This window comes from Abyssicoccus albus, assembly GCF_003815035.1.
Classification (GTDB): domain Bacteria; phylum Bacillota; class Bacilli; order Staphylococcales; family Abyssicoccaceae; genus Abyssicoccus; species Abyssicoccus albus.
On the sequence record NZ_RKRK01000005.1, the window covers coordinates 57672 to 104728 of the forward strand.

The window sequence follows — 47057 nt, forward strand, 5'->3', positions numbered from 1 at the left end:
TCAAATCCTGCTGATAAAATATTACCCAATGATAAAATAAATAAGACTAATATCGTTGGCATAATAGAAGGGATTGTGACATATAATACTTGTTTTAATCGATTAGCTCCATCAATCATTGCCGCTTCATATAATTGAGGACTAATACCGACAATCGCAGCAAAGTAAATAACTGAATTCCAACCGATATCTTTCCAAACATAACTTGAGAACATAATAGGATAAAAACTTTCAGGTTCCATTAAAAAAAATCTATTCCCATCTCCGCCAGACAATTTAATAATTTCATTAACTAATCCGGTATTAGGAGCAAGTATACTTTGTACAATACCAATGACAACTACCCACGATAAGAAATGAGGTATATATGTAATCGATTGAACAATTGTTCTTAATTTATCATTAGCAATTTCATTGAACATTAGTGCTAATATAATTGGAAATGGTAAAGCAAGCACTAATTTCATGAAACTGATTATCAAGGTATTCCAAATATAATTCCAACTCATAGAATCTGAGAAGAATCTCTCGTAATATTTTAAACCGACCCATTCTCCTCCCCAAATTCCAGTATCATATCTAAACTCTTTAAAAGCGAGCACCATACCTGCCATAGGTAGATAATTAAACACAAAGAAAAAAATCACACAAGGTAATAACATTAAATACAAAATTTTGTGTTGCCAAATCTGTTTTAATATACTATTTTGTTCTGATATTCTATTTCGCTTCACTTTTGGGATATATCGTAAATAATTAATATTTTTTAACCATTTCATATCGAATCCTCCTTAATGAATACTGGATTAGTAAGCATCACTAATTGCTCATGGAGATACCCTTCTAACATAAACCATTCCAGTCCTACTATAATTTCTTTTAAAACTTTTAAAAGTGAATCTGTCGATAATTTTTTTAGGTTAAATTCTCCCAAATTTGTACTTAAAATATATCTATTCATACTTTGTTGGTCTTCTGTCGACATAGTAATTTCAATATCTTTAATTTGTTGATCTAAAATGTCTTCACCTAATATTGATTGGCCGTCAATATCAATGCGAAATTCCGAATGATTTACAATAGATATATAGCTTTTACCTGATCGTATCGCTTGTAATACCTGATTTTCATCTTTGTTATTAACACTTACATATAAATTAGGATATGGAAGGTTTTCATCTCTATGCCAATCTGAACCACTTGTCAACGCGATTCTGATACCATTATTTAGAAATTCTTTATACCAATTAATCGCTTCCTTATTGTGTTGACTATTCATATCAACATGATTAATCACTTCAATAAAATCGAAGTCTTTTATAAATTTATCATTATACTCAAATCGACAACCTGTACAAATAGGATTTCCAACTTCAAATGGATGAGCAATTCCCATCAATTGTTGTGAATGCTTCTGTTGTATTAGTTCATCAATATTATCTTTGTCTAGTGCATACCAAACAACATTATCCTCCAAGCTACCTATTAATAATAAATGTCCAAAATATGTTGTTAACTCTTGACCTTTTACCACTAAAATGTCACCATTATCTGGAATTTCTTGTAGGGCACTCGTAGTATTATGATCAGTAATACATAAAACATCTAATGAACGGTTTTTTGCTTTATCTAATAAGTCATTTACAGTGTAATCACCATCACTATGAACAGTATGACTATGTAATTCTACTTTTAAGTTTTGTTGTTGACGAATAAATCCAATCGAAACTTTTATAAAAACATTAATGAACTTCGACACAATTTCATGGCAATTTAAAACGATAGAGATTGTTTGATTAAATCGAGTGACCGTATTGTAACCTAACGATGACTCTTTAGTAGATATTAAGATTTGATCTTTATTTCTTTTTGAATGTCGACAACCAATATAATCATTTCCGTTTAATATACTTACAGTAAGTAGGTTGTCTAAAGAACAAGGTACTTCAATATTGTTAATTTTACATGTACTGAAAAAATTAAAGATTTCATCTTTATTTGTTACTTTTGAAGGTGTATAGCCCCAATCAATCTTTATATATTCAATAGCTTGTCTATTAAATGATTGAATATCTAATTCTTCTAAAATATTTTGTTTCCGATCCATCCAGCTTAATGTAAATTCTTTATCTAAAATAACTTGTTCATCCATTAATTAATCCTCCTGCCAGAATTGCGGTCAAAGAATTTAATTTTACTAAACGGCACAAAGAATGTGAGTTTTTGATTATAGTTGATATTAGTTTCATTGCTCACTTTCACTATAATATTGTGCGTAAAATATTTTAGGTGAACAAGTTTTTCAGAGCCTACCATTTCTATTAACTCAATTGGTAATTCTTTAAATTGAATACTATCTTGAAGATGTTCATCGATTATAATATCTTCAGGACGAAATCCGACTACCACATCATTTTTAAGAGTTTCGCTTGGAGTATTGTTACTTTCCATTAATTGCATAATGATATCTTTTGATGTACTAATTTGATTCATAGGAGGGCTACCCATAAATGTCGCGACAAATAAATTTGCTGGCTCTTTATAGATTTCCTCTGGCGTTCCTATCTGTTGAACTATTCCATCTTTCATCACGACTATACGATCGGCCATTGTCATTGCTTCCGTTTGATCATGTGTTACATAAACTGTTGTTGCTTTCATCTTTCTATGAAGTTTGATGATTTCAGAACGCATTTGAATTCTTAATTTAGCGTCTAAATTAGATAACGGCTCATCCATTAAATAAACTTTCGCATCTCGCACTATCGCTCTACCTAAAGCAACCCTTTGTTTTTGTCCCCCTGATAATTCTTTCGGCTTTCTTTCTAATAAATGTTCAATCTCGAGTATATTTGCTGAGTCATGTACTTTCTTTTGTATTTCATTTTTCTTCATCTTTCTCATTTTTAACCCGAAAGCCATATTATTATAAACTGTCATATGTGGGTATAGAGCATAATTTTGAAATACCATTGCTATATCTCTATCTTTAGGATGCATATTATTTACTTTCTTTTGATCTATTTCAATAGATCCTTTAGTGATATCTTCTAACCCCGCAATCATTCTAAGCGTAGTGGATTTACCACAACCAGATGGTCCAACAAAAACTATAAACTCATTTTCTTCAATTAATAAATTGAAATTCTTCACGGCATAATCATTTCCATTGTAAGATTTATGTATATTCTCGAGTTTAAGCATATACCCACACCCCTTTTCTAATATATTTAAATAGTAACACCACCATTTTAATTATTAATTAATATATGTTTAAAATTATGTAAAAAAAATGACTTTTGTTTTTTTCAAAACAAAAGTCAAACAAAAATTTTCTATTTATTTCTAATCGCTTCTAACATCACTTCAGTCATTTTCTCTAAATCATATTTTGGATTGAATTTCCACTGTCTTCTCGCTTCACTATCATCAATATGATTCGGCCAACTATTCGCAATACCTTGACGTACCGGGTCAACATCATAATTCATTTCAAAATCAGGTATATGCTTCTTCACTTCAGCAGCAATTTGTTCAGGCTCAAAACTCATTCCTGTAATATTAAATGCGTTACGGGTTTCTAATTGATCGCCATCTGCTTCCATTAAATCGATAATCGCTTGAACTGCATCATCCATATACATCATGTCCATATATGTTCCTTTGTCAATATACGATGTATATTGACCTTCTCTAATCGCTTGGAAGTATATATCTACAGCGTAATCCGTCGTACCTCCGCCTGGTTCTTTCACATGTGAAATTAATCCTGGGAATCTAACTCCACGTGTATCAACTCCGAATTTGTGATAATAATAATCACACAATAATTCACCTGATACTTTATTCACACCATACATCGTTGTTGGTCTTTGAATCGTCACTTGTGGCGTATCATCTTTCGGCGTCGTTGGGCCAAACGCTCCAATACTACTTGGTGTAAAGAATTGTAAATCATATTCTCGTGCAACTTCTAATGCATTTACAAGTCCTCCCATATTTAAGTTCCACGCGATGAGAGGTTTTGATTCTGCGACTGCACTTAACAGTGCCGCCATATGCATAATCGTATCTGGTTTAAATGATTCGACAAGTTCTTTCATTCGATCGATATTCATGACATCTAATACTTCGAATGGCTTTCCTTTAAAGATTTCCATATCTGGCTCTCTAATATCTGTTGGAAGTACATTCTCATCACCGTATACTTCTCTTAACTTCTGTGTTAATTCTGTACCAATTTGTCCTAACGCGCCAGTAATTATAATTCTTTTCATAATTCACCTACACTCCTTTAACATCAGTTACGATAGTACACCTAGCTCCTTTCCTACTTTTTCGTAAACTTTCAATGCTTCGTCTAACATTTCTTTCGTATGTGCCGCTGTCGGCATATTACGTACACGACCTGTTCCTTTGGGTACTGTTGGGAAGACAATGGACTTCGCATATACGCCTTCTTCCATTAGACGTTTAGAGAATTGTTGAGTTGTTTTCTCATCACCGATAATACATGGCGTAATTGGTGTTTCTGAATGACCGATATCAAATCCTAATGATTTTAATCCTTCTTTTAAGTAATCACCATTTTCCCATAATTTATCATGCAATTCTGTTGAATCCATTAACATTTGTACCGCTTCTGTAATTGCTTTCGTATCTCCAGGTGCTAAAGATGTTGAGAATAAGAATGGTCTTGAAGCAACTTTTAACCAGTCAATCAATTGCTGACTTCCTGCGACGTATCCTCCAACTACACCAATCGCTTTCGATAATGTACCGATTTGGAAGTCAATTTTATCTTGTAGACCGAAATGTTTAACTGTTCCAGCACCTTTACCCATTACACCGCTTCCATGCGCATCATCAACATACGTAATTAATCCGAACTCTTCTGCAATCTCAACAATCTCAGGAAGTTTTGCAACATCTCCATCCATTGAGAATACACCGTCTGTAATATACATCACTTTATTATATTGTCCTGATTCTACTGCTTCTTTCGCTTTCTGTCTTAAATCATCCATGTCCGAATGTTTAACACGGATAATTTTTGCTTTTGAAAGACGACATCCATCTATAATTGAAGCGTGGTTTAATTCATCTGATAAAATTGCATCGTGCTTATTCATCACCGCAGAAATAGCAGCCATATTGCAGTTAAATCCTGATTGATAAGCAATTGCAGCTTCAGTACCTTTAAATTTAGCTAACGTCTCTTCTAATTCAACGTGTAAATCAAGTGTTCCGTTAATCGTTCTTACAGCACCGGCACCTACACCATGAGAATCAACAGCAGATTTCGCAGCTTGTTTTAGTGTTTCATTTGTTGCAAGTCCTAAGTAGTTATTTGATGATAAATTAATCATCTTTCGTCCATCAATTGTTATTTCAGCACCATTCGCACCTTCTACAACATTGATTTCATTGTACAAACCATTATCTTTTAACTCTTTCAAATTTGACTCTAAAAATTCATTCAATGCCTTAGTCATTTTTATGACCTCCAAATTATTATTCATTTATAGTTTAACATTTTCATCTGTAAGTATTAATTATTATGTAGAACTTCTTATCTTTTATATTTGTCTGAAAATTGATACAATATAAACTAAAAATAAAGGAGATGAAATAATATGTTCGATATTACTCAACAGATTGAATCCCACTACCGTGAAATGGTTAATTTGCGTCGACACTTTCATATGAATCCTGAACTATCATTCCAAGAATATAAAACATCACAATATATTGCAGATTACTTAACAGACTTAGGCCTGGATGAAGTAAGAACAAATGTCGGTGGTCTAGGTGTAGTTGGTAAGATTATCATTGACACAAATCTTCCTACTGTAGCTCTTCGTGCCGATTTTGATGCACTTCCAATTCAAGATGAAAAAGACGTATCATATAAATCTACAATCGATGGCGTGATGCATGCGTGTGGTCATGATGCACATACTGCCTCGTTACTTATTGTTGCCAAAATTTTAAATGCGCATAAAGATGAACTCACAGGGAACGTAACCTTTATATTTCAACACGGAGAAGAAGTGGATCCGGGTGGTGCCATTTCAATGATTAAAGATGGCGCTCTAGATCGTGTCGATATTATCTTCGGTCAACATATGTCTAGCGATCTCCCTGTTGGCACAATAGGTTATAAATCAGGGACATTAACAGGTATGCCAGATGATTTCTTCATTACAATGAAAGGTAAGGGTGGTCACGCGTCTAAACCTGAATCAACAATTGATCCAGTTGCTGCCACAATTTCTCTTTGTAATCAAATGCAGTTCATCCATAGAAATATTCCATCTAGTTCATCAAATGTACTATCCATCACGATGATTCAAACAGGTTCGCAAAACAACATCATTCCTGAAGAATCCAAAATCGCTGGAACAATACGAACATTTGACTATCAAACTCAAAAAATAATGATTGATTCATTAAAAAAATGTCTCAATTCAACAAGCACGTATTTTGGTGTTACTTATGAACTTGAATACCTAAAAGGATATCCACCTATCGTTAACGATCATTACGCTACACAGCTCATATATGATAGCGCATCAAATAGTACTTCAATTGATAAAGTCATAGAATTAGAAGCAAGCCTAGGGGGTGAAGACTTCAGCTATTATTTACAAAGAGTACCAGGATCCTTTTTCCACACAGGAACTTATAATCCTAATTTTAAAGCTGGATACCCTCACCACCATCCATTATTTGATATTGATGAAAGTGGTATGAAGTATGGCGTTGAAGTCTTAATCAATGCTACGCTTAAGTATTTTAATGATCAGTCCTAATTTTATTCAACTGTTGCTCCCAATGTCTTTTCAAAGTGACTTAACGCAAATTCATGACCTACTTGATTAAAAGATGCGACACAATCTTTATAAATAGTTATATCATACCCTAAGTTATATGCATCAATTGCAGTGTGTAGAATGCATATATCTGTAACTAAGCCTGTCAATTGGATTGATTCAATATTTCTCTCTTTAAGTAACAGTTGCAGTGGCGTACCTTGGAAAGCGCTATACCTAGTTTTTTCAATGAAGAATACAAGTTCATCATCTTTTATTTCATTATATAAATCTCTAATACTTTGATAAAGTTCAATTCCTTTACTTCCCAATATATTATGTTCTGGAAATAGTTTTGTTTCTGGATGATAATAATCTTCTTCAACATGGGCATCCATCATAAAGAAAATAAATTCACCATCATTATATGATTGTTTAATTCTTTCATATAATGATTTTTCTATATGTTGCGCTGCTTCTCCAGCAGTTAATTTACCATCTGTTGCAACAAAATCATATGAATAATCAATAATCAGCAACGCTTTATTCAATGCTATCCCTCCTCACTTTGGGTAACCGCTTACATTATAACACAAAAAAAGCAAAGAGGATTATCCTCTTTGCCTTAAGTCTCACTTACTCTTCGATTACAGATACAACGCCTGATCCTACAGTACGTCCACCTTCACGGATAGAGAAACGAGTACCATCTTCAATAGCGATTGGAGAGATTAATTCAACGTTCATTTCAACGTTATCTCCAGGCATAACCATTTCAGTACCTTCTGGTAAAGTTACAACACCTGTAACATCAGTAGTACGGAAATAGAATTGTGGACGGTAGTTTGAGAAGAATGGAGTATGACGTCCACCTTCGTCTTTAGATAATACATATACTTCAGCTTTAAACTTAGTGTGTGGAGTGATTGATCCAGGAGCCGCTAATACTTGACCACGTTGGATATCTTCACGGTTCACACCACGTAATAAGGCACCAATATTATCTCCAGCTTCAGCATAGTCTAATAACTTACGGAACATTTCAACACCAGTGATTGTTGTTTTAGTAGACTCGTCTTTAATACCGATGATTTCGATTTCGTCACCGACTTTAACTGATCCACGCTCAACACGTCCTGTTGCAACTGTACCACGACCAGTAATTGAGAATACGTCCTCAACTGGCATCATGAATGGCTTATCAGAATCACGTTCTGGAGTTGGGATGTACTCATCAACTGCAGCCATTAATTCTAAAATTTTGTCTTCGTATTCTTTAACACCTTCTAAAGCTTTAAGCGCTGAACCAGCGATTACTGGAACGTCATCTCCAGGGAAGTCATATTCTGATAATAATTCACGAACTTCCATTTCAACTAATTCTAATAATTCTTCATCGTCAACCATGTCAACTTTGTTTAAGAATACAACTAATGCTGGAACACCAACGTTACGTGATAATAGAATGTGTTCACGTGTTTGTGGCATTGGACCATCAGCAGCAGATACTACTAAGATACCGCCGTCCATTTGAGCAGCACCAGTAATCATGTTCTTAACATAGTCAGCGTGTCCTGGGCAGTCAACGTGTGCATAGTGACGTGTTTCAGTTTCATACTCTATATGTGAAGTATTGATTGTGATTCCACGTTCTTTTTCCTCTGGAGCGTTATCAATCATATCATATGATTGTGCTTCTCCAGCACCACTTTTCGCTAATACTGTAGCGATTGCAGCTGTTAATGTAGTTTTCCCGTGGTCAACGTGACCAATTGTACCGATATTGGCATGGGTCTTCGAGCGATCAAATTTTTCTTTAGCCATTATAATACTCTCCTTTAATATATGTTAATTTTATTTAAATCATGCATAAAGGTATTATATCACTTTATGCATGTTAATTCCTATATAATCGTTATAAATCATTTACTTAAAAAAATCAAATCATTTAATTAAAGATTATTCACCTTTATTTTTCTTGATGATTTCTTCAGCTACTGATTTAGGAACCTCTTCATAATGATCAAATGTCATAGTATAAGTTCCACGACCTTGTGTATTAGAACGTAATGACGTTGAGTAACCAAACATTTCCGAAAGTGGAACATACGCATTAACGACTTGTGCGTTACCGCGAGCATTCATTCCATCTACACGTCCACGACGTGAAGTAATATCTCCCATAATATCTCCCATATATTCTTCAGGGATGATTACTTCAACTTTCATCATTGGTTCTAAGATAACAGGTTGACACACTTTAGCCGCTTCTTTTAATGCAAGTGATGCTGCAATTTTGAAGGCCATTTCAGATGAATCGACATCATGGTATGAACCATCAAATAATTTCGCTTTCACATCAATTAATGGATAGCCGGCAATAACACCATTTTCCATTGCATCTTTAAGACCAGCTTCTACTGATGGGATATATTCACGAGGAACAACACCACCAACGATTGCGTTTTCAAATTCAAATCCTGCACCTACTTCATTTGGAGTAAATTCAATATGAACATCACCATATTGTCCTTTACCACCTGATTGACGTGAGAATTTACCTTGAACGCTTGCTGATTGTTTAAATGTTTCACGGTAAGATACCATTGGCGCACCAACGTTACATTCAACTTTGAATTCACGTTTCATACGGTCAACTAAAATATCTAAGTGTAATTCACCCATACCTGCAATGATAACTTGTCCAGTTTCTTCATCCGTATGCGCATGGAATGTAGGGTCTTCTTCTTGTAATTTAACAAGTGATTCTGTCATTTTAGCTTGGTCTGCTTTAGACTTAGGCTCAACAGAAAGTTGGATTACTGGCTCTGGGAACTCCATAGACTCTAGGATGATATCATCTTTTTCACCACATAAAGTATCTCCAGTTCCTGTACCTTTAAGACCTACTGCTCCAGCGATATCTCCAGCGTATACTGTTGAAATCTCTTCACGAGAGTTTGCGTGCATTTGTAAGATACGCCCAACACGTTCACGCTTACCTTTCGTAGAGTTTTTAACGTATGAACCAGATGATAATGTACCTGAGTACACACGGAAGAATGTTAATTTACCAACGAATGGATCCGTTGCAACTTTAAATGCTAATGCAGCAAAGTCAGCTGAATCATCAGCTCTAGCGATAACTTCTTCTTCTTCATCACTTACACGGTGTCCAACAATTGGTTTAACGTCTAATGGAGATGGTAAGTAATCTAAAACGGCGTCAATCATCAATTGAACACCTTTGTTTTTGAATGCTGTACCACAAAGTACTGGATAGAATTCTACATCACAAGTTGCTTTACGGATTGCCGCTTTCAACTCATCCTTTGAAATTTCTTCTCCGCCTAAATATTTCTCCATAATTTCTTCATTGACTTCTGACAAACCTTCAATTAAACCTTCTCTTAATTCTTCAGCTTCAGCCATAAATTCTTCAGGAATATCTATTTCTTCAATTTCAGTTCCTAAATCATTATTATAATTGAATGCTCTCATCTCAACTAAATCGATGATACCTGAGAAGTTATCTTCAGCACCAATTGGAAGTTGAATTGGATGCGCGTTTGCTTGTAATCGCTCTTTAAGTGTTCCTACTGAATATTTGAAGTCAGCACCTGTTTTGTCCATCTTATTGATGAATACAATACGAGGAACACCATATGTCGTTGCTTGTCTCCAAACTGTTTCAGTTTGTGGTTCAACGCCTGATTGAGCATCCAGCACAGTTACAGCACCATCTAATACACGTAATGAACGTTCAACTTCAACAGTGAAATCTACGTGTCCTGGTGTATCAATAATGTTGATACGGTGATCCTTCCAAGAAGCAGTTGTCGCAGCACTTGTAATTGTAATACCACGTTCTTGTTCTTGTTCCATCCAGTCCATCTGAGATGCACCTTCGTGTGTTTCTCCAATTTTATGAATCTTACCTGTGTAATAAAGAATACGTTCAGTCGTTGTCGTCTTTCCAGCATCGATGTGAGCCATGATACCGATATTACGAGTTTTTTCTAGTGAAAACTCTCTTGCCATAAGTATTCTTTCCCCTTCCTAAGGTTATTTATATGGTAATAACCCGTCTAAATAGACGTGTTATTTTACCATCTGTAGTGAGCAAATGCTTTGTTTGCTTCTGCCATTTTATGCATGTCTTCACGTTTCTTAACGGCACCACCAGTGTTGTTAGCAGCATCTAAAATTTCATTCGCTAGACGCTCTTCCATTGTCTTTTCACCACGAAGGCGTGCGTAATTAACTAACCAACGTAAACCAAGTGTCGTACGACGATCAGGACGAACTTCTACAGGTACTTGATAGTTAGAACCACCAACACGACGTGCTTTAACTTCAAGCACTGGCATGATGTTGTTTAATGCTTCATCAAATACTTCCATAGCATCTTTACCCGAACGTTCTTGCACTAAATCAAAAGCATTGTATAAAATACGTTGCGCTGTACCACGTTTTCCGTCAATCATAATTTTATTAATTAATTTTGTTACTAATTTAGAATTATGAATCGGATCCGGTAATACGTCACGCTTTGGTACTGAACCTTTACGAGGCATAATGAATCCTCCTTTCATAGTATAATTTATTTTTTTTGTATATTCCACTTTCAACAATAATTTTAACAATTAATTTACATTTGAAATAAAACTGTTTAATTATTATTCTTTAGGCTTCTTAGTTCCGTATAATGAACGGCCTTGACGGCGCCCATCAACACCTGAAGTATCAAGTGCACCACGTACAATGTGATAACGTACCCCTGGTAAGTCTTTTACACGTCCACCACGTACAAGTACAACACTGTGCTCTTGTAAGTTATGGCCGATACCAGGAATGTATGCATTGACCTCCATGTTATTCGATAAACGAACACGCGCATATTTACGTAATGCTGAGTTCGGTTTTTTCGGTGTCATTGTTCCAACACGTGTACAAACACCACGCTTTTGTGGAGAGTTTGTTATCGTTGGACGCTTCTTCAAACTGTTGAAACCTCTGTTCATTGCTGGAGAATTTGATTTCTTACTTTTAGATTGACGCGGTTTACGAACTAACTGATTAATAGTAGGCATATTTTATCCTCCTCTCTTTCATTAATACCACACATCCAGGTGGTTCATTTTTGAAGTAAAAAAATTACGTAAGATTAATCTTACATGGTCATCGTGATACTCTATTCAAAAGTAACCTTAACAATAGTATCATTTTAATAGTTATTTGTCAAAGTATTTTTCTATTATTAAAAAGAAGAAAACAATTTAATTGCCTTCAATTAAATTGTTTTCTGGGTTTAATACACTAATTAGTTTAGTTGCGTTTCTTCTTCGTTTACTTGCATTACATCATGATCAAAATCAAACTTATTATAGCGTTGCATACCAGTACCTGCTGGAATCAATTTACCAATAATAACATTCTCTTTTAATCCAAGAAGATTATCACGTTTTCCTTTAATTGCTGCATCTGTCAACACTCTAGTTGTCTCTTGGAATGAAGCTGCTGATAAGAAACTTTCTGTTTCTAGTGAAGCTTTCGTTATTCCAAGGAGTACAGGTTTAGCAGTTGCTGGTCGTTTACGTTGCTTAAAGATTTCCTTGTTTGCGTCAGTAAACTGATGAATATCAACGAGAGCACCTGGTAATAATGATGTGTCTCCTGCTTCGATTATTCTTACTTTACGTAACATTTGACGTACCATGACTTCAACGTGCTTGTCATCAATTTCAACCCCTTGCATACGGTATACTTTCTGTACCTCTTTAAGCAAGTAATTCTGAGTTTCATTTAATCCAGCCACATTCAATAGATGTTTCGGTTCAATTGAACCATCAGTTAATACTTGACCACGTTCGACCTTGTCACCAACTTCGATTTTTAAGCGTGCAGTTCCAGACGCAACGTAAGTTCTTGTTTCATTGTCACCTTTAACTTTAATTTCTTGTTGACGATCTTTAATAACTTCAATATCAGTGACTTCACCATTAATTTCTGAAATAACAGCTTGTCCTTTCGGATTTCGTGCTTCAAATAATTCCTGAATACGTGGTAAACCTTGGGTAATATCGCTACCTGCGACTCCACCTGTGTGGAATGTACGCATTGTTAATTGTGTACCTGGTTCACCGATAGATTGTGCGGCAATTGTTCCTACAGCTTCACCGACTTCAACTTTTTCACCTGTAGCTAAGTTTTTACCGTAACAACGCTCACATACACCATGGCGTGTATTACATGTGAATGCTGATCGAATGTAGACTTCTTCAATACCTGCATTAACAATTTCTTTCGCCAAATCAACAGTAATCAATTCATTCGACTTCACAATAATTTCTTTAGTTTCAGGGTGTCGTACTGTTTCTTTTGCATAACGACCTTCTAAACGATCGAACAACGGTTCGATAAGTTCGTTATCCTCTTTGATTGCTTTTACTAATAAGCCTCGGTCTGTTCCACAATCTTTTTCACGAACGATTACATCTTGAGCCACATCAACAAGACGGCGTGTTAAATAACCAGAATCGGCTGTTTTCAGTGCCGTATCAGCAAGACCTTTACGGGCACCATGCGTTGAAATAAAGTATTCTAATACAGTAAGACCTTCACGGAAACTAGACTTAATCGGTAATTCAATAATTCGACCAGAAGGGTTCGCCATTAGTCCACGCATTCCTGCGAGTTGTGTGAAGTTAGATGCGTTACCTCGGGCTCCTGAATCACTCATCATGTAAATCGGGTTCAATTTACCTAATGATGCCATTAACTTATCTTGGATCGTATCTTTCGCATTTGTCCATATTTCAATGACAGCATTATAGCGTTCTTCTTCAGTAATTAAACCACGTGTAAATTGTTTTGTAACCTTTTCTACTTTGTCTTCTGCTTCATTAATAATTTCTTGTTTATCTGGTAATACAACGACGTCACTTACACCAACAGTAATACCTGCTTTAGATGAATACTTAAACCCTAAGTCCTTCATTAAGTCAAGCATCACTGATGTTTCTGTAATGTGGAATTTATTGAATACTTCAGCAATGATTTGTCCAAGGTACTTTTTATTAAATGACGGTACCTCTTCTAATGTATTAAAGTGTGCTTTTAAACCAGCTTCATCTAAATCTATCGCATCGATGAAGTACTTGTCTGGTGTAGCGACTTCCAAGTTTTCTTTCGTTGGTTCATTAATGTATGGGAATGAATCCGGCATTATCTCATTAAATATAACTTTACCAACTGAAGTCAACATTAACTTGCCTTCATGCTTCTCAGCCACTTTCGGTGCATTATAACTTGATGCACGTAATGCAATTCTTGAATGTAAATGAACGTAACCATTTTGATATGCCATAATGACTTCGTTTGCATCTTTGAAGATGGATCCTTCTCCAAGTGTCCCAGCACGTTCTAACGTTAAATAATAGTTACCGAGAACCATATCCTGTGATGGTGTTACAACAGGTTTACCATCTTTAGGATTCAGAATATTTTGCGCTGCTAACATTAACATTCGCGCCTCAGCTTGTGCTTCTTTTGAAAGCGGCACATGAACTGCCATTTGGTCTCCGTCGAAATCCGCATTATATGCCGTTGTAACAAGTGGGTGCAAACGAATCGCTCGACCTTCAACTAATTTCGCTTCAAAGCTTTGAATTCCTAATCTATGAAGTGTTGGTGCACGGTTTAAAAGCACTGGATGTTCTTTAATTACATCTTCTAAAACATCCCATACTTCAGATTCCATGCGCTCAATTTTACCTTTTGCATTTTTGATGTTTGTTGCAATTTCACGAGAGACTAATTCCTTCATAACAAATGGTTTGAACAACTCAAGAGCCATTTCTTTAGGAAGTCCACACTCATACATTTTTAAGTTCGGTCCAACAACGATAACAGAACGCCCTGAGTAATCTACACGCTTACCAAGTAAGTTCTGACGGAAACGTCCTTGTTTCCCTTTCAACATATGAGATAGTGATTTGAGTGGTCTATTTCCTGGTCCAGTAACAGGTCGGCCACGACGTCCGTTATCAATTAAAGCGTCGACGGCTTCTTGTAACATACGTTTCTCATTTTGAACGATAATTCCAGGCGCTCCTAAATCTAATAGACGCTTCAAACGGTTGTTACGATTAATCACTCGACGATATAAGTCGTTTAAATCACTTGTTGCAAATCTGCCACCATCTAATTGAACCATCGGACGAATCTCAGGTGGAATAATAGGAAGAACATCTAGAATCATCCATTCAGGCTTATTGCCTGAATTTCTAAATGATTCTACAACTTCTAACCTTTTAATCGCACGAGTTAAACGTTGTCCAGTAGCTGATTCTAATTCTTCTTGAAGCGCCTTAAGTTCAGCATCTAAGTCGATTTGTCTTAATAAGTCACGAATCGCTTCCGCACCCATTTTCGCTGTGAAATTTTCACCGAACTTATCGTAATATTCACGATATTCACGTTCAGACAGTAATTCTTTTTTATCTAATCCTGTTGGGCCAGGATTAATAACAGCATATGAAGCGAAGTAAATTACTTCCTCAAGTTGTCTCGGTGACATATCAAGAAGTAGTCCCATACGTGATGGAATACCTTTGAAATACCAAATATGAGATACTGGTGCAGCTAATTCAATATGCCCCATACGCTCGCGACGTACTTTTGACTTCGTGATAGAAACACCACAACGTTCACATACATCTACTTTCGGGTATGCTCGGCGTTTGTACTTACCACAACTACATTCGTAGTCCTTTGTGGGCCCGAAAATCCTCTCACAAAATAGTCCATCTTTTTCTGGCTTTAATGTACGGTAGTTAATCGTCTCTGGCTTTTTAACTTCACCTTCAGACCAAGTTCTAATTTTCTCCGATGAAGCTAACCCTATTTGCATATAACTAAATTTATTTACATCAATCAAAGCGCGCCCTCCTTTTAATTTTTTACATGTAGGCCATATATGATTGAATTAATTAAAATTAAACTTGTTCTGGCTTATGTGTGTTACTAGTATTATTAGTCATTGATATCGTCTGATCTTCCTCTGTATCTTTCATCGTGATTTCATTATCTGATTCGTCCATAATTTTCACGTCTAAACCAAGTGACTGCAACTCTTTCATTAACACTCTAAATGATTCAGGTACTCCTGGACGCGGTACATTCTCACCTTTAACGATTGCTTCATAAGTCTTCACGCGACCTACTGTATCATCTGATTTGACAGTAAGAATTTCTTGTAATGTATATGCCGCTCCATATGCTTCTAACGCCCATACTTCCATCTCACCAAATCTTTGACCACCAAATTGTGCTTTACCACCTAGTGGTTGTTGAGTAACTAGTGAGTACGGCCCAATAGAACGTGCGTGTAACTTATCGTCTACCATATGTGCAAGCTTCAACATGTACATGACACCGACAGATACACGATTATCAAATGGTTCTCCCGTTCGACCATCGTATAATACAGTCTTACCATCACGAGCCATTCCAGCTTCTTCAATTGTATTCCAAACATCTTCCTCGTTCGCACCATCAAAGACTGGAGAGGCAACATGGATACCCATTTCTTTAGCAGCCATCCCAAGATGTAACTCAAGTACTTGTCCAATATTCATACGTGATGGTACCCCTAATGGGTTTAACATAATATCAATTGGTCTACCGTCTGGTAAATAAGGCATATCTTCTTCCGGTAAAATCTTCGAAATTACACCTTTGTTCCCATGACGTCCACACATTTTATCTCCGACTGAGATTTTACGTTTTTGAACGATATATACACGAACAAGTTGGTTAACTCCTGGTGATAACTCATCATCATCTTCACGATTGAACACTTTAATATCATGCACAATACCACCAGCACCATGAGGTACTCGCAATGATGTATCACGAACTTCACGTGCTTTCTCACCAAAGATGGCATGTAGTAACCGTTCTTCAGCAGTTAACTCCGTCACACCTTTAGGCGTAACCTTTCCGACGAGAATATCACCATCTTTAACTTCCGCGCCTATATACACGATACCACGGTCATCTAAATTTTTAAGTGCATTCTCACTAACATTCGGAATATCTCTCGTAATCTCTTCTGGTCCTAGCTTAGTATCTCTAGACTCAGATTCATACTCTTCGATGTGGATAGAAGTATAGACATCATCTTTAACAAGACGTTCGCTCATAATAACAGCATCTTCATAGTTATACCCATCCCAAGTCATAAATCCAACGACAACATTTCGACCAAGTGCCATTTCACCTTTTTCCATTGACGGTCCATCGGCTAAAATCTCACCTTTATCAACAATGTCCCCAACTTTAACGATAGGACGTTGGTTATAACTTGTCCCAGAGTTCGAACGAATAAATTTAGATAAACGATACGTTGTTGTATCTGTTTCAGTTTCTTTACCATCGATGTTCTCGATGCGCTTCACTCGAATTTCATTCGCTTCCACGTGCTCGACACGGCCATGATATTTACTTACAACAGCTGCTCCACTATCTCTTGCCGCAACATGCTCCATACCTGTACCTACAAATGGTGCTTCAGGGTTCATCAAAGGTACAGCTTGTCGTTGCATGTTCGCACCCATCAACGCACGGTTAGAGTCATCATTTTCCAAGAATGGAATACACGCTGTAGCTGCAGAAACAACCTGCTTTGGAGAAACATCCATGTAATCCATACGTTCACTCTTCATCTTCGTGTTGTTACCACGGAACCTACAAACGACTTCCTCATCTAAGAATTCACCATCTTCGTTAAGACGAGCATTCGCTTGGGCTACAACATAGCCATCTTCTTCATCGGCTGTTAAATAATCAAATTGCGAAGTCACACGATTAGTTTCAGGATCAATCTTACGATAAGGAGTTTCAATGAAACCAAATGCATTAACTCTCGCATAACTAGAAAGCGAGTTGATTAGTCCAATGTTCGGTCCTTCTGGCGTTTCAATTGGACACATACGTCCATAGTGAGAATAGTGAACGTCACGAACTTCCATACCTGCACGTTCTCTTGTTAATCCTCCTGGGCCTAATGCGGATAACCTTCTCTTATGCGTTAACTCTGCTAATGGGTTTGTTTGATCCATGAACTGCGACAATTGAGAACTACCAAAGAACTCTTTGATAGATGCGATAACCGGTCTAATGTTAATTAATTGTTGTGGCGTAATTGAATCAACATCTTGAATCGACATACGTTCACGAACGACACGTTCCATACGTGACAATCCAATTCTAAATTGGTTTTGTAATAACTCACCAACAGAACGTAATCTTCTATTCCCTAAGTGGTCAATATCATCTGTATAACCAATTCCATCTAATAAGTTAAAGAAATAACTGATAGAAGCTACAATATCTGAAGGCGTGATACACTTCATTTCTTTATCTGGCATTGCATTACCTAAAACAGTTGCAGTTTTTTCTTCATCACCTTCTGCATTTGGAACTTTCACTTTAATAGATTGTACTTCAATCGGTTCATCTAATACAGATTGCTCTAATTGATGCACTTCAACATTCGCCGTAGACTCTAGTTGATCCATGATTTTTTCAAGAACGCGACGATCAATTAATGTACCTTCTTCTACTAAAACTTCTCCAGTTTCTGTGTCAATAATTGATTCAGCCAGTTCTTGATTAAATAATCTATGTTTCGTATGAAGCTTTTTGTTCATTTTGTAACGACCAACGCTAGCTAGGTCATATCTTTTCGGATCAAAGAATCTAGAATATAATAAATTCTTCGCATTTTCTACTGTTGGTGGCTCACCAGGACGTAATCGTTCATAAATTTCAAGAAGGGCTTGATCGACAGTTTCAGTTCCATCTTTTTCAAGAGTGTTTTGAATATACTCATTATCACCTAATAGCTCTATAATCTCTTGGTTAGTTCCAAAACCTAGAGCACGTAGTAAAACAGTGATCGGTAATTTCCTTGTTCTATCGATACGAACGTATACAACATCCTTAGCATCAATTTCATATTCTAACCAAGCTCCACGATTCGGAATAACTGTTGCACCAAAACTTACTTTACCGTTCTTATCCACTTTTTCACTATAATAAACCGATGGAGAACGAACGAGCTGCGATACAATAACACGTTCTGCTCCGTTAATAATGAATGTCCCTGTGTCTGTCATCAACGGGAAGTCACCCATGAATACTTCTTGTTCCTTCACTTCGCCCGTTTCTTTAATTAACAAACGTACTTTGACACGTAATGGCGCAGAATAAGTTGCATCATGGTCTTTTGCTTCTTCCATATCATACTTTGGTTCACCTAGACGATAATTTACAAACTCTAATGATAAATTACCAGTGAAATCTTCAATTGGTGAGATATCATTAAACATCTCGATTAATCCTTCTTCTAAAAACCAATCATAAGACTTCGTTTGAATCTCGATTAAGTTAGGTAGTTCTAAAATCTCTGAAATTCGTGCATAGCTTCTACGTGTACGGTGTTTGCCGTATTGGATCAGTTGATTACTCAACAAATTCACCCCTCAAAATTTATGAGATATAAGACAAAAAGAAAACGGAATCATGATGAACCCATTTTCATTTATTGTCATTATACTTCTTATCTCATTCAATCAATGACCGATTAGAATTACCTCTAAAAAGGCACACTGATTGAATATAATTTTATACATTATATAACTTTATCATAATCATTATATTAAATCAATACTTCCTCGCAAAATATAATACCCTTTACTTTTCGCAATAGTTTCAACATCACTATATAACGATTCTATATGCTTCTTCATCGATGACATACCTTGTTTTTTTTGGATGACAACCCAAACTTCATTGATATCAAGTTGACGCGCTTGTGTAATAATTGAATGTACGACTTCTTTCCCTGCTCGAATAGGAGGATTTGTTAACAATATGTCGATTTCACCTTTACCTATATTCGATAAAATATCATTTTGAAAAATATTAATTGACGATCTTAAGTTGTTTAATTTAGCATTTTTCTTTGCTAATTGAATCGCCCTTTCATTGATATCGACCATCGTCATTTGACAGTTGAAATGTTTTTTTACTGTCAGACCGATAGGTCCATAGCCACATCCTACATCAACAATATGGGTGCTTTCATCACAATTTACTTGATTAATAAATTGTTCAATTAAAAATTCACTGCCGTAATCAATAGACGCTTTAGAAAATACTCCATTGTCCGTGTGAAATTTCATTTGATGTGTTGCAATTTTTCTTTCAATTAACTGTTCATCACTCGATACATTAGGCGATGCATCATAATAGTGGGACATATGTCTCAACTCCTAAAATAAAATAAACCCGCTATATATATAAATATAACGGGTTCATGAGATTATTAGAAATTATTTCACTTCTACTGAAGCTCCAACTTCTTCTAACTTTTCTTTTAATTCGTTTGCTTCGTCTTCAGAAATTCCTTCTTTAAGAACTTTCGGTGCTTCATCAACGATCGCTTTCGCTTCTTTTAATCCTAATCCAGTTGCTTCACGAACAACTTTGATTACTTTGATTTTGCTTGATCCAGCTGATGTTAATTCAACATCAAACTCTGTTTTAGCTTCTGCACTAGCGTCTCCACCAGCTGCACCTGCTGCTGCGACTGGAGCCGCTGCAGTTACACCAAATTCTTCTTCAATTGCTTTTACTAAGTCGTTTAATTCTAAAACTGACATTTCTTTAATCATTTCGATAATTTTTTCGTTTGACATGATTAATTCCTCCTATTTTTTTAATTAATATAATTATTCTGCTGCTTCCTCTTCAGAACCAGACTCTTTTTGTTCTCCAACGGCTTTAACTGCATAAGCGAAGTTTCGTACTGGTGCTTGTAATACTGATAACACCATTGAAATAAGACCTTCTCTTGATGGTAGTGAAGCGATTGCTTTAACATCTTCAACTGATGTAAGCGTTCCTTCAATCACACCTGTTTTGATTTCTAATGCTTCGTGTTCTTTTGCGAAGTCGTTAAGAATTTTAGCTGGTGTGACAACTTCTTCATTACTAAATGCAATCGCATTTGGTCCAGTTAAGAATTCATCTAACCCTTCGATTTCAGCTTTTTCAGCTGCGCGACGTACTAAAGTGTTTTTGTAAACTTTGAATTGTACACCTGCATCACGTAATTGCTTACGTAATTCAGTCACTTCAGCAACATCTAGACCACGGTAATCTACAACGATTGTTGATACAGAATTTTTTAATTGTTCTGCGATTTCATCAACTTTTTGTTGCTTCATCTCGATGATTTTCGACATCCATGACACCTCCATTTGATTCATACTTGCGTGAAATAGTGCTTTTCTATAAAAAAAGCACTTTTTACCCACGGCAAAAAGTGCTTGAACGTTCGGTTCAAGTTGTCAATGCCTCGGTAGGATGGTCTTTTAAGTTCTAATGAACTCCTACTGTCTTAGGTAAGTATTCATACTTGACACATTATATATGTCATTTATTCGTTTGTCAATAGTGTTAATTAAACAATTCTGAAGCTTTGTGGGTCCATTTTAACTCCAGGTCCCATTGTTGTTGTTACAGTAATTGATTTAAAGAATATACCTTTAGCTGATGCTGGCTTCGCTTTTGAAATTACATCATGTAATGTTTTAAAGTTTTCAACAAGCTGTTCTTCAGTAAATGATGCTTTACCGATAGATGCATGTACAATACCTGCTTTTTCAGCACGGTATTCAACTTTACCAGCTTTGATTTCTTCAACTGCTTTTTTAATATCCATCGTTACTGTTCCAGTTTTAGGGTTTGGCATTAATCCTTTAGGTCCTAACACACGTCCTAATTTACCAACTTCTCCCATCATATCTGGTGTCGCTACGATTACATCGAAATCAAACCAACCTTGATTGATTTTGTTTACATATTCTTGATCACCTGCGAAGTCAGCTCCTGCTTCTTCAGCTTCTTTTAACTTTTCACCTTTAGCAAATACTAATACACGTTGTGTTTTACCAGTACCATGTGGTAACACTACTGCACCACGAATTTGTTGGTCATTTTTACGCGTATCAATACCTAAACGAATTGCCACTTCAACTGTTGAGTCAAAGCTTGTTGTTGCTGTTTCTTTAGCAATTTTAATTGCTTCTTCAATTGAATAAAATGATTGCGGATCAAATTTTTTAACCGCTTCTTGATATTTCTTTCCTCTATTAGCCATTATATGTCCTCCTTTAGTGGTTTTAGCGGAATTTCCTCCCACGTTTTAGGTGTTTAACACACCTATTCGAATATTAAATATTCTTATCCTTCAACTGTAATACCCATGCTTCGCGCTGTACCTTCGACCATACGCATTGCGTTCTCTACGTTCGCTGCGTTTAAGTCTTCCATTTTAGTTTCAGCAATTTCACGTACTTGCGCTGATGTAACTGTAGCAACTTTGTTTTTATTCGGTTCACCAGAACCCTTTTCAACTTTAGCTGCTTTCTTAAGCAATACAGCTGCAGGTGGAGTTTTTGTAATAAATGTAAATGAACGATCTTCAAATACACTGATTTCTACTGGAATAATCATACCTGCTTGATCTTGTGTACGTGCGTTGAACTCCTTACAGAATCCCATAATGTTAACACCTGCTTGACCTAATGCCGGTCCTACTGGTGGTGCAGGGTTTGCTTTACCTGCAGGAATTTGTAATTTTACAACGTTAATGATTTTTTTAGCCACGACGTTGCACCTCCTAGATTATCGTGATGTGGTATTTGGGCATCAATATTTACCCTCCCACTCTTACATTTTTGCATAAAAATGTAGTCACTATGAAAATAGCGACTACAAAATAATACCATATATAAAATTTATAATCAACCTATAATTTTTCGATTTGGTCGAATTCAACTTCAACAGGTGTTTCTCGGCCAAACATTTCAACAAGTACCGTCAATTTAAATTTCTCTTCATCTATTGTTTTGATTGCACCGATATTATTTTTAAATGGTCCACCGATGACTTTAATTTGCTCACCAATTTCAACATCTACATCGATCGTTTTCTCTGCCATACCCATCTGTTTCAATATAAATTTAATTTCGTCCGGCAAGAGTGGATTTGGTTTAACCCCCGCTCCTTGAGCTCCAACGAATCCAGTGACACCTGGTGTATTTCGAACAACATACCATGACTCATCAGTCATCACAAGTTCAACTAATACATAACCAGGGAATGTTTTCTTGATTGTGCTTTTTTTCTTACCATCTTTAATTGAAATCTCTTCCTCTTCAGGAATAACAATACGAAAAATCAAATCTTGCATATTCATCGATTCTAATCTTTTTTCTAGGTTTTGTTTTACTTTGTTTTCATACCCCGAGTATGTGTGTACAGCATACCAATGTTTTTGTGACGCTTGCTCAGTCATATTGACCCTCCAATATTATTGCATAAATTCAATGATTTGCGAGATGCCTAAATCTACTAAATAGAAAAAGGCTAAAAAGAATATAACGGTTAACATAACAATCACCGTATATTTAGCTGTTTCTTGACCCGTTGGCCAACTGACTTTTTTCATTTCAGTTACAACGTTTGCAAAAAAGTTTTTATTATTATTCATTTCACATTCTCCTAAATTGATGCCTTATGCAAAGTATGTTCGTTGCATACTTTACAATGTTTTTTCGCTTCAAAACGCTCGGACTTATGCTTTTCACTAATAGTTATTGTGTAATTTCTAGAACCGCATTTTGTACATAATAACGCTTGCTTCATCAAGTCCACCTTCAATTCACTATACATATTCTTACTAAATATACAATGATACATTACATAAGTCAAATAGCCTTCAACATCTATCATTCATCTTTTTGTAATCTTGCCTCAACTGATATATTGCATTATACACTTGCCTTCTAGACAACCTACAATCGACAACAATATCTTCTATCGACCGATTATCAGCTAACATATTCAGTACAACTCTTTGATGCTTAGAGCGCGTTCTTGACCATTGCTTAATTTCTTCTACTGAACAATCTAATATAATATATTCTAGCGGATTATTCGCCTGATGATTAGTTAGCGTGTCAATGACCAAACAATCTTCAGATAATTCATCATATAATGAGATTTGCTCCATCTCCGTCTTTTCTTTATACGAATAAAACTTTCTCCATGCATTGTTGATTTGGTTTTTGATGACGGTCTTAAACAAACTCTTTAACTCTCGATCAGATAACGCTTTATAACGATCAATGTTTTTACAAAAGTTTAATAACTCTATTTGTATATCTTGTAACAAATCATCTGAATTGAATGGTCCGCTATGACAATTTAATAAATATTTATCCGCATATTTACCATACTCATTCCACAGTTGGCAAAAAGCTTCTTCATCATGCATTGCAGCTTTCTTTGCAATCATATAGTAATTTTTTACCTCACAAATATAAAAAGTATGGGCTTTAATGACGAACATCTTGAACACCTCTATTTGTTAAAGTATAAGACACTTATACTTTAGCGAATAGAATCTTGTTCAACAAACATCAATCTGTAATATTTCTACGCAGTTTGTCCAATTTAGTATAAATTTCATCAGAAATTTCAATTTTTGATCTTGGCGTTTTTGATTTTTTGGCAGATATAATGTCTGAAATATTTTTTTGCTCATATTGTATTAATTTATTAAACTCTCGGCTAGACATTCGTTTAGCCCCTTGGAAAAATGCTGAATATTGCTCTGATAAGTCACTCGTAACAACAATCACTTCCGTTGTATGCATATTATATTTAAGGCCAACTTGCTCTTCAATATAATGATCTGCCGTTTGTTGTTCTTTAGTATAAACCACTGTAACCCCTAAGGTCACTTCAACACTTTCTTTTGATTTCACATTATATGCATCAAATACACAAATCACTTCATCTGCTAGCGTCATGCTTAAATTTTGTAATTGTTCAATTAGAAGCCTTCTTTCTTCTAATAGTTCATTGTGTGTCAATTGTGATAATTTCACGCGTTGACCGATTACATTATAACCATCTACATATAAATATTTATACTTCTTCATCCGTTCACCCCTCTAGCGGGTAATCTTTACGATGCAACTCATACATTATCAAGCTTGTTGCAATAGAAGCATTCAAACTATTAACATGTCCAACCATCGGCAATTTTATTAAAAAGTCACACTCGTCTTTCACTAACCGACTCATCCCTTCACCTTCTGATCCAATGACGATTGCTAACTTAGCATCCGAAGGCATGTTACGGAAATCATCCGTCGCACTTGCATCGGTACCAACGATCCAAAAGCCTTCTTTCTTCAACGTATCAATTGCTTTCGCTAAATTAGTTACCCGTGCTATATCAATATGTTCAATCGCACCAGTAGATGTCTTAACGACTGTTTCATTAACTTGAACCGATCTTCTTTCAGGAATAATAAACCCACTCATTCCAATTGCATCAGCTGTACGAATCATCGAACCGAAGTTGTGCGGATCTTCTATACCATCTAAAATAAAAAACCTCACTTTATCAGACTCTCTATGCTTACCAATTAGTTCATTCAACGACAAATATTCATACGGGGAAACAGCCAGTATAACACCTTGATGATTTTCATTACTCATGTGATCTAGCTTTGATTTAGGTACTTGTTGAACGACCACTTTTTGTTCTTTAGCACGCTTGATAATATCTTGCATCTGATTCATATTCGCACTTTCTTGAACAAATAATTTATTACATACACGTTCTGACTTTAACGCTTCTTTAACCGGGTGTCTTCCAACAATTAATTCTGATTTGTTCATTATTTTACCTCCTGTTCTACGTATTCTATTGAATGAATCACAATCTGTTCTAATCGCTCTATTTGATGACTCATATATAGTGAGCCAAGGACCGCTTCAAATCCTGTAGACATTCGATAATCCATGACTGATGCATTCTTTGCTTTAGAATGAATCTTTGCATTTTTACCTCGCTTAAAAATATCCAATTCATCCTCATTTAAAAAGTTTGAGTCGATTAAATATTGAGCTGTTTTACTTTGAGATTTTGCAGACACATAAATCGTCGCCTCACGTTGAAGTGCATTCGGTTTTGCCTTTAGTGATTTAATGACATGATGTCTTACATACAAGTCATAAACACTATCTCCCATAAAAGCCAACGTCAATATATTATATTCATTCATATTATCCTCGTTTCCACTTCACACCTTGTGGTGTATCTTCTAATATAATATTGAGTTGTTTCAATTGGTCACGAATTTCATCCGCACGTCCAAAATCTTTATTCAAGCGTGCTTTATTTCTTTCTTCGATTAACTTCTCAATATCTTCATCTAATAATTCTTGTTCAATCTCCCACTCAACACCTAATACAGACATATAAACTTGATATTGCTTAATAAATGCATTCAATATATTAATATTTGAATGGGCTTCAGTTAAATATTTATTCCCCATTTTCATTAGCTCGAACCATGCTGCAATTGCATTTGGAGTGTTGAAATCATCATCCATTGCACGTTCAAATTCAGTTAAATTATGTTCGAGTTGTTGATGCCAATACTCATCTTCTTTTCCAATATCCGCACTCATATCCAATCGTTCATGTAATGACTGGTATGTGTTTTTCAATCGATTCAAACCGATACTTGCATCATCTAACAATTCTTTATTGTAGTTAATCGGGTTTCTATAGTGTGCCGTCAGCATAAAATATCTAAGTAACACTGGGTCTACTTCTTTAATAATGTCATGGACTAAAATAAAGTTACCAAGGGATTTACTCATTTTTTCATTATCAATATTAATATAACCGTTATGCATCCAATAATTTGCAAATGATTGATCAGTCATACATTCAGATTGTGCAATTTCATTATCATGATGGGGGAATGTTAAGTCTTGTCCACCTGCATGAATATCAATCGTATCTCCTAAATGAATACGAGCCATCACAGAACATTCAATATGCCACCCTGGTCGACCAGTCCCCCATGGTGACTTCCAGTTGATTTCACCATCTTTGGCACTTTTCCATAGCGCGAAATCTAGTGGATCTTCCTTAATATCATTCGCTTCAATTCTAGCACCCACTTTTAAGTCATCAATTGATTGGTGACTTAACTTTCCATAATCTTCAAATGATCTCGTTCTAAAATATACGTCTCCTTCAACAGCATATGCATGACCTTTTTCAATCAGCACTTCAATAAATTGAATGATATCATCCATATGATCCATAACTCTTGGGTGAACATTTGCTCTTTTAATGTTTAATGCTTCCGTATCTTCGAAATACGCTTCAATGAATCGCTCTGCAATCTCAGGCACTTCTTTTTTAAGCTCTCGGCTTGCCTTGATCAATTTATCATCAACATCCGTAAAGTTTGATACATATTTCACTTCATAATCTTTATACTCAAAATATCTCCTAACCACATCAAAACTAATTGCAGGTCTAGCATTACCAATATGAATGTAGTTATAAACTGTTGGACCACATACATACATTGAAACCTTTCCATCTTCTATTGGTTTAAATTCTTCTTTCTTTCGAGTTAACGTATTATATAATGTAATCATCTTCAATCTCCTTATTCTTAACTTGATCTATATGCCTTTCTAATTCTTTAAGCTTTTCATATATAGGGTCCGGTAAATTATTATGGTTAAAGTCTTTATCAATATTAACGCGCGCGCCTTTATGCTTTACTACACGACCAGGAATACCGACGACAGTAGAATGTGAAGGAACGTCTTTAAGTACAACTGAATTGGCACCAATATTGACACAGTCACCAATTTCAATACTGCCTAATACTTTTGCACCGGCAGCAACAAGCACATGATTACCAAGTGTCGGATGTCGCTTTCCTGACTCTTTCCCTGTACCTCCAAGCGTAACACCTTGGTATATTGTGACATCATCACCAATAATTGTTGTTTCACCTATTACTACGCCCATACCATGATCAATGAATAATCGTTTCCCTATTGTAGCACCCGGGTGAATTTCTACACCAGTAATCCAACGCGCAATTTGGGATATACTGCGTGCAATGAACTTAAAGCCTCGTCGTTGGAAGAAACTTGATATATAATACCACCATATAGCATGCAATCCACTATAGGTCAATAACACTGTATACCATTGGGGTGCTGCTGGATCTTGCTCTAGCACCATTTGAATGTCTTCTTTAATTCTATTAAACATCAACTCACCTCACTACGAAAAAACACCTCTAACCAATCAAAGATTGATTCAGAGGTGTTTTCACACGGTTCCACTCTATATTTTTACTCCAAATGATATTCGTAATTATTCTTTCCAGATAGATGCATTCTAAATAATCTTCGACAACTTTACACCAACTAGTTGCTCTCTAAATTTGCCAGATTATTTATACTAATTCTACATACATAACAATAAATCAATTTGTGAATTTTTTCAAGATAATTACTCTATATCATTGATAATGCTTCATCAATACGTTTAATGACTTTATCTTTCCCTAACAATTCGATTGTATTTGGTAGTTCTGGACCATGCGTTTGTCCAGAAACTGCTACACGAATCGGCATAAATAAGTTCTTTCCTTTAATACCTGTTTCCTTTTGAATTGCTTTGATTTCTTTCTTAATCGCAGTCGCTTCAAATTCCTCTAATTGTTCAACTTTAGTTTTAAGTTCATTTAACACAGTTGGAACAGTCTCTCCATTTAATACCGCTTTCGCTTCGTCATCCATCGTTAAATTCTCTTTAAAGAATAACTCAGATAATTCAACAATTTCTTTCGCATAACTCATTTGCGGTTGATATAACTCAACTAGTTTATATGCCCATTCTTTATCTGATGGTGCGACAAGACCCGCTTCCATCAAGAAAGGCATGGACATTTCAAATACTGCATCAGTATCTTTAGTCTTCATATATTGGTTATTGATCCATTCTAATTTCTGTTTATCAAAAAATGCGGGAGATTTACTCAATCGACTTGCTTCAAACTTCTCAATCAGTTCATCTTTTGAGAAAATTTCTTCTTCACCACCTGGTGTCCAACCTAATAACGTAATGAAATTAAATAATGCTTCTGGCAAGTATCCAAGCTCTCTATATTGTTCGATAAATTGGAGAATAGATCCATCACGTTTACTTAACTTTTTCTTATTCTCGTTCACAATCAATGTCATATGTCCAAAGATCGGTGGTTCATACCCTAGCACATCATAAACCATCAATTGTTTAGGTGTATTTGAGATATGATCATCCCCACGTAAAACATGTGTTATTTTCATATGGTGGTCATCAATCGCAACAGCGAAATTATACGTTGGCATGCCATCTTTTTTGACGATAACCCAATCCCCGAAGTCATTAGATTCGAAAGATACTTCACCTTTCACCATGTCATTGAATTTATAAGTCTTATTTTGCGGCACTCGTAATCTAATACTTGGTGTGCGTCCTTCTGCTTCAAATTGTTCTCTCTCTTGATCTGTTAAGTTCGCATGCTTCCCACTATATCTAGGAGGCATACCATTAGCGATTTGTTCTTCTCTTTCCGCTTCTAATTCTTCTTCTGTCATATAACATTTATAAGCCTTATCTTCTTTTAACAATTGCTCAACAATCGGATCATAAATATGTCTACGCTCGGATTGACGATATGGACCTACATCTCCAGGAACATCGACACTTTCATCCCAATCAATGCCTAGCCATTTTAAATTGTCTAATTGAGACTTCTCACCTTCATCAACATGTCTAGACTGATCTGTGTCTTCAATACGAATGATAAATGCTCCATCGTTATGTTTTGCAAATAAATAATTGAATAGCGCTGTTCTAGCATTACCGATATGTAAAAATCCAGTAGGACTCGGTGCATATCTCACTCTTATATTTTCACTCATGATTCATTCTCCCTTACTCATATACTCATTATTAGCTTAATAGTATCACAGCATGACTCGCAATACCTTCTTTTCGTCCAACAAATCCCATTTTTTCTGATGTTGTTGCCTTCACATTAACTTGCTCTATACTTATATTTAAGATCTCTGCAATAACTTCTCTAATTAGGTCAATATAAGGTCTGAACTTCGGTGCTTCAGCGATAATTGTCGCATCTATATTATTAATGGTCAAACCTTTCGCCACGACTTGTGCATAAGCTTCTTTCAATAATTCTTTCGAGTCAGCACCTTCAAATTTTGGATCAGTATCTGGAAATAACTTTCCTATATCACCTAACGCCGCCGCACCTAATATCGCATCAGTAATCGCATGCAATAATACATCAGCATCAGAATGTCCTAAAAGTCCTTTATCATAAGGGATGTGAATCCCTCCGATGATTAAGTCACGATCTTTAGCAAATTGATGGACGTCGTAGCCATAACCAATTCTAATCATCACCGTTCATTCCTTTTCACCATATTTTGTAATATCAATTCACCAAGTTGTATATCAATCGGTGTTGTAATTTTTATATTTGTATCGGATCCTTCGATAATCGCAACAGCAATACCGCTTTGTTCAACGAGTGAAGCATCATCTGTTCCTAAAATACCTTTACTAAACGCATCATCATACGCTTTCGTTAACACTTTTTTCGTAAAAGCTTGAGGTGTTTGAATGTGATAAATCGAATTGCGGTCTAGTGTACTTTTAATTATTTTGTGTTCATCCACTATTTTTATTGTATCTTTTGCACGGACACCAAGTACTGCATGTTGCCCTTCTACAACACTTTGATACAACATGTTTATCTGTTCATGTATGACAAAGGGTCGTGCTGCATCATGCACCATGACGATATCGTTTTCAATATGTTTTAGCGCATGATATATACTATGTTGACGTTCAACTCCACCTTCTACTAGTGGTTTTATTTTTGTATATTGAGCTCGTAATTGTTCTATATCATGAATGTCTTGTTTATTTACTGCGATAATAATTTCATCACATAGTGAATGGGTTTCAAATATATTTAAAGTTCTCTCCAAAATGGATTGACCTTGTAATTCGATGAATAATTTATTTCTATGATGTTTCATCCGCTTTCCAACACCGGCGGCTGGAATAATTACGCTATATCCCATAGTAGCCTCCTATACTATTTTGACAAAAACAATTCGTCCTGAAGATGTTTGCAAGATTGTCTCCACTTCAACTTTCATCGTCTTATTGACGTGTTTTTTTCCATCATCAACAACAACCATTGTGCCATCTTCTAAATATCCAACACCTTGACCTTCTTCTTTACCAACTTTAGAAATATATAGATCAAATACATCTCCTTGCTGAACGGCCAGTTTCAAACTCTTTGATAAATCGTTTACATTTAACACTTTAATGTTTTTCATTTTAGCTATTTTGTTCAAGTTGATATCTGTTGTCATAATGCTCGCATTCAAATGTTTTGCGAGTAAAATCAATTGTTGGTCAACTTCTTTCACCTTATCTTTAAATTGTTTCTCCTCGATGCGTGTAGGATGTGCACTGTCCATAAGTTGTTCAAGCAATTCTAGACCACGCTGACCTCGATCACGCTTCATCCCATCTGTTGAATCTGCAACGAGTTGTAATTCATCTAATACAAACTGTGGCACGACAACCGTTCCGTCTATGAATCCACAATTGATAATATCTAAGATACGTCCATCAATAATGACACTTGTATCTAAAATCTTCTCTTGTACTTTAGTTGTCGATTGAGCTTTCGGTTTGATTTGAGGGAATATCCCTAAAATTTCTTGATGTTTCTTCAAACCAATCTGTAATCCTAAATACCCTAAAATGACTGCTAAAATAATTGGAATTGTATTTTCGAAAATCTCTATTCCAATCGTTCCGATAATAAACGCTATCAATCCTGATAACAATAAACCAACGAGCATTCCGACAGCACCCATCATAATTTCTGACAAACTGTGCGTCAAAATTGAACGTTCAAATGTTTCAATAAAATTGACTAAATAATGAATTGTCCAGTAAAAGAACACCATAAACAGTATAAGGCCAAGCAAACCATAGGTAATTGGGTTGTGGAACCAATCTGGGGGAGTGTAATCAAATAAAGACGCTAATTCTGGTAAAATGAATATCCCAATGGTCACCCCAATAACCATATATACAACCGTTAATAACTTTTTTAACATGTTTTCACCTCCTTAAAATGCAAATCATATTTCATAAATTCATCTTCTTCAATAAATTCATTACTGGGACTCAAACGCAATTTTTAACGCTTCGGAGATGTTTTGAACAGGTAACACTTCAATCTCACCAAAGAGCTCTATTTCATTCATATTGTGCTTCGGAATGATGATTCGTTTAAACCCTAATTTCAACGCTTCTTGTATACGTTGTTCAATTCGTGCAACACGCCTTACTTCACCTGTTAATCCGACTTCACCAACATAACAATCATGAGGTTTTGTTGCTTTCGATTTGAAACTTGATGCAATAGCGATAATGATACTTAAATCAACTGCAGGCTCATCTAATTTCACACCACCTGCAACTTTTAAGTAAGCATCTTGTTGTTGCATTAATAAGCCTTGTTTCTTTTCAAGAACAGCCATTAACAAGTTCAACCGATTATAATCTATACCCGTCGCCATACGTCTAGGGTTATGGAACGTTGTTGGAGAGATTAAAGCTTGAACTTCAACAAGCAACGGTCTTGTTCCTTCCATTGTTGCTACAACGGTTGACCCTTCTACATGTTCACCGCGCTCTTCTAAAAACATTTGACTTGGATTTATGACTTCGGTTAAACCAGATTGTTTCATCTCAAATATGCCCATCTCATGTGTCGAACCGAATCTGTTTTTGACTGCACGTAATATACGATAACTATGATGTGTATCCCCTTCAAAATAAAGTACTGTATCAACCATATGTTCTAACATTCTAGGCCCTGCAATTTGCCCTTCTTTCGTCACGTGTCCAACAATAAATGTTGCAATACCTTCAGTTTTAGCAATGGTCATCAATGCATGCGTACATTCCCGCACTTGACTCACACTTCCAGGCGCACTTTCCACTTCTGGATGATGAACGGTTTGGATGGAATCGACAATTAAGAATTCCGGTTTATGTTTTTTCACCATGTCGTGTATGACATCTAAATTTGTCTCTGAATGAACGTACAGTTCACTTGCATCTTCAGTTAAACGATCAGCTCGGAGTTTTGTCTGTCGTACGCTTTCTTCTCCTGATATATATAACACTTTATACTGCTGGCTCAGCTTTGCACTCGCTTGTAGCAACAACGTCGACTTCCCGATTCCAGGGTCACCACCAATGAGAACCAGTGAACCATCCACAATTCCACCACCAAGCACTCGGTCAAACTCTTTGATGTGGCTCGATTTCCTAGATACATCTTCTTTCGTCACTTCACTCAGTTTCAAAACTTCACTTGAATCGGATTCATTACGATACTGACTTACTTTAGCTTTGGCTTTAGTTGATTCTTGAAACTGTGTTACCTCTTCGATTTGATTCCAAGCGCCACAATGCGAACATCTCCCCATCCACTTAGGGCTTGTAGCACCACACGCCATACATTCATAGATTGTTTTCTTTTTGGCCATGATATTCCTCCAATGATATTATATCCATAATGAAGTGATTTGATGATTAGGTGATTCCCTACTTACTGAAATATTCGTTCATAGTATAATTAAGTATTAATCATTACTATATACTTTAAATTATTAAACACTATAAAGTTGCCCGTATGACTTCCATTGAAACAGAAGAAAGTAGGCATAACTCATGAAATTTTTCAATCTTATTATATCATGTTTTTTATTTATATTTTTAACAGTTGTATTATCGAGTTGCAACGACATTTAATCCCTTTCTTACAAAATTCATCAGCAGTCTTAGGAACCTCTTTGCCAATATCTCTGACAAGTTTACTTTCTAATTGAGTCAAATTCATTCTCCATTGTGTAATCTGTCGACTTTATTATATACAACATTTCGCAAATCCACGATTAGGAATATACCTATTTGTTCTTTAAATCAACTACAAAACCCCATACCCTATTTAAATTAACAGGATACAGGATTCACAAAATCTAGTCTTCTATATTCACTTTGAAAGCCTCATCAACGTAATCGATTTTGACACTTTTGTTCTCTAGTTCAACGCCTTTTAATATTTCTTCACTCAGTCGATCTTCAATGTGACGCTGAATTGCTCGATTAATCGGTCTTGCTCCGTATTCTGGATCGAAACCTTCTTCGGCAATTTTATCTATTGCAGCATCAGTTAATTCAATATTAATATTCTGTTTCTTCAAACGATCAACTAATTGATTAGATAATAACTTCACGATTTCATGCAGTTGTTCTTTCTCTAAAGAATGGAAGACGATAATATCATCCACACGGTTTAAGAATTCTGGCTTAAAACTATTCTTTAATTCTTTCATCATCGTCTTACGCGTTGATTCATAATCTTCTTCGGCACTTTGTCCGCCGAAACCTGCAAAACGATTATCACGGATTGCTTCAGAACCAACGTTTGATGTCATAATGATGACTGTATTTCTAAAGTCTACCGTACGACCTTTGGAATCCGTAAGACGTCCATCATCTAACACTTGTAACAACGTATTAAAGACATCCGGGTGTGCTTTCTCAACTTCATCCAATAAAATAACCGAATAAGGATTTTCACGGACTTTCTCAGTCAATTGTCCACCTTCATCAAATCCAACATATCCCGGAGGTGAACCAACCATTCTTGATACAGAATGCTTCTCCATGTACTCACTCATATCAACACGTATCATCGAATCTTCATTACCAAACATTACTTCTGCTAACGCTTTAGCAAGCTCTGTTTTACCGACGCCGGTAGGTCCTAAGAAGATAAAGCTTCCAATCGGTCGGTTCGGATCTTTCAAACCTGCTCTAGCACGTCTAACAGCTTTCGATATTGATTTCACCGCTTCACTTTGACCAATGACACGTTCATGTAACACATCTTCCATATTCAATAAGCGTTCTGATTCAGTTTCTTCTAATTTATTTAATGGAATACCTGTCCAAATTGAAACAACTTGGGTAATTGAATCTCTAGTCACTTGAGAATGAGAATCACCTTGTGTTTGAGCCCATTTGTCTTTGGTTTCTTTAAGTTGTGTTTCAAGTTTAGATTGATCATCGCGTAGTTTCGCAGCGTGTTCAAATTGTTGCTCATGAACTGCAGATTCTTTTTCGCGTCTCACTTTCTCTACTTGTTCTTCTAAGTCCTTCACATCTGAAGGAATCGTATGACTCTTCAATCTCACTTTAGAACTTGCTTCATCGATTAAGTCAATCGCTTTATCTGGTAAATATCGGTCACTAATATAACGATCACTCAGTTCAACAGCGGCTTCAATTGCTTCATCTGTAATCGTAATACGGTGATGTGCTTCATATTTATCGCGTAAACCTTTCAAAACTTCCACTGCATCTTCTGTAGAAGGCTCATCAACTTTAACGGGTTGAAATCTTCTCTCTAACGCCGCATCTTTCTCGATATATTTACGATATTCATCCAACGTTGTCGCACCGATACATTGCAATTCACCTCGAGCAAGTGCTGGTTTTAAAATATTGGATGCATCAATTGCACCTTCAGCTCCACCTGCTCCAATCAACGTATGAAGTTCATCAATGAATAAGATTACATTCCCTGCTTGATGAATCTCTTCCATGACCTTCTTGAGTCGTTCTTCAAATTCTCCACGGTACTTCGTACCTGCAACAACTGTACCCATATCTAAAGACATCACTCTTTTATCTTTTAACGTTTCTGGAATTTCATTATTCACTATTGATAGTGCTAAGCCTTCAGCAATTGCAGTCTTACCAACACCTGGTTCACCAATCAGTACTGGATTATTTTTTGTGCGTCGACTTAACACTTCAACGACACGTGTAATTTCATGTTCGCGACCGATAACCGGATCTAAACGCCCTTCTTTAGCCACTTTCGTTAAATCACGTGCCAATGAATCTAGCGTTGGTGTGCCTTCCTTATGTTGCTTTTGTGGTTCATTTTTCTTTGCAAGTTCAGGATTTCCAAGCATTTTAACTACTTGTGCCCGTGTTTTAGTAATATTCACATCTAAGTTTTGTAGGACACGTGCTGCAACGCCTTCATTCTCGCGAATGAGTCCAAGCAATAGGTGCTCCGTCCCGACAAACGTATGGTTCATTTTACGTGCTTCATCCATTGATAATTCGATGACTTTTTTAGCACGAGGTGTATAATGAATCGTAGCTTTCTCACCAACACCACTTGCTAACATACCTTCAATTTGTTCACGTATTTTATCAGTCGATAAGCCAAAAGATTCTAAAACTTTTGCGGCAATTCCTTCTTCTTCTTGTATTAATCCAAGTAATAAATGTTCTGTTCCTATATGTGCGTGATTTAATTTAATTGCTTCTTCTTGTGCATTCGCTAAAACACGCTTTGCTCGTTCTGTTAATCGTCCAAATAACATAAAATTCCTCCTTATTGTGTTCAGTTATTGCTTCATGGTCAAATGTTGTTGAATTAATTGAGCTCTATAAAGATTTTCATTTTCATTTGTTTTATATCGTATAAAAGCAGGTTGAATTTTAACCATCATTTCATGAAAGTTAAATGGCTTAGTTTCTATCATACCCAAATCATAGGCAAGTTTAACTTCACTCAACCTTTGACTTGCCTCTTTCAAATCAATCAATTTACTATATTTCAAAATCCCATATGATCGTAAAAATTGATCTTCTAATTGAACTTCGTAATGGTTATATAGAGCTTGTCTAGCCTCTTTCTCTTGATTAATCACGTTATGAACAATATATATTAAATCATCAATAATATCTTGCTCAGTCTTACCAAGTGTCACTTGATTTGAAATTTGGTATACATGACCTAAATCACGAGAACCTTCACCAAAAATACCTCGCACTAAAAATCCGAACCGCTGAATAGAGTAATTCAGTTGTGGCATTTTATCTAACATTGCTAATGCAGGCAAATGTAACATAACCGATGCTCTTAAGCCAGTACCTAGATTTGTCGGACAACTTGTCAAGTAGCCTAGTTTTTCATCGAAAGCATAATTCACTTCTTGGTCTATCTCCTGATCAATCGCTAATGCTTGATTATATAACGCTTCAATATCCAACGTGTTAGATAATGTTTGAATCCGAATATGATCTTCTTCATTGACCATAATACTTACATCTTCTTCTTTCGATATATATACAGATCCTTCAGAGTTCTTTGTTAACGTTGGTGAAATTAGATGTTTCTCAACAAGCATTAATCTTTCAACTGCTGTCACATCTTTCATTGATAATTCATCATATTGTGAAGATAATATCGGATGAACATAATCTTGGACAACTTTAAAATCATTGGCAGATGCTACGGTTGGAAAAAGCACGTGGTCTAAGTTTCTTGCTAATCGTACACGACTACTTAAAACAATTGGCTCTTCACCTTCATTTTTGACCCATTGACTCACATCGTTATATATCATTATGATTCACGCTCTTTCAACTCTTTTAACTGGTCACGATAATCTGCTGCTAATTCAAATGCTTGCTCTTTTGCAGCATCTTCCATCTTTTGCTGAAGATCTGATATTCGTTGTTTTAATTGTATTTTTTCACTTGCGTTGTCACTAACATAACCAATATGTTCATCTGCACCATGCTGGACGCGTTGTGCGATATGAATAATCTCTTGATTAAATGTCTTAAAACATTCACTACATCCAAATTTCCCATTGTGAACAATTTGCTGCAAACTTAATCCACATCTCGAACAAGTTTTAGACAGATTAAATTGTGACTGAATGTGTGATGGTGAATGATTGAATAGTGCATTCAACAACTGTTGAATGGATTGGTCATTTGAATAAAATTGAGCCAATTCACTCACGCTCCTTAATCATAAAATTGAATAATATCTATAAATTGATGCATCATATTTGCTCTAATCATGTCACGTAATTCCATATCAACTGGTATCACTTCACGTTGAATTGCACTTGCCATTAATCGTTTCTCTCGATTCGTAATTAGTTCGTTTTCTTCAAGACCATCAAGAATACGAACGGAATGATTGAACGATATTCCATCACCTATTAAACTTCGAATACGTGCTAAAAAAGCATCTTGATCGCTCGTTTCAACACGTGTAATTCGAATATAACCACCGCCACCACGTTTACTTTCTATCGTGTAACCATGTTCATTTGTAAATCTCGTTTTAATGACATAATTTAATTGAGAAGGGACACAATCAAATTTCTCTGCAATTTGCGCACGTTTAATTTCAACTTCATCTTGATCTGCTTGCCTAAACAGCTCTTTAATATACTCCTCAATAATATCTGACATATTATGCATTCGTATCACCTTCTTTTGACCTTATTTGACTATACGTTGATTATAAACAATAAATCAAAAATGGTCAAAGTTTTTGTTTAAATTTCAATTTCCCTATATTTCATTTATGTTACAACATAAATATTTTGTATATTATTTATTATTTTTCTGATAAAATATGAGAAGTTGTTTGACATAAATGTCAAAAAAAAAAATTTATAAGAGGTGAAAACGCTTGCAATTTATAGGTATACTCGGTATTATTGTCACTTTACTCCTTGCATGGCTTGTAAGTTCGAACAAGAAAAAGTTCAAATTCCTTAACATAGGTCTTATGATTTTGATTCAGTTTGTATTAACATTTATTCTATTAAACACTAGTGTTGGGGAATTTATCATCAAAAAAATTGCAGGATTTTTTGAAAAGCTGTTAGGTTTTGCAGCAGAAGGTGTTAACTTCGTATTCGGAGGAATCGCCAATGAAGGTGCAAATGTATTCTTCTTGAATGTATTAATGCCAATCGTCGTTGTTTCATTATTAATCGGTATTTTACAATATTTAAGGATATTACCGTTAATTATCAAATTACTCGGTATAATTCTTTCTAAGATTACTGGAATGGGTAACTTAGAATCTTACAATGGAGCAGCGAGTGTCATTTTAGGACAATCAGAAGTGTTTATTTCATTGAAGAATAAACTTCCACACATTTCTGACCAACGTTTATACACTTTGAGTGCTCAAGCAATGAGTTCTGTATCAATGTCAATTGTTGGTGCTTACATGACGATGTTAGACCCTAAATACGTCGTAACAGCAATCGTTCTAAACTTATTCGGTGGATTCATTATTGCCGGTATCGTCAATCCTTATGAAGTCGATGAAGACGAAGATGGCGATGACATTGATTTCAACGAGACAAAAGGTCAATCATTCTTTGAAGTTGTCGGTGAATATATTCTCGATGGTTTCAAAGTTGCCATTACCGTTGCAGCAATGTTAATCGGTTACATCGCATTGATCGCCATTGTAAACAACTTATTCTTATTAATTCCAGGCGTAAGCATTACATTCCAAGATGTATTAGGTTATATCTTTGCACCATTAGCATTTATCATCGGTGTCCCTTGGGATGAAGCAGTACGTGCTGGGTCATTGATGGCGACAAAACTTGTTACAAATGAATTCGTTGCAATGATTAATTTAGGTGAAGTTAGCGGTGAATTATCTGAACGTACGAAAGGGATTGTTTCAGTATTTTTAGTATCTTTTGCAAACTTTAGCTCAATCGGAATTATCGCTGGTAGTGTTAAAGGATTAAACGCAGAGAAAGGAAACTCAGTTGCTCGTTTCGGTTTAAAACTAGTATACGGTGCATCACTTGTTAGCTTATTATCAGCAGCGATTGTTGGATTCTTTATTTAATATATTAGGTTCTGTTGCAAAGTTAGAAAAATTATAGCTGATCACCATTTTATCATGCCAGTGTTCGTTTAACTTGCTAGCATGATGCTAATTTCGTGGCATGGCGAAAATCCGTAGATCTGAAGAGACCTGCGGTTCTTTTTATATAGAGCGTAAATACATTCAATACCTTTTAAAGTATTTTTGGCCGTATTGATACTTTGATATCTTGTCTTTCTTACTTTAATATGACGGTGATCTTGCTCAATGAGATTATTCAGATATTTCGATGTACAATGACAGTCGGGATTTAGTTTAAACGTTTTAATAACTTTAGCCATGGCTACCTTCGTTGAAGGTGCCTGATCTGTAATCACTTTTTGAGGTTTACCAAATTGTTTAATGAGACGTTTGATAAACGCATATGCTGCATGATTATCACGTTGCTTACGCAACCAAATATCTAATGTATGCCCCTCTGCATCAATAGCACGATATAAATAGCTCCATTTCCCTTTTATTTTGATGTACGTCTCATCAATACGCCATTTGTAATAGGCTTTTTTATGTTTTTTCTTCCAAATTTGATACAAAATCGGAGCATATTCTTGAACCCAACGGTAGACCGTTGAATGATGAACGTTGACACCACGTTCTCTTAGTATTTCAGATATATCACGATAACTCAGCGCGTATCTTAGATAGTAGCCAACGGCTACAGTGATGACGTCCTTGTTAAATTGTTTATATCTGAAATAGTTCATATAGCATACTCCTTTTTGTTAAAATTATACTATAAACTCAACTTTGCAACAGAACCGTATTTTTATGGTTTACAAGACAGTAGACGTTAAAAAACGCAAATGACAAAAAAGCAATCTCACTCTTAATTTATGTGAGATTGCTTTTATTTATCATAATAATATAATGACGTTTCAAGCACATTATTTAATGTTACAAACACTTCTTCAACTGTATAGTTATAGTCATTTTCTACCCAACGTCGTAGTACTTCTATTACGCCACTACTGTAAAAATCAGCTACAATTTCAGGATGTTTACTTTCTCTAATCTTTTGCGCTAAGGGGCCACGCTTACGAGTTGAATTATTTAAAATCATTTCGCGACCCACATTCGTTAAACTTCTAAATACATCTGCCTGTCGAGACGAAACTAATAGATGCTTAAAAATCTTTTTATTATTACAAATGTAATAAATAAAGTCTTCAAATGATTCAGAGGTTGTAATGTCTGCTAATGTGTCACCTTTAGCTATAATTTGTTGTGCAATAAAGTCAGGTAAAGTGTAGAGTAATTCATATTTATCTTGGAAGTATCTATAGAACGTACTGCGGTTGATTTCTGCAATATCACATATGTTTTGAACCGTGATTTCATCAAAATGATAATCATGTAAAAGTATAAACACTGTTTCATGAATATGTTTAATCATACGCTTTTGATTTGCTGACGGCATTATCTGATTCTCCTATTTATTTAATCTAGTCAGATAGCCTGACGTAATAAGAGTAATTTATCACAATAAAGTTGATTTTTCCAAACATAACAACTGATACTACGTTTAAATTTGTTTATAAAAAAAGAGTAAATAAGTTATTTGAAACGTTTAATACTATAAGAGCGATATAAAAAAGTAGGAGCGAAACTGAGTTTAGTTTCACTCCCTCGCAATATAGCTACGATTGAGAAGAGTTTGTCTTAAGCGCCTTCTCAACTTGGTTTGCTACTGTAAATTTGCATTATGAGTTTTAAATATGCTACACCAAACGAGCATATTCTTTATTTGTCTATCTTAACTTTGTAATTAGTTAGTCTCAATATCTTCTAACCATTCATCTACTTTATTATCATTATCATCCACATAGTCTTTAGCTACTTGTTCTGGATTTTTGTTATCAACAAAGATTTTTTTAGCTAATTTGTCTTCGTCAGATTTACTCCAATCATCTGCCATACGTGTTGCAATTGTGTATGCAGCTGGATGTGCCTCTTTAAAGTTTTTGTTAAATACTAAGTCAATATGTTGATTATTATTACCATAAATGTTGTCAGGATCTTTCAACATTTTAACGTCTAATTCTTTAGAGAACCAACTAGGTTCCATTGATGTGAAGACGATAGGTTCTTGTTGTTTAAAAGCAGATTGAATTTTCTTGAATTGGTCTTGGTCAGAACTTTCTTTCAAGCTATATTTATCCAAGTTGTCACTATCAAGTTCATCTTTAGTTTCTTGCATAACGCCATTACGTGCGTCTGTGCCTTGAATTGTCCAATCTACAGATTTTCCGAAGTCACTGTTTTTTAAGTCACTAATTGAGTCGACATCTTGCACGTACTTAGGTACGGCTAAACCTACTTTTGCGTTATCAATTAAATGTTTATCATCATAAATTGTTAATTTACTTTTGAACTTATCGTAGTAACTTTTATCAGTAGTAGGGAAGATACCTGATGCATGGAATGAATCAGAATTCTCTGATACAGCAGTATATAACGGGCCACTTGCTGTTACTGGTGTAGTTGTTACATCATAACCTGCTTTTTTCAATACTTCTGCTATAACTAGTGAACGTGGTGTTGAATTATCACTCGCGATATAAGGTATTTCGATTTCTTTATTACCAAGTGATGTTTGACTATCGTCTGATGAACCACTACCGCTACCACTATTACCACAAGCACTTAGCACTATAGCTAAGGCTAGTGTGGCTAGTAGTCCTAAGAATTTCGAACTACGTCGTTTTAACATAACGTGTTTCCTCCTTTTTAATATTAGTCTCTAAGTTCGTCATCATGACGATGTTGAGATGATCGGTTATATCTATCGTAAACACCTTTGTTGTTTTCACGAGCGTATAACATTAATGCTTTGAATAATACATCTTGATCAATATTGCTATCAGTTAATTCTTTGTATAAGTTTGTTGTTTTATCGAAATTTGAATCATGATAATCATCGTTTCTATCGTAATTGTCTTGATAGTGTCGATCATTATAATTACGCTCATCATGATGAGTATGGTCGCCATCTTGAGTATAAAGTGATTCATAGTCGATATCATCACGTTGATTATCATAATGATGTTGGCGATGATGCTGGTCATGATGATTATCTAAATGCACAGAACGGTTATAATCTTCGTCATTATAATTGCGATTGTGGTTACGTTTGTCATTTTGATAAACATAGTTATCTTTGTCTTGTCTAGCGTATTCATTATTTTTATCGTTGACATGACCTTTTTCAGAAGATGTGTCGTGATGATTATCTTCTTCTAAAGCTTTACCTTCAACGTCAATGTTTGGCAATACTGCACCTAACCATTTAGGAAGGTACCATGAAGCTTTACCAAAGAGTTTCGTCAATGCTGGAATTAATGTCATACGTACGACGAATGCGTCGAATAACACACCGAAACCTAATGCGATACCCATTGACTTAATTGCACTGTCATCTTGGAAGACGAATGCGATGAATACACTGAACATAATAAGTGCAGCAGCTACGATAACAGGTCCACTTTCTTTGATACCTACACGGATTGAATGATCATTGTCGCCAGTCTTACTGTATTCTTCATGTACACGTGTCATTAAGAAGAGCTCGTAGTCGATGGCAAGTCCGAATAACAATCCAATTGTGACTACTGGAAGGAATGCGAGTAATGGTCCTGTGTTTTCAATACCAAATAAGCTACCCATAAAGCCATGTTGAATGACTAATGTTGTGAAACCTAATGTAGCCATTAATGAAAGGATAAAGCCTAGTACTGCTTTTAATGGAACTAAGATTGAACGGAACACAATCATTAATAAGACGAATGCTAATACAACGATAACGCCTGCAAATACTGGAATAGCGTTGTTTAGTTTTTCTGACATATCGATGTTAATAACACTTTGTCCTGAAATTTCAGTGTCATAGTCATATTTTTCTTGCGCTTGGCTATGATAATCACGTAAATCATATACTAGATTTTTTGTTGACTGTGAGTTCGGTCCTTTTTCAGGAATGATTGTGAATAATGCGTAATTGTTGTTGTCAGTTAGTTGTGCTTTTGAAACTGTATCAACATTATCAATGTCTTCTACATCACTACGCATATTATTTAAGTCACGTTCGATAGTGCTTTTACTTCCACCATCTTTTGTATTTACTAACATGACAATTTGTCCGTTATAACCTTCGCCAAAATTATCTGAGATCAATTTATAAGCTTTGTATTCTGATGAGTCAGTTGGTTTTAAACTATCATCTGGAATACCTAAACGCATGCCACTGACTGGTATAGCAGCTAAAATTAAAATAATTAAACTTACAATAACAGCGATAACTGGCTTACCAACAATAAATTTTGCCCAAGGATGATCTTTAGGGTCTTTACTTTTAGATGGTTTATCTTTAATTTTAATACTTTTATGGAAGATACTGATTAGGGCAGGTAATAGTGTTAATGCTGCTAATACTGCAAATAACACACTAATCGATGAAGCAAATCCCATAACCGATAAGAAGTCGATTCCTACAAGTGATAAACCACAAACAGCAATCATAACTGTAAGACCAGCGAATATTACAGCACTACCTGCTGTACCCACTGCTGTTGCGATAGCTTCTACAGTATCGACACCTTTTTTCTTAAGTTCTTTAAATCTAAATAGAATAAAGAGTGAGTAGTCAATACCAACAGCTAAACCTATCATTACAGCTAGTGTAAGCGTGAAGTTTGGAATATCAAAGATATATGTTAATAATGCGATGATACCAACACTTGAACCTAAACCGATGATTGCACTAATAATTGGCATACCAGCTGCGATAAGTGAACCAAAGGTAATAAGTAAGATTACGAATGCTACGACGATACCGACAATTTCTGATGTACCACCAATTTCAGCATTCATAGAGCTACCTTGAGTTTTTTCAATTTGCACATTGTGGTTGTCAGTTACATCTTTTAATTCTTTGTCGATGATATGTTTAGAAGAATCTTTTAATCCAGTTTGTGGAACTACATAACTTACGTTAGCGATAGCGGTATCGCCTTCATCGTTAACTTGTCCACTGTCATATGGATTAGAGATATTTTGGATATAATCATCATTTTGTCTGATATTGTCTAAAGCATCTTCAATATCTTTCTTCGTATCTTTATTATTGAGTCCATCATTCTTATTAGAATGGAAGACTATTTTCATCGAGGCTTTCTCACTGTCCTGATGAAATTCTTTACTAATTTTATCGTTTGTGTCTAATGACTTAAGGCCGTTCATAGTGATGTCACTGTCAAACTTCGGTGAGTTTATCATTAATGGCGTGATAATGACACCTAGTATAACAAGCCATCCTATAACACTTAGCCATTTGTTCTTAGCTATAAATTTTCCTAGTTTGTATAATAGCTTTGCCAAGACATTTCCCCCTATTTCATTAATTTATATCGCTTAAAGTATGGGTAGTATGTTGATGATTTGTGAGCAATTACATTAAACCGATACCTCAAATTAAGCATATTTAAAATGTTACATTTGATAATGTAACAAGTTATACCCACGTTCGGGTACCATTAAAAGTTTTAAGTCGTTGGAAAATGCAACACTTTGGAAAAAATGTTGGTGAAAATAGTGTGTATTAAGGGAATATATAAGAAAACAGGTAACCTCGTGATGATGGTATACCTGAAAATAATTTGGTACGTAGACTTACGATGTAGTTAGTTCATTAAATAAAACAGGAGAAGTAATGCGTCTATTAAGACAAAAATTACGCCAGGAATATAAATTTTTGGTTCTGTTGCAAAGTTAAAAATCATGTAATATTTATACTAAAAAACGAAAAATAATTAATACTAACAAAACTCTTTAAATGTACTCCTTTTCTCATTTATTAGGTGAATATTTCTAATATAACAAGTAAAGTGACACAAAAAAGTAAAAAATATTTATCTATATGTCTACTTGTGGTACACCCTAATCATACAAAATGGATTGTTGAAATTATAACGATTCAAATGTATGATTAGGGTGTATATTAATTGTGGGGTGAAACTAAATGATTGTGGGCTATGCGCGGGTATCATCAGTGGATCAAAATTTAGAAAGACAACTTGAAAATTTAAAAACATTTGGTGCTGAAAAAATTTTTACAGAAAAACAATCAGGTCAATCTATAGAAAACAGACCCGTCTTTCAAGAAGCATTGAACTTTGTGAGAATGGGAGACCGTTTTGTCGTGGAATCAATTGATCGTTTAGGCCGTAATTATGATGAAGTCATTAATACTGTGAATTATCTAAAGGATAGAGACGTACAATTGATGATTACCAGTCTACCAATGATGAACGAAGTCATTGGTAATCCATTATTAGATAAATTTATGAAAGATTTAATTATACAGATATTAGCAATGGTTTCAGAGCAAGAAAGAAATGAAAGTAAACGTCGACAAGCTCAAGGGATTCAAGTTGCGAAAGAAAAAGGGGTTTATAAAGGACGTCCTTTACTTTATTCACCGAACGCGAAAGATCCTCAAAAACGTGTTATCTATCATCGTGTTGTAGAAATGTTAGAAGAAGGCCAAGCAATTAGTAAGATTGCGAAAGAAGTGAATATTACAAGACAAACGGTTTATAGAATTAAACACGATAACGATGATTTGTTTTAATAAACGGTTTTCAATGCAAATGAGAGCCTCTCACAGCGTTCTAAAACGCATATTAATCATCTATTATGAGATTTTAATAATAAAACAAGAAAAGAGAGAGCGTTTTTGCTCTCTCTCTTTTTTCTATATTCTTTTTCTAAATAATGAACATTTTTAGTACTCTAATCATACATACAGAAATACTGTTTTGCTAGCATCGATAATGGTTCGATTAGGGTAGACCCTAAATAGACAACACTAGAGTGTCTCTTTCACCGATGAATTGCATATATTTTAAATACTATTTTGCACATACTACTTTAGAACCCAGCTTGTCTTCTTACGAAGACAAGCTGGGTTCTTTAATTATAATGCAAATTATCGTCTGAATTAGTGCAGAATAATTACGAAAGTGACAGAAGGGGTAACCGGATGTGAATCGGTGATTAAAGTTTAGCAGACCTTTGCCTTCCCACTTAGTTATAGCACCGTATAAATATTTCGCAATAGCCGAAGAAAAAATAAAATAAGAGTGGTTATCCTGATATCAAGACAATCACCCATAATTAATTATATGAAACAAAAACTAAAAAAACTTAAATATATGACATTTCTTTATTATTGGTTCAATTATAATTCATTTTAGTGATGGTGGTGTCCAGATGACTTAGCTTGCACCTTACACAAGATAGAATTATCGTGCAAATGATCAGGCGTTTCTAATTGAAC

Annotated in this window: 42 protein-coding genes and 1 other annotated feature (1 of these 43 only partly in view); of the genes, 3 read left to right on the forward strand and 39 right to left on the reverse strand. The window is 35.4% G+C overall.

The genetic code is table 11. The annotated features are described in order from the left end of the window. The 5 genes from EDD62_RS08050 to EDD62_RS08070 form a co-directional block, all read right to left on the reverse strand. On the reverse strand, positions 1 to 743 hold the 5' portion of the coding sequence (locus tag EDD62_RS08050) for an ABC transporter permease (protein WP_414731070.1). The gene continues 199 nt to the left of window position 1, outside the view; only the first 743 of its 942 coding nucleotides appear in the window; it begins with the start codon at positions 741 to 743; its stop codon lies beyond the left edge, outside the window. A gap of 32 nt (positions 744 to 775) precedes the next feature. After that, positions 776 to 2152 (reverse strand): CehA/McbA family metallohydrolase, encoded by a 1377-nt coding sequence (locus tag EDD62_RS08055; protein WP_123808511.1) that lies wholly within the window; start codon positions 2150 to 2152, stop codon positions 776 to 778. Beyond that, entirely contained in the window at positions 2152 to 3204 is a 1053-nt protein-coding gene (locus tag EDD62_RS08060) for an ABC transporter ATP-binding protein (RefSeq protein WP_123808513.1), read from the reverse strand. The genes EDD62_RS08055 and EDD62_RS08060 overlap by 1 nt, the downstream gene beginning before the upstream one ends. A 131-nt stretch (positions 3205 to 3335) precedes the next feature. After that, positions 3336 to 4277: an L-threonine 3-dehydrogenase gene (locus EDD62_RS08065; RefSeq protein ID WP_123808515.1), complete on the reverse strand. Its 942-nt coding sequence runs from the start codon at positions 4275 to 4277 to the stop codon at positions 3336 to 3338. 27 nt (positions 4278 to 4304) lie between these two features. Next, complete coding sequence (locus EDD62_RS08070) at positions 4305 to 5495, reverse strand: glycine C-acetyltransferase (protein ID WP_123808517.1); 1191 nt, start codon at positions 5493 to 5495, stop codon at positions 4305 to 4307. A gap of 141 nt (positions 5496 to 5636) precedes the next feature. Between EDD62_RS08070 and EDD62_RS08075 the strand changes: the two genes are divergently transcribed. Continuing rightward, positions 5637 to 6815, forward strand: a complete 1179-nt coding sequence (locus EDD62_RS08075; RefSeq protein ID WP_077140919.1) for a M20 metallopeptidase family protein — start codon at positions 5637 to 5639, stop codon at positions 6813 to 6815. Between the two features lie 2 nt (positions 6816 to 6817). Here EDD62_RS08075 and EDD62_RS08080 read toward each other — a convergent pair whose 3' ends face one another. The 30 genes from EDD62_RS08080 to EDD62_RS08225 all read right to left on the reverse strand — a co-directional run bounded on the left by EDD62_RS08080 (position 6818) and on the right by EDD62_RS08225 (position 38280). Next, entirely contained in the window at positions 6818 to 7366 is a 549-nt protein-coding gene (locus EDD62_RS08080) for a cysteine hydrolase family protein (RefSeq protein WP_123808519.1), read from the reverse strand. A gap of 85 nt (positions 7367 to 7451) precedes the next feature. Next, positions 7452 to 8639 (reverse strand): elongation factor Tu, encoded by a 1188-nt coding sequence (gene tuf / locus EDD62_RS08085; RefSeq protein WP_077140921.1) that lies wholly within the window; start codon positions 8637 to 8639, stop codon positions 7452 to 7454. 135 nt (positions 8640 to 8774) lie between these two features. Beyond that, on the reverse strand, positions 8775 to 10856 hold the full coding sequence (gene fusA, locus EDD62_RS08090; RefSeq protein WP_123808521.1) for an elongation factor G: 2082 nt from the start codon (positions 10854 to 10856) through the stop codon (positions 8775 to 8777). A 65-nt stretch (positions 10857 to 10921) separates the two neighbouring features. Further along, positions 10922 to 11392, reverse strand: coding sequence for a 30S ribosomal protein S7 (rpsG, locus tag EDD62_RS08095; RefSeq protein ID WP_077140923.1), 471 nt, complete (start codon positions 11390 to 11392; stop codon positions 10922 to 10924). Between the two features lie 102 nt (positions 11393 to 11494). Continuing rightward, the gene (rpsL, locus tag EDD62_RS08100) at positions 11495 to 11908 is read right to left on the reverse strand and encodes a 30S ribosomal protein S12 (protein WP_077140924.1); all 414 of its coding nucleotides are present in this window, start codon (positions 11906 to 11908) and stop codon (positions 11495 to 11497) included. 230 nt (positions 11909 to 12138) lie between these two features. Further along, positions 12139 to 15756, reverse strand: a complete 3618-nt coding sequence (gene rpoC, locus EDD62_RS08105) for a DNA-directed RNA polymerase subunit beta' (protein WP_123808523.1) — start codon at positions 15754 to 15756, stop codon at positions 12139 to 12141. Positions 15757 to 15814: 58 nt separating this feature from the next. Then, positions 15815 to 19354, reverse strand: coding sequence for a DNA-directed RNA polymerase subunit beta (rpoB, locus tag EDD62_RS08110; protein ID WP_123808525.1), 3540 nt, complete (start codon positions 19352 to 19354; stop codon positions 15815 to 15817). A gap of 183 nt (positions 19355 to 19537) precedes the next feature. After that, positions 19538 to 20146: a class I SAM-dependent methyltransferase gene (locus tag EDD62_RS08115; protein ID WP_123808527.1), complete on the reverse strand. Its 609-nt coding sequence runs from the start codon at positions 20144 to 20146 to the stop codon at positions 19538 to 19540. Between the two features lie 72 nt (positions 20147 to 20218). Further along, the gene (rplL, locus tag EDD62_RS08120) at positions 20219 to 20584 is read right to left on the reverse strand and encodes a 50S ribosomal protein L7/L12 (RefSeq protein WP_407922647.1); all 366 of its coding nucleotides are present in this window, start codon (positions 20582 to 20584) and stop codon (positions 20219 to 20221) included. Between the two features lie 33 nt (positions 20585 to 20617). Then, positions 20618 to 21133, reverse strand: coding sequence for a 50S ribosomal protein L10 (rplJ, locus tag EDD62_RS08125; protein ID WP_077140929.1), 516 nt, complete (start codon positions 21131 to 21133; stop codon positions 20618 to 20620). Between the two features lie 42 nt (positions 21134 to 21175). Next, positions 21176 to 21311, reverse strand: a sequence feature (ribosomal protein L10 leader region). Between the two features lie 40 nt (positions 21312 to 21351). Then, a complete protein-coding gene (gene rplA / locus EDD62_RS08130; protein WP_077140930.1) occupies positions 21352 to 22050 on the reverse strand; it encodes a 50S ribosomal protein L1 in 699 nt (232 codons plus the stop codon). Positions 22051 to 22133: 83 nt separating this feature from the next. Continuing rightward, the gene (rplK, locus tag EDD62_RS08135; protein WP_077140931.1) at positions 22134 to 22559 is read right to left on the reverse strand and encodes a 50S ribosomal protein L11; all 426 of its coding nucleotides are present in this window, start codon (positions 22557 to 22559) and stop codon (positions 22134 to 22136) included. Positions 22560 to 22701: 142 nt separating this feature from the next. Further along, on the reverse strand, positions 22702 to 23250 hold the full coding sequence (gene nusG / locus EDD62_RS08140) for a transcription termination/antitermination protein NusG (protein ID WP_077140932.1): 549 nt from the start codon (positions 23248 to 23250) through the stop codon (positions 22702 to 22704). Positions 23251 to 23265: 15 nt separating this feature from the next. After that, positions 23266 to 23445, reverse strand: a complete 180-nt coding sequence (gene secE, locus EDD62_RS08145; protein ID WP_077140933.1) for a preprotein translocase subunit SecE — start codon at positions 23443 to 23445, stop codon at positions 23266 to 23268. 11 nt (positions 23446 to 23456) lie between these two features. Next, positions 23457 to 23687, reverse strand: coding sequence for a 50S ribosomal protein L33 (gene rpmG, locus EDD62_RS09440; RefSeq protein WP_407922648.1), 231 nt, complete (start codon positions 23685 to 23687; stop codon positions 23457 to 23459). After that, the gene (locus EDD62_RS08155) at positions 23674 to 24306 is read right to left on the reverse strand and encodes an RNA polymerase sigma factor (RefSeq protein ID WP_077140935.1); all 633 of its coding nucleotides are present in this window, start codon (positions 24304 to 24306) and stop codon (positions 23674 to 23676) included. The genes rpmG and EDD62_RS08155 overlap by 14 nt, the downstream gene beginning before the upstream one ends. A gap of 70 nt (positions 24307 to 24376) precedes the next feature. Further along, a complete protein-coding gene (locus EDD62_RS08160) occupies positions 24377 to 24901 on the reverse strand; it encodes an NYN domain-containing protein (RefSeq protein WP_123808529.1) in 525 nt (174 codons plus the stop codon). 4 nt (positions 24902 to 24905) lie between these two features. Beyond that, positions 24906 to 25649: a 23S rRNA (guanosine(2251)-2'-O)-methyltransferase RlmB gene (gene rlmB, locus EDD62_RS08165; RefSeq protein ID WP_123808531.1), complete on the reverse strand. Its 744-nt coding sequence runs from the start codon at positions 25647 to 25649 to the stop codon at positions 24906 to 24908. After that, positions 25649 to 26035 carry a Mini-ribonuclease 3 gene (locus tag EDD62_RS08170; protein ID WP_123808534.1) on the reverse strand — a complete coding sequence of 129 codons (387 nt, stop codon included), beginning with the start codon at positions 26033 to 26035 and terminating at the stop codon, positions 25649 to 25651. Before EDD62_RS08170 ends, rlmB begins: the two co-directional genes overlap by 1 nt. 1 nt (position 26036) lies before the next feature. Next, the gene (cysS, locus tag EDD62_RS08175; RefSeq protein ID WP_123808536.1) at positions 26037 to 27434 is read right to left on the reverse strand and encodes a cysteine--tRNA ligase; all 1398 of its coding nucleotides are present in this window, start codon (positions 27432 to 27434) and stop codon (positions 26037 to 26039) included. Next, positions 27418 to 28065, reverse strand: a complete 648-nt coding sequence (cysE, locus tag EDD62_RS08180; RefSeq protein WP_123808538.1) for a serine O-acetyltransferase — start codon at positions 28063 to 28065, stop codon at positions 27418 to 27420. Before cysE ends, cysS begins: the two co-directional genes overlap by 17 nt. A gap of 248 nt (positions 28066 to 28313) precedes the next feature. After that, positions 28314 to 29765 carry a glutamate--tRNA ligase gene (gene gltX / locus EDD62_RS08185; protein WP_123808540.1) on the reverse strand — a complete coding sequence of 484 codons (1452 nt, stop codon included), beginning with the start codon at positions 29763 to 29765 and terminating at the stop codon, positions 28314 to 28316. A 31-nt stretch (positions 29766 to 29796) separates the two neighbouring features. Next, complete coding sequence (gene ispF / locus EDD62_RS08190) at positions 29797 to 30267, reverse strand: 2-C-methyl-D-erythritol 2,4-cyclodiphosphate synthase (RefSeq protein ID WP_123808542.1); 471 nt, start codon at positions 30265 to 30267, stop codon at positions 29797 to 29799. Continuing rightward, positions 30267 to 30956, reverse strand: coding sequence for a 2-C-methyl-D-erythritol 4-phosphate cytidylyltransferase (gene ispD, locus EDD62_RS08195; protein WP_123808544.1), 690 nt, complete (start codon positions 30954 to 30956; stop codon positions 30267 to 30269). The genes ispF and ispD overlap by 1 nt, the downstream gene beginning before the upstream one ends. Before the next feature lie 9 nt (positions 30957 to 30965). Further along, on the reverse strand, positions 30966 to 32015 hold the full coding sequence (locus tag EDD62_RS08200) for a PIN/TRAM domain-containing protein (RefSeq protein ID WP_123808546.1): 1050 nt from the start codon (positions 32013 to 32015) through the stop codon (positions 30966 to 30968). A gap of 60 nt (positions 32016 to 32075) precedes the next feature. Beyond that, positions 32076 to 33458 (reverse strand): DNA repair protein RadA, encoded by a 1383-nt coding sequence (gene radA / locus EDD62_RS08205; RefSeq protein ID WP_123808548.1) that lies wholly within the window; start codon positions 33456 to 33458, stop codon positions 32076 to 32078. A 492-nt stretch (positions 33459 to 33950) separates the two neighbouring features. Further along, the gene (locus EDD62_RS08210) at positions 33951 to 36377 is read right to left on the reverse strand and encodes an ATP-dependent Clp protease ATP-binding subunit (protein ID WP_123808550.1); all 2427 of its coding nucleotides are present in this window, start codon (positions 36375 to 36377) and stop codon (positions 33951 to 33953) included. A 24-nt stretch (positions 36378 to 36401) separates the two neighbouring features. After that, positions 36402 to 37406 carry a protein arginine kinase gene (locus EDD62_RS08215; protein ID WP_077140966.1) on the reverse strand — a complete coding sequence of 335 codons (1005 nt, stop codon included), beginning with the start codon at positions 37404 to 37406 and terminating at the stop codon, positions 36402 to 36404. After that, the gene (locus EDD62_RS08220; protein WP_123808551.1) at positions 37406 to 37801 is read right to left on the reverse strand and encodes a UvrB/UvrC motif-containing protein; all 396 of its coding nucleotides are present in this window, start codon (positions 37799 to 37801) and stop codon (positions 37406 to 37408) included. Before EDD62_RS08220 ends, EDD62_RS08215 begins: the two co-directional genes overlap by 1 nt. Before the next feature lie 14 nt (positions 37802 to 37815). Next, complete coding sequence (locus EDD62_RS08225) at positions 37816 to 38280, reverse strand: CtsR family transcriptional regulator (protein ID WP_123808553.1); 465 nt, start codon at positions 38278 to 38280, stop codon at positions 37816 to 37818. A 214-nt stretch (positions 38281 to 38494) separates the two neighbouring features. On the opposite strand from EDD62_RS08225, the gene EDD62_RS08230 reads away from it, so the two are divergent. Beyond that, positions 38495 to 39685 (forward strand): NupC/NupG family nucleoside CNT transporter, encoded by a 1191-nt coding sequence (locus EDD62_RS08230; protein WP_077140969.1) that lies wholly within the window; start codon positions 38495 to 38497, stop codon positions 39683 to 39685. Positions 39686 to 39753: 68 nt separating this feature from the next. On the opposite strand, the gene EDD62_RS08235 is transcribed toward EDD62_RS08230, so the two are convergent. The 4 genes from EDD62_RS08235 to EDD62_RS08250 form a co-directional block, all read right to left on the reverse strand. Continuing rightward, positions 39754 to 40428, reverse strand: coding sequence for an IS6-like element IS257 family transposase (locus EDD62_RS08235; protein WP_077140262.1), 675 nt, complete (start codon positions 40426 to 40428; stop codon positions 39754 to 39756). Positions 40429 to 40571: 143 nt separating this feature from the next. After that, on the reverse strand, positions 40572 to 41141 hold the full coding sequence (locus EDD62_RS08240) for a TetR/AcrR family transcriptional regulator (protein ID WP_123808555.1): 570 nt from the start codon (positions 41139 to 41141) through the stop codon (positions 40572 to 40574). A gap of 348 nt (positions 41142 to 41489) precedes the next feature. After that, the gene (locus EDD62_RS08245) at positions 41490 to 42434 is read right to left on the reverse strand and encodes a glycine betaine ABC transporter substrate-binding protein (RefSeq protein ID WP_002454675.1); all 945 of its coding nucleotides are present in this window, start codon (positions 42432 to 42434) and stop codon (positions 41490 to 41492) included. A 23-nt stretch (positions 42435 to 42457) separates the two neighbouring features. Beyond that, complete coding sequence (locus tag EDD62_RS08250; protein ID WP_123808557.1) at positions 42458 to 45097, reverse strand: MMPL family transporter; 2640 nt, start codon at positions 45095 to 45097, stop codon at positions 42458 to 42460. A gap of 640 nt (positions 45098 to 45737) precedes the next feature. Between EDD62_RS08250 and EDD62_RS08255 the strand changes: the two genes are divergently transcribed. After that, the gene (locus EDD62_RS08255; RefSeq protein WP_070861750.1) at positions 45738 to 46349 is read left to right on the forward strand and encodes a recombinase family protein; all 612 of its coding nucleotides are present in this window, start codon (positions 45738 to 45740) and stop codon (positions 46347 to 46349) included. Positions 46350 to 47057 lie beyond the last annotated feature (708 nt).

What these genes read in the sequence shown, in the direction of transcription:
- EDD62_RS08055 (WP_123808511.1), bottom strand. Translation starts at nt 2,152, where the DNA reads ATGGATGAACAAGTTATTTTAGATAAAGAATTTACATTAAGCTGGATG.
- EDD62_RS08060 (WP_123808513.1), bottom strand. Translation starts at nt 3,204, where the DNA reads ATGCTTAAACTCGAGAATATACATAAATCTTACAATGGAAATGATTAT.
- EDD62_RS08065 (WP_123808515.1), bottom strand. Translation starts at nt 4,277, where the DNA reads ATGAAAAGAATTATAATTACTGGCGCGTTAGGACAAATTGGTACAGAA.
- EDD62_RS08070 (WP_123808517.1), bottom strand. Translation starts at nt 5,495, where the DNA reads ATGACTAAGGCATTGAATGAATTTTTAGAGTCAAATTTGAAAGAGTTA.
- EDD62_RS08075 (WP_077140919.1), top strand. Translation starts at nt 5,637, where the DNA reads ATGTTCGATATTACTCAACAGATTGAATCCCACTACCGTGAAATGGTT.
- tuf (WP_077140921.1), bottom strand. Translation starts at nt 8,639, where the DNA reads ATGGCTAAAGAAAAATTTGATCGCTCGAAGACCCATGCCAATATCGGT.
- fusA (WP_123808521.1), bottom strand. Translation starts at nt 10,856, where the DNA reads ATGGCAAGAGAGTTTTCACTAGAAAAAACTCGTAATATCGGTATCATG.
- rpsG (WP_077140923.1), bottom strand. Translation starts at nt 11,392, where the DNA reads ATGCCTCGTAAAGGTTCAGTACCAAAGCGTGACGTATTACCGGATCCG.
- rpsL (WP_077140924.1), bottom strand. Translation starts at nt 11,908, where the DNA reads ATGCCTACTATTAATCAGTTAGTTCGTAAACCGCGTCAATCTAAAAGT.
- EDD62_RS08115 (WP_123808527.1), bottom strand. Translation starts at nt 20,146, where the DNA reads ATGTCCCACTATTATGATGCATCGCCTAATGTATCGAGTGATGAACAG.
- rplL (WP_407922647.1), bottom strand. Translation starts at nt 20,584, where the DNA reads ATGTCAAACGAAAAAATTATCGAAATGATTAAAGAAATGTCAGTTTTA.
- rplJ (WP_077140929.1), bottom strand. Translation starts at nt 21,133, where the DNA reads ATGTCGAAAATCATCGAGATGAAGCAACAAAAAGTTGATGAAATCGCA.
- rplA (WP_077140930.1), bottom strand. Translation starts at nt 22,050, where the DNA reads ATGGCTAATAGAGGAAAGAAATATCAAGAAGCGGTTAAAAAATTTGAT.
- nusG (WP_077140932.1), bottom strand. Translation starts at nt 23,250, where the DNA reads ATGACTGAGCAAGCGTCACAAAAACATTGGTATGCTGTACACACATAC.
- secE (WP_077140933.1), bottom strand. Translation starts at nt 23,445, where the DNA reads ATGAATAATAATAAAAACTTTTTTGCAAACGTTGTAACTGAAATGAAA.
- rpmG (WP_407922648.1), bottom strand. Translation starts at nt 23,687, where the DNA reads ATGATAGATGTTGAAGGCTATTTGACTTATGTAATGTATCATTGTATA.
- EDD62_RS08155 (WP_077140935.1), bottom strand. Translation starts at nt 24,306, where the DNA reads ATGTTCGTCATTAAAGCCCATACTTTTTATATTTGTGAGGTAAAAAAT.
- EDD62_RS08160 (WP_123808529.1), bottom strand. Translation starts at nt 24,901, where the DNA reads ATGAAGAAGTATAAATATTTATATGTAGATGGTTATAATGTAATCGGT.
- rlmB (WP_123808531.1), bottom strand. Translation starts at nt 25,649, where the DNA reads ATGAACAAATCAGAATTAATTGTTGGAAGACACCCGGTTAAAGAAGCG.
- EDD62_RS08170 (WP_123808534.1), bottom strand. Translation starts at nt 26,035, where the DNA reads ATGAATGAATATAATATATTGACGTTGGCTTTTATGGGAGATAGTGTT.
- cysS (WP_123808536.1), bottom strand. Translation starts at nt 27,434, where the DNA reads ATGATTACATTATATAATACGTTAACTCGAAAGAAAGAAGAATTTAAA.
- cysE (WP_123808538.1), bottom strand. Translation starts at nt 28,065, where the DNA reads ATGTTTAATAGAATTAAAGAAGACATTCAAATGGTGCTAGAGCAAGAT.
- gltX (WP_123808540.1), bottom strand. Translation starts at nt 29,765, where the DNA reads ATGAGTGAAAATATAAGAGTGAGATATGCACCGAGTCCTACTGGATTT.
- ispF (WP_123808542.1), bottom strand. Translation starts at nt 30,267, where the DNA reads ATGATTAGAATTGGTTATGGCTACGACGTCCATCAATTTGCTAAAGAT.
- ispD (WP_123808544.1), bottom strand. Translation starts at nt 30,956, where the DNA reads ATGGGATATAGCGTAATTATTCCAGCCGCCGGTGTTGGAAAGCGGATG.
- EDD62_RS08200 (WP_123808546.1), bottom strand. Translation starts at nt 32,015, where the DNA reads ATGTTAAAAAAGTTATTAACGGTTGTATATATGGTTATTGGGGTGACC.
- radA (WP_123808548.1), bottom strand. Translation starts at nt 33,458, where the DNA reads ATGGCCAAAAAGAAAACAATCTATGAATGTATGGCGTGTGGTGCTACA.
- EDD62_RS08210 (WP_123808550.1), bottom strand. Translation starts at nt 36,377, where the DNA reads ATGTTATTTGGACGATTAACAGAACGAGCAAAGCGTGTTTTAGCGAAT.
- EDD62_RS08215 (WP_077140966.1), bottom strand. Translation starts at nt 37,406, where the DNA reads ATGATATATAACGATGTGAGTCAATGGGTCAAAAATGAAGGTGAAGAG.
- EDD62_RS08225 (WP_123808553.1), bottom strand. Translation starts at nt 38,280, where the DNA reads ATGCATAATATGTCAGATATTATTGAGGAGTATATTAAAGAGCTGTTT.
- EDD62_RS08235 (WP_077140262.1), bottom strand. Translation starts at nt 40,428, where the DNA reads ATGAACTATTTCAGATATAAACAATTTAACAAGGACGTCATCACTGTA.
- EDD62_RS08240 (WP_123808555.1), bottom strand. Translation starts at nt 41,141, where the DNA reads ATGCCGTCAGCAAATCAAAAGCGTATGATTAAACATATTCATGAAACA.
- EDD62_RS08245 (WP_002454675.1), bottom strand. Translation starts at nt 42,434, where the DNA reads ATGTTAAAACGACGTAGTTCGAAATTCTTAGGACTACTAGCCACACTA.
- EDD62_RS08255 (WP_070861750.1), top strand. Translation starts at nt 45,738, where the DNA reads ATGATTGTGGGCTATGCGCGGGTATCATCAGTGGATCAAAATTTAGAA.